The 57,671-nt window shown below is 65.7% G+C and carries 46 protein-coding genes (2 of these 46 only partly in view); 26 read left to right on the top strand and 20 right to left on the bottom strand.

The window, feature by feature from the left end; genetic code table 11:
• From C7401_RS15930 to C7401_RS15900, 7 genes are all read left to right on the top strand, one after another.
• Window positions 1-578: the 3' portion of an ABC transporter ATP-binding protein gene (locus tag C7401_RS15930; protein WP_112172346.1), read on the top strand. Its footprint begins 142 nt before the window's first position; the window shows 578 of its 720 coding nt (coding positions 143-720); its start codon lies beyond the left edge, outside the window; it ends in the stop codon at window positions 576-578.
• A gap of 132 nt (window positions 579-710) precedes the next feature.
• Window positions 711-1,634, top strand: a complete 924-nt coding sequence (gene dapA / locus C7401_RS15925; RefSeq protein ID WP_258397086.1) for a 4-hydroxy-tetrahydrodipicolinate synthase — start codon at window positions 711-713, stop codon at window positions 1,632-1,634.
• Complete coding sequence (locus C7401_RS15920) at window positions 1,624-2,667, top strand: phosphotransferase family protein (protein WP_112172345.1); 1,044 nt, start codon at window positions 1,624-1,626, stop codon at window positions 2,665-2,667. The genes dapA and C7401_RS15920 overlap by 11 nt, the downstream gene beginning before the upstream one ends.
• Window positions 2,667-3,023 carry a DUF6285 domain-containing protein gene (locus C7401_RS15915; RefSeq protein WP_133254503.1) on the top strand — a complete coding sequence of 119 codons (357 nt, stop codon included), beginning with the start codon at window positions 2,667-2,669 and terminating at the stop codon, window positions 3,021-3,023. Before C7401_RS15920 ends, C7401_RS15915 begins: the two co-directional genes overlap by 1 nt.
• 1 nt (window position 3,024) lies before the next feature.
• Complete coding sequence (locus C7401_RS15910; RefSeq protein WP_112172343.1) at window positions 3,025-4,254, top strand: acyl-CoA dehydrogenase family protein; 1,230 nt, start codon at window positions 3,025-3,027, stop codon at window positions 4,252-4,254.
• Window positions 4,251-7,730: an indolepyruvate ferredoxin oxidoreductase family protein gene (locus tag C7401_RS15905; RefSeq protein ID WP_112172342.1), complete on the top strand. Its 3,480-nt coding sequence runs from the start codon at window positions 4,251-4,253 to the stop codon at window positions 7,728-7,730. Before C7401_RS15910 ends, C7401_RS15905 begins: the two co-directional genes overlap by 4 nt.
• 25 nt (window positions 7,731-7,755) lie before the next feature.
• Window positions 7,756-8,523 carry an SDR family NAD(P)-dependent oxidoreductase gene (locus C7401_RS15900; protein WP_112172341.1) on the top strand — a complete coding sequence of 256 codons (768 nt, stop codon included), beginning with the start codon at window positions 7,756-7,758 and terminating at the stop codon, window positions 8,521-8,523.
• 30 nt (window positions 8,524-8,553) lie between these two features.
• On the opposite strand, the gene C7401_RS15895 is transcribed toward C7401_RS15900, so the two are convergent.
• The 3 genes from C7401_RS15895 to C7401_RS15885 form a co-directional block, all read right to left on the bottom strand.
• Window positions 8,554-9,279 carry a GntR family transcriptional regulator gene (locus tag C7401_RS15895; RefSeq protein ID WP_112172340.1) on the bottom strand — a complete coding sequence of 242 codons (726 nt, stop codon included), beginning with the start codon at window positions 9,277-9,279 and terminating at the stop codon, window positions 8,554-8,556.
• Between the two features lie 180 nt (window positions 9,280-9,459).
• Complete coding sequence (locus tag C7401_RS15890; protein ID WP_112172339.1) at window positions 9,460-10,758, bottom strand: NAD(P)/FAD-dependent oxidoreductase; 1,299 nt, start codon at window positions 10,756-10,758, stop codon at window positions 9,460-9,462.
• Window positions 10,759-10,806: 48 nt separating this feature from the next.
• Window positions 10,807-12,048 carry a D-amino acid dehydrogenase gene (locus C7401_RS15885; protein WP_112172338.1) on the bottom strand — a complete coding sequence of 414 codons (1,242 nt, stop codon included), beginning with the start codon at window positions 12,046-12,048 and terminating at the stop codon, window positions 10,807-10,809.
• Between the two features lie 232 nt (window positions 12,049-12,280).
• Here C7401_RS15885 and C7401_RS15880 point away from each other — a divergent pair, with 232 nt between their 5' ends.
• Together C7401_RS15880 and C7401_RS15875 are read left to right on the top strand one after the other, a co-directional pair.
• Window positions 12,281-12,628, top strand: a complete 348-nt coding sequence (locus C7401_RS15880; RefSeq protein WP_112172337.1) for a RidA family protein — start codon at window positions 12,281-12,283, stop codon at window positions 12,626-12,628.
• 81 nt (window positions 12,629-12,709) lie between these two features.
• A complete protein-coding gene (locus C7401_RS15875; protein ID WP_112172336.1) occupies window positions 12,710-13,498 on the top strand; it encodes a maleate cis-trans isomerase family protein in 789 nt (262 codons plus the stop codon).
• A 15-nt stretch (window positions 13,499-13,513) separates the two neighbouring features.
• Here C7401_RS15875 and C7401_RS15870 read toward each other — a convergent pair whose 3' ends face one another.
• The 7 genes from C7401_RS15870 to C7401_RS15840 form a co-directional block, all read right to left on the bottom strand.
• A complete protein-coding gene (locus C7401_RS15870; protein ID WP_224044309.1) occupies window positions 13,514-13,903 on the bottom strand; it encodes a hypothetical protein in 390 nt (129 codons plus the stop codon).
• Window positions 13,904-13,942: 39 nt separating this feature from the next.
• Window positions 13,943-14,926: a hypothetical protein gene (locus C7401_RS15865; protein WP_258397084.1), complete on the bottom strand. Its 984-nt coding sequence runs from the start codon at window positions 14,924-14,926 to the stop codon at window positions 13,943-13,945.
• Window positions 14,927-14,974: 48 nt separating this feature from the next.
• Entirely contained in the window at window positions 14,975-16,015 is a 1,041-nt protein-coding gene (locus tag C7401_RS15860) for a DUF2955 domain-containing protein (protein WP_112172334.1), read from the bottom strand.
• A 9-nt stretch (window positions 16,016-16,024) separates the two neighbouring features.
• Window positions 16,025-17,158, bottom strand: coding sequence for an HlyD family secretion protein (locus C7401_RS15855; RefSeq protein WP_112172333.1), 1,134 nt, complete (start codon window positions 17,156-17,158; stop codon window positions 16,025-16,027).
• Window positions 17,155-18,726: a TolC family protein gene (locus C7401_RS15850; RefSeq protein WP_258397083.1), complete on the bottom strand. Its 1,572-nt coding sequence runs from the start codon at window positions 18,724-18,726 to the stop codon at window positions 17,155-17,157. Before C7401_RS15850 ends, C7401_RS15855 begins: the two co-directional genes overlap by 4 nt.
• Before the next feature lie 17 nt (window positions 18,727-18,743).
• Entirely contained in the window at window positions 18,744-19,850 is a 1,107-nt protein-coding gene (locus tag C7401_RS15845; RefSeq protein WP_112172332.1) for an AI-2E family transporter, read from the bottom strand.
• Window positions 19,851-20,232: 382 nt separating this feature from the next.
• Window positions 20,233-20,598 (bottom strand): hypothetical protein, encoded by a 366-nt coding sequence (locus tag C7401_RS15840; protein WP_112172331.1) that lies wholly within the window; start codon window positions 20,596-20,598, stop codon window positions 20,233-20,235.
• A 504-nt stretch (window positions 20,599-21,102) separates the two neighbouring features.
• Here C7401_RS15840 and C7401_RS15835 point away from each other — a divergent pair.
• Window positions 21,103-21,831, top strand: coding sequence for a type IV pili methyl-accepting chemotaxis transducer N-terminal domain-containing protein (locus tag C7401_RS15835; RefSeq protein ID WP_244314873.1), 729 nt, complete (start codon window positions 21,103-21,105; stop codon window positions 21,829-21,831).
• 23 nt (window positions 21,832-21,854) lie between these two features.
• On the top strand, window positions 21,855-23,249 hold the full coding sequence (locus C7401_RS15830; RefSeq protein ID WP_112172329.1) for an MFS transporter: 1,395 nt from the start codon (window positions 21,855-21,857) through the stop codon (window positions 23,247-23,249).
• Window positions 23,250-23,294: 45 nt separating this feature from the next.
• Here C7401_RS15830 and C7401_RS15825 read toward each other — a convergent pair whose 3' ends face one another.
• Both C7401_RS15825 and cobA read right to left on the bottom strand, forming a co-directional pair.
• On the bottom strand, window positions 23,295-24,017 hold the full coding sequence (locus C7401_RS15825; protein WP_112172328.1) for a response regulator: 723 nt from the start codon (window positions 24,015-24,017) through the stop codon (window positions 23,295-23,297).
• Window positions 24,018-24,492: 475 nt separating this feature from the next.
• A complete protein-coding gene (gene cobA, locus C7401_RS15820; protein WP_112172327.1) occupies window positions 24,493-25,278 on the bottom strand; it encodes a uroporphyrinogen-III C-methyltransferase in 786 nt (261 codons plus the stop codon).
• 630 nt (window positions 25,279-25,908) lie between these two features.
• Between cobA and nirB the strand changes: the two genes are divergently transcribed.
• The 3 genes from nirB to C7401_RS15805 all read left to right on the top strand — a co-directional run bounded on the left by nirB (window position 25,909) and on the right by C7401_RS15805 (window position 33,169).
• Window positions 25,909-28,485, top strand: coding sequence for a nitrite reductase large subunit NirB (gene nirB / locus C7401_RS15815; RefSeq protein ID WP_112172414.1), 2,577 nt, complete (start codon window positions 25,909-25,911; stop codon window positions 28,483-28,485).
• A 28-nt stretch (window positions 28,486-28,513) separates the two neighbouring features.
• Window positions 28,514-28,873, top strand: coding sequence for a nitrite reductase small subunit NirD (gene nirD / locus C7401_RS15810; protein ID WP_112172326.1), 360 nt, complete (start codon window positions 28,514-28,516; stop codon window positions 28,871-28,873).
• Window positions 28,874-28,957: 84 nt separating this feature from the next.
• Window positions 28,958-33,169, top strand: coding sequence for a bifunctional nitrate reductase/sulfite reductase flavoprotein subunit alpha (locus tag C7401_RS15805; RefSeq protein WP_112172325.1), 4,212 nt, complete (start codon window positions 28,958-28,960; stop codon window positions 33,167-33,169).
• 415 nt (window positions 33,170-33,584) lie between these two features.
• On the opposite strand, the gene C7401_RS15795 is transcribed toward C7401_RS15805, so the two are convergent.
• The 3 genes from C7401_RS15795 to C7401_RS15785 form a co-directional block, all read right to left on the bottom strand.
• Complete coding sequence (locus C7401_RS15795; protein WP_112172323.1) at window positions 33,585-34,991, bottom strand: alkaline phosphatase family protein; 1,407 nt, start codon at window positions 34,989-34,991, stop codon at window positions 33,585-33,587.
• A gap of 204 nt (window positions 34,992-35,195) precedes the next feature.
• On the bottom strand, window positions 35,196-36,533 hold the full coding sequence (locus C7401_RS15790; protein WP_112172322.1) for an MFS transporter: 1,338 nt from the start codon (window positions 36,531-36,533) through the stop codon (window positions 35,196-35,198).
• A gap of 94 nt (window positions 36,534-36,627) precedes the next feature.
• Entirely contained in the window at window positions 36,628-38,199 is a 1,572-nt protein-coding gene (locus tag C7401_RS15785; RefSeq protein ID WP_112172321.1) for a sulfatase-like hydrolase/transferase, read from the bottom strand.
• Window positions 38,200-38,498: 299 nt separating this feature from the next.
• On the opposite strand from C7401_RS15785, the gene C7401_RS15780 reads away from it, so the two are divergent.
• On the top strand, window positions 38,499-38,993 hold the full coding sequence (locus C7401_RS15780; RefSeq protein WP_224044295.1) for a MarR family winged helix-turn-helix transcriptional regulator: 495 nt from the start codon (window positions 38,499-38,501) through the stop codon (window positions 38,991-38,993).
• 30 nt (window positions 38,994-39,023) lie between these two features.
• Here C7401_RS15780 and C7401_RS15775 read toward each other — a convergent pair whose 3' ends face one another.
• A complete protein-coding gene (locus C7401_RS15775; protein WP_112172319.1) occupies window positions 39,024-39,944 on the bottom strand; it encodes a LysR substrate-binding domain-containing protein in 921 nt (306 codons plus the stop codon).
• A gap of 175 nt (window positions 39,945-40,119) precedes the next feature.
• Here C7401_RS15775 and C7401_RS15770 point away from each other — a divergent pair, with 175 nt between their 5' ends.
• From C7401_RS15770 to hisC, 4 genes are read left to right on the top strand one after another with little or no spacing between them, the layout of a single operon-like run.
• The gene (locus C7401_RS15770) at window positions 40,120-41,430 is read left to right on the top strand and encodes an MFS transporter (RefSeq protein ID WP_112172318.1); all 1,311 of its coding nucleotides are present in this window, start codon (window positions 40,120-40,122) and stop codon (window positions 41,428-41,430) included.
• Between the two features lie 46 nt (window positions 41,431-41,476).
• A complete protein-coding gene (locus tag C7401_RS15765; protein WP_112172317.1) occupies window positions 41,477-43,162 on the top strand; it encodes a thiamine pyrophosphate-dependent enzyme in 1,686 nt (561 codons plus the stop codon).
• A gap of 9 nt (window positions 43,163-43,171) precedes the next feature.
• Entirely contained in the window at window positions 43,172-44,605 is a 1,434-nt protein-coding gene (locus C7401_RS15760) for an aldehyde dehydrogenase family protein (RefSeq protein ID WP_112172316.1), read from the top strand.
• Window positions 44,598-45,713, top strand: coding sequence for a histidinol-phosphate transaminase (gene hisC, locus C7401_RS15755; protein WP_112172315.1), 1,116 nt, complete (start codon window positions 44,598-44,600; stop codon window positions 45,711-45,713). Before C7401_RS15760 ends, hisC begins: the two co-directional genes overlap by 8 nt.
• Window positions 45,714-45,776: 63 nt before the next feature.
• Here hisC and C7401_RS15750 read toward each other — a convergent pair whose 3' ends face one another.
• Window positions 45,777-45,995: a hypothetical protein gene (locus C7401_RS15750; RefSeq protein ID WP_112172314.1), complete on the bottom strand. Its 219-nt coding sequence runs from the start codon at window positions 45,993-45,995 to the stop codon at window positions 45,777-45,779.
• Window positions 45,996-46,314: 319 nt separating this feature from the next.
• Between C7401_RS15750 and ilvD the strand changes: the two genes are divergently transcribed.
• The gene (gene ilvD / locus C7401_RS15745; protein WP_112172313.1) at window positions 46,315-48,174 is read left to right on the top strand and encodes a dihydroxy-acid dehydratase; all 1,860 of its coding nucleotides are present in this window, start codon (window positions 46,315-46,317) and stop codon (window positions 48,172-48,174) included.
• 143 nt (window positions 48,175-48,317) lie between these two features.
• On the opposite strand, the gene C7401_RS15740 is transcribed toward ilvD, so the two are convergent.
• A complete protein-coding gene (locus C7401_RS15740) occupies window positions 48,318-50,561 on the bottom strand; it encodes an NADP-dependent isocitrate dehydrogenase (protein ID WP_112172312.1) in 2,244 nt (747 codons plus the stop codon).
• A gap of 498 nt (window positions 50,562-51,059) precedes the next feature.
• Between C7401_RS15740 and C7401_RS15735 the strand changes: the two genes are divergently transcribed.
• Both C7401_RS15735 and C7401_RS15730 read left to right on the top strand, forming a co-directional pair.
• Entirely contained in the window at window positions 51,060-51,476 is a 417-nt protein-coding gene (locus C7401_RS15735; RefSeq protein ID WP_112172311.1) for a MarR family winged helix-turn-helix transcriptional regulator, read from the top strand.
• A 63-nt stretch (window positions 51,477-51,539) separates the two neighbouring features.
• The gene (locus C7401_RS15730; RefSeq protein WP_146757931.1) at window positions 51,540-51,788 is read left to right on the top strand and encodes a hypothetical protein; all 249 of its coding nucleotides are present in this window, start codon (window positions 51,540-51,542) and stop codon (window positions 51,786-51,788) included.
• Between the two features lie 24 nt (window positions 51,789-51,812).
• On the opposite strand, the gene C7401_RS15725 is transcribed toward C7401_RS15730, so the two are convergent.
• On the bottom strand, window positions 51,813-52,637 hold the full coding sequence (locus tag C7401_RS15725; RefSeq protein ID WP_112172309.1) for an alpha/beta fold hydrolase: 825 nt from the start codon (window positions 52,635-52,637) through the stop codon (window positions 51,813-51,815).
• A gap of 290 nt (window positions 52,638-52,927) precedes the next feature.
• A complete protein-coding gene (locus tag C7401_RS15720) occupies window positions 52,928-53,860 on the bottom strand; it encodes a LysR family transcriptional regulator (protein ID WP_112172308.1) in 933 nt (310 codons plus the stop codon).
• A gap of 117 nt (window positions 53,861-53,977) precedes the next feature.
• Between C7401_RS15720 and C7401_RS15715 the strand changes: the two genes are divergently transcribed.
• The 4 genes from C7401_RS15715 to C7401_RS15700 form a co-directional block, all read left to right on the top strand.
• A complete protein-coding gene (locus C7401_RS15715; RefSeq protein ID WP_112172307.1) occupies window positions 53,978-54,856 on the top strand; it encodes an alpha/beta fold hydrolase in 879 nt (292 codons plus the stop codon).
• Window positions 54,857-54,891: 35 nt separating this feature from the next.
• A complete protein-coding gene (leuC, locus tag C7401_RS15710) occupies window positions 54,892-56,310 on the top strand; it encodes a 3-isopropylmalate dehydratase large subunit (RefSeq protein WP_112172306.1) in 1,419 nt (472 codons plus the stop codon).
• The gene (leuD, locus tag C7401_RS15705; RefSeq protein WP_112172305.1) at window positions 56,303-56,944 is read left to right on the top strand and encodes a 3-isopropylmalate dehydratase small subunit; all 642 of its coding nucleotides are present in this window, start codon (window positions 56,303-56,305) and stop codon (window positions 56,942-56,944) included. Before leuC ends, leuD begins: the two co-directional genes overlap by 8 nt.
• A gap of 67 nt (window positions 56,945-57,011) precedes the next feature.
• On the top strand, window positions 57,012-57,671 hold the 5' end (the start) of the coding sequence (locus C7401_RS15700) for an MFS transporter (RefSeq protein WP_112172304.1). 663 nt of this gene lie beyond the right edge of the window; 660 of the gene's 1,323 nt are visible here — the first part of the coding sequence; the start codon lies at window positions 57,012-57,014; the stop codon falls past the right edge of the window.

The following is a 57,671-nucleotide window of genomic DNA, read 5'->3' as shown; positions in this document are numbered from 1 at the left end:
TTGCCGGATTCGTGCTGCCCCGCGAAGGCACCGTCACACTGGACGATGCCGACATCGGGCAAGTGCCGGTGCATCGCAAGGTGCGCAAGCACGAAATCGGCTTCGTCCCGCAAACCGACAACGTATTCGGTTCGTTGTCCGTATGGGAGAACCTCGTGCTCGGCGGTCAGTTCATGCAGGAGCGGGACCGCAAAGCGAGAGTGGATGAACTCTGCGGCGCTTACCCGGTGCTCAAGCGCAAGATCCGCGCCCGCGCCGCGAGTTTGTCGGGCGGCGAGCGGCAGATTCTGTCGCTCGCGCGTGCGCTCATGCCGCGCCCGCGCTTTCTGCTGCTCGACGAACCGTCCGCCGGACTCTCGCCCAAGATGCTCGGCGAGGTCTTCGACGCGATTGTCGAATTGCGCAACACCGAACGTATCGGCGTCCTGATGGTCGAGCAGAACGCGACCGAGGCGCTGCGCATTTCCGACCGGACCTATGTGCTCTCGATGGGACAGGTCGCGCTGGAAGGCAAGGCTTCTGAGCTACTCGCGAGCGATGAAATGCGCCGGCTCTATCTGGGTGGCAGGCCGCACTGAAAATGCGGCGGGCAGCGTGCTTTCACGCGCGCTGTCGTCGCGGGTATCGTGAAGCATTGGTTCGACGAAATCGGTTCGACCCAATCGGTTCAAAGGGACGACGGACGAGCGCCCCTTAAAGGAGGAGACAGCGTGACGAATGAGCCGGGGATTCTGGAGCGTACCGGAAGACAACTGCCGCGCGGCAGCGTGGTGGCATTGATTACGCCGTTCACGAAAGAGGGCAGTATCGATTACGAAAAGCTGCGCGCGCTCATCGACTTTCATGTGGCCAGCGCAACGGCCGGCATTGCGGTGGTCGGCACGACCGGCGAGGCATCGACGCTTTCGTTTAATGAGCACTGCGACGTGATTGCGGCAACGGTGGAACATGCGGCCGGGCGCATCCACGTCATGGCGGGAGTGGGCGCCAACTCCACCCGTGAAGCCGCAGCGCTTGCGAAGTTCGCGTGCGTGCATGGCGCGGATTCGCTGCTCAGCGTCGTGCCGTACTACGTGAAGCCTTCGCAGCAAGGTTTGGCCGCCCACTTCATGGCGCAGGCCGATGCTGGCGACGCGCCGCTGGTGCTCTACAACGTGCCGGGCCGCACGGTGACGGACATGTCTGTCGAGACGGTCCTGCGCCTGAGCGCGCACCCCAATATCCGCGGCATCAAGGATGCGACCGGCGACATGCTGCGGGCGGCCGAGCTTGTCGCCGCATTGCCAGCCGACTTCGCACGCTATAGCGGCGACGATTTCACCTCCATGCCCTTCATGGTCCTCGGAGGATGGGGCGTCATTTCCGTCGTGGCCAACGTGTTGCCCAGGCAGGTGAGCGAGATGTGCCGGCTTATCGACGACAACGACATCGCGCGGGCACGGCAAGCGTTCCTTGCGATGCTGCCGCTCACCCGCGCACTCTTCGCGGAAACCAGCCCGGGGCCGGTGAAATACGCGGCCAGTCTGCTCGACCTGTGCGAGTCCGTCGTCCGCCTGCCGCTCGTCTTGCCGGAAGCGTCGACGCGGCGGTATCTTGAGGAAATCCTTGTCAGGGTGCAGAAACATGCTGCATGAAATGGTGGCAACGATGGCCAAAAGCGGAAGCGGCGTGACGGCTCTGCCGGAACCGGGCGCGCTCGTGCGGCTTGGGCGCTGGCTGTCCGGGCGGGACATCATTCGATCCGATGTCGCGTGCGTGTCGAAGTTGTCCGGCGGCGCCATTCAGGAAAACTGGCGAATCGACACGGGAGACGGAACGTCATACGTACTGCGTACGGATGCCGATGCCGCGATCCCAACGAGTTGTACCCGCAAGGAAGAATACGAGCGCTACAGTCTGGCGTCGCGACTGGGCGCGCGGGTGGCGCGGCCCCACGGGTTCTGCGACGACCTCTCCATCATCGGCAAGCCGTTCTTCATCCTCGACTTCGTATCGGGAATGACCGCAGGGCATATTCTCGCCAAAAGCGACGCGCACGTCCCCGACCGGCATGCGCTCGCGGTCGAGCTGGGCGAGCTTCTCGGTGTCATCCATCGTGTGCCCGCGCCCGATGTGGAGACCGTATTCGGCGCTGCGCCGCGCTCGGCCGCATCCGCGTCGATCGCCCATATCCGCAGCCAGCTCGACGCGTTGCCGGACGCCCATCCGGCGCTCGAGCTCTGTCTGCGTGAAGTCGAAGTGAGGGTGGGCGGTGCATCGCAAGCGGTGCTTTCACACGGCGACTATCGAACCGGCAACTACATGGTCGATGGCGGACACGTTACGGCTATCCTCGACTGGGAGTTCTCGGGTTGGGGGCACCCCTATGAGGACCTCGGGTGGTTCACGGCGCCTTGCTGGCGATTCGGCAGGGCGGAGCTGGCCGGCGGCGGAGTCGGACCCGTTGAAGGCTTCCTGGACGGCTACCAGGCAGCAACGGGCAGCCGCGTCGAGCCGTCCGAACTCGTCGACTGGCAGGCGCTCGCCCAGGTCAAATGGGCCGTCATCGCGCTTCATCAAGCGCAGCGGCATGCGTCGGGGGCGCAGCGCAGTCTGGAACTCGCGCTCTCCGGCCGCCTCGTTTCCGGGCTGGCGCTGGAAGCCATGAATCTGCTGGAGATGCGTTGATGAACACCCATGACAGGATGGTGGACCTGCTCGACACGGCAACCGGCACGCTGACCGGCGACGTGCTCCCGTCGCTTCAAAAGGAAGCGCGATACAACGGCCTGATGGTCGCCAACGCGATGCGGATCGTCGCGCGTCATTTCGGTCGTGCTTCCGCTGTGCCGGACGCCCACGCGCCGGTCCAATTGCTCGGCGATGCTGTCATCGTCAGCGGTATTCGCGCCGGACAGTTCGACGTCGGCTCGCCAATGCGCCCGGCGCTCGTCGCCACGCTGTGGAATCGGCTCGCGCAGGAACTGGCGGTCGACAACCCGCGCATGCTCGAAACACTTCAAAACTCCCCACGGGGCAGGTGAAATGGACTTCTCGATTGACAGCAAGACGCGCGCGTTGCGCGACCGGATTCGAACCTTCGTTGACGACGTGCTGTTGCCGCTGGAGTCCAGCGCGGCGTCTTACGACGAGCATGAAAACGTCGCCGAAGGCTTGCTCGGCGAACTGCGTGCGCAGGCGCGCGAGCGCGGCCTGTGGTCGCTCCAGATGCCGCGCGAGCGCGCCGGCGGCGGTCTGTCCGTTGCGCAGATGGCCGTGTGCTACGAAGAGATGAATCGCTCCATCTTCGGTCCGGTCGTCTTCAACTCGGCGGCGCCCGATGACGGCAACATGATCCTGCTGAACAAGGTGGCGACACCGGACCAGAAGGACCAGTGGCTGCAACCCATCATCGACGGAAAGGTGCGTTCGGCGTTCGCGATGACCGAGCCTGCGCCGGGAGCGGGCTCCGACCCGTCGATGATGCTGACTCGCGCCGAGCGCGCGGGCGACAAGTGGATCATTCACGGCCGCAAGTGGTTTATCACGGGCGCCGCGGCCGCGACGCATTTCATCCTTATCGCGCGCACCTCGGCCGACGCGAGAAAGGGTCTCACCGCTTTTCTCTTTCACGCGAACACGCCGGGCTGGCGCATCATTCGCCGCATTCCGATCATGGGACCGGAGGAGCACGGCGGACATTGCGAAATCGAATTCGACGGTCTGGAGATTCCCGACGCGCATCGCCTCATGGAAGTGGGCGATGGGTTGAAGGCGACGCAAATACGCCTTGGCACGGCTCGCCTTACGCACTGCATGCGGTGGAACGGCATGGCGCGTCGCGCGCTGGAACTGGCCGTGGCGCACGTGAACACGCGCAAAGCGGGCGGCGACCTGCTTGCGGCGCGTGAAGGCGTGCAATGGATGTTGGGCGAAGCGGCCATGAAGCTCGACGTCGCACGCCTGCTGACGATGCGCGCGGCGTGCTGTCTGGACACGGGCGACTTCGCGCGCGCCGAAATCTCGATGGCGAAAATTGCGGCGTCCGAAACATTGCATCAGGTCGTCGATACGGCCATTCAGTTGCATGGCGCCAAAGGCTATTCAAAGGACACCCGGCTCGAATGGATGTATCGCTACGCACGGCAGGCGCGCCTCGTTGACGGCGCCTCCGAAGTTCACAAGATGGTCGTTGCGCGCTCGCTGCTCGAAACCGGCAGCGAGATGTGGAACTGGAAGACGCAAGCGGCTGAACCCACTGCCTCGAAGGAATGACCGTGAATTTGCGGACTGTGACGCTTGATGACAAATACACGCTCGACAGCGGGCGTATCTTCCTGACCGGCGTGCAGGCACTGGTTCGCCTGCCGCTCATGCAGCATCGACGGGACAAGGCCAACGGTTTGAACACCGCTGGCTACGTCTCCGGCTATCGTGGCTCGCCGCTGGGCACCTACGACGCCGAACTCGGCAAAGCCAAAAAATTTCTCGGCGAAGCCAACGTGGTTTTCGTGCCCGGCGTCAACGAGGATCTCGCTGCGACGGCGGTCTGGGGCACGCAACAGGCGGAGGCGGCCGGGGACGGCAAGTACGACGGCGTCTTTTCCATCTGGTACGGAAAAGGCCCCGGTGTCGACCGCAGCGGCGACGCATTCCGCCACGCCAATCTCGCAGGGAGTGCGAAGCACGGCGGCGTGTTGCTGTTGATGGGCGACGACCACACGTGCGAGTCGTCCACGACCTGCCATCAGTCGGAATTCGCCTTGGTCGATGCGTCGATACCCATCCTGAGCCCGAGCGGCGTGCAGGAAATTCTCGACTACGGCCTGTACGGTTGGGCCATGTCGCGGTACTCGGGGTGCTGGGTCGGTCTCAAGTGCGTGAAAGATACCGCCGACGCTTCCGCCGCGATCGATGTCGAACTCGACCGCGTCTCCCCGCGCATTCCCACTGGCGTGGATATGCCGCCCGGCGGGCTGAACCTGCGTCTGCCCGACACGCCTCAGGAGCAGGAATTCCGTCTGCACAACTACAAGCTCGATGCCGTTCGCGCCTTCGTGCGCGCCAACGGCCTCGACCGGGTGACGCTCGGCAAGCCCGGCGCGCGTATCGGCATCGTCACGCACGGCAAGAGCTATCTGGACCTCCTGCAAGCGATCGATGACCTGAATGTCACCGAAGCGGATCTGGAAGCGATGGGCGTCGCCATCTACAAGGTCGCATGCACCTGGCCGCTCGAACCGCAGGGCGTTGCGGCGTTCGCGGCCGGGCTGGACCTGCTCATGGTGATCGAAGAAAAGCGCAGCCTGCTGGAGTCCCAGATCAAGGACATTCTCTATCGGCAACCGCATGCGCCGGTCGTGATCGGCAAGCACGACGAGCACGGCAAGAAGCTTTTTCCGGTCGAAATGTCGTTGAGCTCGCTTCAGATCGCCATTGCATTGGGCGAGCGTCTGACGCAACACGCGTGCGACAAAAGCCTCGCGGAACGCGTCGAGTTTCTCACCGCATTGAGCCAGGTCGAGTTCGCGCCCGAAGCCATGCTGCGCAGCTTCTACTTTTGCAGCGGCTGCCCGCACAACTCGTCGACAGTGATTCCCGAAGGCAGCAAGGCCTACGCGGGAATCGGCTGTAGCTGGATGGCGCAAACGATGGAGCGCAACACGCTGGGCTATACGCAGATGGGCGCGGAAGGCATGGCGTGGGTGGGCGAGGCGCCGTTCTCCACGCGCGCGCACATGTTCCAGAACATGGGCGACGGCACTTATTTTCATTCAGGATTGCTTGCGGTTCGCGCGGCGATTGCGGCGAGGACCAACATCACGTTCAAGATTCTGTACAACGACGCGGTGGCGATGACCGGCGGGCAGCGGCACGACGGCCAGCTTAGTCCGATGACCATCACGACGCAGGTGCGTGCCGAGGGCGTGGGCCGCATTGCCGTCGTGTCGGACGACCCGTCGAAATATCCGGCCGACGCCGGGTGGGCGCAGGGCGTGACCATTCATCACCGCTCCGAGCTGCAAAAGGTCCAGGAGGAACTGCGCGACATTCCGGGCGTGACCGTGCTCGTGTACGACCAGACCTGTGCGGCGGAAAAGCGCCGGCGGCGCAAGCGCAAGCAGTTTCCCGACCCGGCGAAACGGCTCGTCATCAACGATCTCGTTTGCGAGGGCTGCGGCGACTGCGGCGTGAAATCCAACTGCGTGTCGCTCGTTCCGCTCGAAACGGAGCACGGCCGCAAGCGCGCCATCGACCAGTCGTCATGCAACAAGGACTATTCGTGCAACAACGGCTTTTGTCCGAGCTTCGTGACGGTGCATGGCGGGAGCCCGCGCAAGGCGCCCGCCGTGAAACCGAACGTCGACCTGTTCCCGGCGCTGGTCGAGCCTGAACTGCCGTCGGTCGAGCACGGGGTGTACTCCATCATTGTGACGGGTGTGGGCGGCACCGGCGTGGTGACCATCGGCGCGATTCTCGGCATGGCCGCGCATCTCGAAGGCAAGGGGTGCGGCATTCTCGATATGGCGGGGCTGGCGCAGAAAGGCGGCTCGGTATGGTCGCATCTGCGATTCGGCAAGAATCCGGCGGCGATCAAGGCCATTCGCATTGCCGCCGGCGGCGCCGATGCGGTGCTCGGCTGCGACATGGTCGTGGCCGCGAGCCGCAAGACGCTCGCCGCGACGCGCAAGGGCGCCACGCGTATGCTCGTGAATACGCATGAGGTCATGACGGGCGAATTCGCGCGCCACCCCGACCTCCAGTTCCCTGCTGCGGAACTGCGCAAGGGCATTGCGGATGCAGTCGGCAGCGAGTGCGTCGAATTTGTCGACGCAACGAAATACGCCCTCAGCATTTTCGGCGACACGATTGCGGGCAATATGTTCATGCTCGGCTATGCCTGGCAGCGTGGCCTCATTCCGATCGGTGCCGAGGCGATCCACACCGCCATCGAACTCAATGGCGCGGGCGTCAAGATGAACCGGGACGCCTTTCTGTGGGGACGCCGTGTGGCGCAGTCGCCCGCTTCGGCTGAGCGAGCCCTCGTTGCGGCGAAGCCCGTGAGCGAGTCGCAGCGTATCTCGTCGTCGCTCGACGAATTCATCGAGCGCAAAGTCAAGTTCTTGACCGGCTATCAGAATGCGGCGTATGGCGAGCGTTTGCGCAAGCTCGTTAGCCGGGTGCGCGACTGGGAGCGTGCGGTCATGCCGCGCGAGGAGCGTGTCACGCGCGCCGTGGCGAGCGGCTATTTCAAGGTCCTCGCCTACAAGGACGAGTACGAGGTTGCCAGGCTTCATTCCTCGCCGGAGTTCGTCGAAAGCATCAAGCAGCAGTTCGAGGGCGAATTCCGTATTGCCTTCAATCTCGCGCCGCCGCTTTTCGCGCGCAAGGATGCGTTGAGCGGCGAACCACGCAAGAGGGAATTCGGCGCCTGGATTTTGCCGGTGTTCCGCGTACTCGCGAAAATGAAAGGGCTGCGGGGGAGCGCATTCGACGTGTTCGGCTATACGGCCGAGCGCCGCATGGAGCGCGGGCTCATCGCTCGCTACGAGCAAACCGTCGATGAAATTCTCCGTCACGGCACTGCGCGCAATTATCAGGCTGCGTTGCGTGCGGCGAGCATCGTGGAGAAAGTGCGTGGATACGGGCACGTCAAGGAGCGCAATTTCAAATCCGTCGATGCCGAGTGGACGAATGCCGTCGCTCAATTGTCGAAATCGCACGTGATCGAACTCAAGCAGGTCGCTTGAATCACGCAAAGTCTGGAGAACCTGCATGACGTTCAACTTCGAGCTGGCAGACAAGACCGTGCTGGTCACGGGCGCATTCAGCGGGCTGGGCCTTCATTTTTCGAAGACGCTCGCAGCGCAGGGCTGCCGGGTGGCCATGTGCGGGCGGCGTCTGGCTCTCGGTCAGACGCTGGCCCAGTCACTTTCGGATGAGGGCCATACGGCGCACGCTTTCGAGCTGGATGTCACCGAAGCGAATTCGGTCGCACGATGTATCGAGGCGGTCGCCGGGAAACTCGGCCAGCCCGTGGTGCTCGTGAACAACGCGGGCGTAGCCCACCATTCGCCCGCGCTTGCCACCACCGACGAGTCGTGGAACCAGACCATCGATGTCAATCTCAACGGCGTGTGGAGAATGACGCGCGCGTTCGCCGCGAGCCTGAGGGACGCCGATGCGCCGGGAAGCGTGGTCAACATCGCGTCGATACTCGGGCTGAGGGTGGCCCAGCAGGTCACGGCGTATGCCGTCTGCAAGGCGGGCGTGATTCAGATGACCAAGGCGCTGGCGCTCGAACTCGCGCGATATCGGATTCGCGTGAACGCCATCGCGCCAGGCTATTTTGAAACGGACCTGAATCGGGACTTCTTCGAAACCGAGGCGGGTGCCCAACTGGTCAAGCGCATTCCGCAACGCAGGCTTGGTGCGCTGAGCGAGCTTGACGGGCCGCTGCTGCTGCTCGCCTCCGGCGCGTCCTCGTTCATGACCGGCTCGGTCGTGACGGTCGATGGCGGTCACCTCGTCAGTTCGCTCTGAATGCCAGCGCGGTGACAGGCGCCGCCGCGCTTACTGCGAATAGAGTTTCACGACGCCAGCATCGACGACCTTGGCGATTTCTTCCATGCGCCAGGTGATATGCGTTTCCGTGAGTTCGCGGCAGCGCTTGGCGTCACGCGCTTCAATCGCGTCGAGAATGTCGAGGTGTTCCGAGAACGCGTCGTGGCCGCGCTGTTCGAGGTCGACCCAGCGCACGAAATGAATGCGGGCGTTGATGCCATACAGCGCGCGCACCATTTCGTTATTGCCGGAAAGGGCGACGAGGCGCACGTGAAACTCTTCGTCGCGCGCAACGAGTTGCGTGGCGGGCGCTTGCGCGGCCTTGTTCTTCATCACGTCCTTCCAGAACTTGCGCAAAGCCCGGATGTCCTTGATGTCGGCGCGCTCGACCGCGAGTTGCACGGCCGATGCCTCGATACTGCGCCGAAGTTCGAACAGGTCGAAAATGTCCTGACGATTCAGCTCGCGGATAAAGAACCCCCGGTTCGGAACGAAGGTCAGCAGGCTTTCGGCGACGAGGCGGTTGAGCGCCTCGCGCAACGGCGTGCGGCTGACGTCGAACTTCGCGGCAAGCTCCAGTTCGTTCACCCGCTCGCCGGGGCGTATCGTGTAGAGCACCGCCATCTCTTTCAATTGCTCGTACAGGTCGTTGACGGTGAGCCCGGCGCGCTTCGGTGCGTTGGTTTCGCGTACACGCGGCCTGGATTCGCGCAGGAGCGAGTTGTAGCCTGCCATTGTCTGTTTCCTTCCTGGTGCGCATGGCACCGTGTTTCTTGCTGGGGACTTGCCGCTCCCGGCTTCGGGGTCGAGGAAATGCGCCGGTTGGAAAGTGTCGGCAACGCTGTATTCTACAACAGCCGCTGTGGCCAGCAGCCTCGCGGTCCTGATGCGCCGGTCCCCTGATCGACGGTGAGGTCAGCGTCCGGCAAATGCCGCCTCGACCTTGTCCGTCAAGCGATGCCAGGGATGAATGAGGCCGGCCATACGCACGGCGACGCCGTGGCTGTGGATTTGCCGGAGCGGCGTCACGGGCACGGGCATGTCGGCTTCGGTTGCCGCGCCTGCCAGCAGGCGCGCGGCGCACGGGCCCCAGACCGTGCTCATGGCGACGCCGCGCCCCGAGTACACGCCCGCAAAGAGCAGGTTCGGCGCGAGCCGCATCAGTCGCGGTATGCGGTCGGGCACCGCAGCCAGGGTGCCTTCCCAGTATTCAGCGGATTCGAGCCCGGCTAGCTGCGGGAAGACGGCGCGAAATTTCGCCATCACAGCAGCTTGCCCCCTGGCTGCGGCGTCGTGCCATAGGGTGTGGGCGCCGATCGCTTCCAGTCTGCCTTCGCTATCGTAGCGGCAGGCGAACAGGTCTTTGCGCGTGTCGGAAACGCCTTCGTTTCCGGGCAGGACGGTGCGCCGCTGCGCTTCGTTCAACGGCTCGGTCGCGACCTGATAGATCCGCACGGGGATGAGGGCGCGCCGCAAGCCCGGCCAGAAGTCGCCGGTCAGCGCGTTGGTCATGACGAGTACGCCCTTCGCCGAAACGTCACCGGCGGGCGTGCGGACGCGCCATCGGCTCCCGTCGCGAACAATGGCCGTCGCGGGAGAGTTTTCATACAGCCGCACTCCGTCGCTGACCGCGCCGCGCGCAAGCCCGCAGCACAAGGCGTATGGATTGAGATGACCGGCGTGGAGGGCCTTCCAGCCACCCGGATACATCGCGCTTCCCATGCGTGCGGCCAGCGCGTCGCGGTCGAGCCATTCCACGCGGGCACCGAAGGCCTTCCATTGCTGATAGAAGGTGCGCCCCCGGTCGAGCGCCTGTCTGGAATGGCAGGCCTGCATCCAGCCATTACGTACCGAATCACAGCGAATATCGTAGTGGTCGATCAATTCGAACAGCCTCGCCGGAGCGGAGGCGACCAGACCGTTGTAGCGTTCGCCGCGTGCCGCGCCGAGCCACTGCTCCATTTCGCGCGGGCTTGCCTTGGAGTGGTGGGGAATCACCTGACCATTGTTTCGGCCCGAGGCGGCTTGCCCGATACGATCCTGTTCGAGCACGACTACGGAAGCGCCCAGGCGAATCAGTTCGATGGCCGCATTCAGCCCCGACAAGCCGCCGCCAATCACGACGTAATCAGTCGTTAGCTCTCCAGATAGAACGGGATAGTCCGCCGCGACCTCTTTCGAAATCTTGAGCCAGTGATGTCGTGTCTCATTCATTTCCCGCCTCCTGGCCGCCGGCACGGAAAGCAGATTGGCGGCCCGGCGTCATGACGTCAGGCCATCCATCGGAATTTCCGGCGCACGCCCCGCGATGAGGTCCGCGGTAATGCGAGCCGAGCCGTGCGACATGGTCCAGCCGATGTGGCCGTGGCCCGTGTTCAGGAACAGGTTGGCGTATTTCCGCTTGCCGAAGCACGGCAGATTATTGGGCGTCATCGGACGCAGGCCGGCCCACATTTCCGCGCGGTCGTAGTTGCCGCCGTCCGGATAAAGCTCTTGCGTGACGCGTTTCATGAACGCGAAGTCCGATGGCTGGTGCGTCGTGTTGTATCCGGCGAATTCGGCGGTGGCGGTGACGCGGATCCTGTCGCCGAACCGGGAGATGGCGACCAGGTTGTGCTCGTCGACCACGGCGACGTTGGGCGGCTGGACATGGCTTTCGATCGGGATGGTGAGCGAATAGCCCTTCACCGGATAGATCGGCAAGTGGATGCCGATCTGCCGCGCGACGATCGGGCTATAACTGCCAAGCGCGAGCACATACGCATCGCCCGTCAAGCTGCCTTTATCGGTGCGCACGGCGCTGATTTTCCCGCCCGCCACTTCAATCCCCTGAATCGTCGTATCGGTCAGAATCGTCGCGCCTCGGGAAACGATGATGTCGGCCAGGCCCCGCGTGAATTTCGCCGGGTCCCCGGTTTCGTCCGTCGGGCAGTAGATTGCGCCGGCAATCTCGTCTTTCGCGGTGGCCAGCGAAGGGTCGACTGCGACCACCTCGTCCCGGCTCAACACCTTGATGAGTTGTCCGTCCGATTCCAGCAGTTTCATTTGCGCGACGCCGCGCTCCAACGCTTCCTGACTGCGATGGAAATAGAGGATGCCCCGGTCGTTGCGATCGTAGCTGAGCGATTCCGTCGCGATGACATCTTGCAGCACCGACTGCGAATAGGCGGCGAGCCGATGCTTGAGCAGCGTGTTGCGCCTGGCTTTCTCCGCCGTGCATTCCATCAGGAAAAGCCACGACCAGCTATACAGCCTAGGGTCGGCCGAAAACTTGAAACGCAGCGCCTGGTCTTTGAGCACCAGTGACTTGAGCAGCACCATCGGCGCTTTCGGCGAGGACCAGACGAACGAGTGTCCCGGCGCAACCATGCCCGCGTTTCCCCAACTGGTTTCGCCGGCGACCACGGGTTGCCGGTCGACGACCGTCACGTCATGGCCATCCTTTTGCAGTTGATACGCGGTCGTCACGCCCACTACGCCGCCGCCAAGCACGATTACCTTCATGATGCCCTCAGTCTCAAACGTGGAATGACTTCGCGTCAGGCGCCGAGGGCCGCGGTCTCCCGACCCTCGCTCGCAAAGTGTCTACACAAATGTATATTCCGAATAAAAAAAGAACGCAATGGGCGCTATCGCTGACTCGGATTCTATCCGTATCTGTCGATAAAAGTGTCGACAATTGTGTGTGACATGAGTTAGCCTTAGGACACTTTCACCTGACCTGATAGAGGAATCCATGCAGATCAAGCGCTACGAGAGTGGCAAGCGAATGAGCCAGGCCGTTGTCTACGGTGGTTTTGTGTTTCTTGCGGGGCAGGTCGCCGCCGACCCGAGCGAGGACGTGAAGGGGCAGACCGGGCAAATCCTCAAGAAGATCGACACCCTGTTGCAGCAAGTCGGCTCGGACAAGACGAAAATTCTCTCTGCGAGCATCTGGCTTGCCGACTACCAGACGTTCAACGAGATGAACGAGGTGTGGGACGCATGGGTGCCCGAGGGCGATGCGCCGGCGCGCGCCTGCGTGGAGTCGAAGCTGGCGTTCCCGCAATACACCGTCGAAATCGGGGTAATCGCCGCGGTTTGACGGGTAGGGCATGAGCGATGCGCTGGCCAGGCGCATTTCAATCCGGTGGCAGCACGAACCGACAACGTTGAAGGGCACAGTATGGAAACCGTTGAAGCTGCGCAGCGCTATGTGAAGCTCGACTTCACCCTCGATGACGGGATTTCGCATCGCGCCGCAATTGGTCTCGTCGTCCTCGCGACCGACCACACGATCGAATACGAGTGGCGCAAGCTGCTCGCCGTCGAGGGGGTTGGCTTCTATGAGAGCCGGATCCTCAACTCCGCGGAAATCACACCGGCAACGCTGCGGGAAATGGATCGGCTGATCGCGCCGGGTGTCGCCCTGATCCGGCCCGGCGAGCGGCTCGACGTCGTCGCGTTCGGCTGCACGTCGGCTTCCATGGTGCTCGGCGAAGGCCATGTGATGGAGCGTATCAGGGAGGCCCGGCCCAACGCTGCGTGCACCACGCCCATTACCGCCGCGAGGGTCGCGCTGAATTCGCTGGGCGCGCGGCGCGTCGCGCTTCTGACGCCGTATCTGCGCGAGATCACGGAGTCCATGAAGGATTACCTGAGCGCCCGTGGCATGAACATCGTACGAATGGGCTCGTTCGAACACTCGGACGACAACGAGGTCGCGCGCATCGACGCTCAATCGGTGCGCAACGCGGTGCTCGAACTCGGCCGCCACGACGACGTGGACGCGGTGTTCGTCTCGTGCACGTCCGTGCGCCTCGCCGACCAGGTCGCCGCCATCGAGCGCGAGTTGGGCAAGCCGGTGACGTCCAGCAATCACGCGATGGCGTGGCACGCCTTGCGCCTGTGCGGCGTGAAGGACGAACTGCCGCAGTTCGGACGACTCTTCACCGTGCAGAACGTCGAGCAGTAGCCCGCGCTGCCAGCCCTAGCGCCCCATGCGCCGGTCGTAGCTGCGCGAAATGCGTTGCATGAGCGTGGGGTCGCGCGCATCGGCGCTATTGAACTGCACGATCACGCTGCCGTCGCTTTGCTGGTGCACGTTCGCCGTCACGGTGCCGCCATCGATCGTTCCCGCGATCGTGCCGGTGCCGGGGTCCTGGACCGTGAGCGCGAGACCCTCGTCGCGCATGGCGCCCGCGGCGGCCGAGAAGGAGCGGTCGTAGCTGGCGGGTGTCATGACGACGGTGCCCGCGGGCACCGCATAGTAGGGACATCCGGCGAGCGGCAGCAAGCAGGCGCAAACGCCTGCGAGCACCACGCGCCGCGTAACGGGACCGGTTGCCATGCGGCGTTGCCGCTTACCCCGTGAAGTCATCGCTGTTCTCCTCGATCGCACCGAAAATCGTCTGGCTTCCTAAAAGCTCACCGCAAGACCGAACGACACGCCGTGCACGTTGTGCCCGAAAACATAGCGCACCATCGCGCGCGTGCGGGTGATGATGATCGGATACTGGCTGCTGTCCAGTTCGAGCCCCACGCCGAGCGAGGTCAGATCGTTAAAGCCCAGCACGCCTGCACTGTCGCCGAAATAGTGCGAGTAGGCGAATTCCAGCACGTAGCGCACCGGCTTGTCGAGCGCATGCCAGCCGGTCGGCGCGCGCCAGCGCGTCCACAGGCTCAGTTGCTGCGCCATGGCCGATCCCTGCACGGCGTCCGACGATCCGCCGAAGCTGCGCAGGTAGATGTCGGTCGCGCGCAGTTCCGCGTCGATTTCGTAGTTTTCGCGGTAGTGCTCGAAATCGAGCATCAGCGAGCCGCCATAGCCGTACGCGTCGAGATAGCCGTTGTTGAGAAACTGGAGATTGCTGTCGGTGATGTGATTGATAAGCGTCTGGCCGATCCGCAGATCGCTCGAAACCCGCCCGATCGTGCCGTTCAGAATGGGGCGAAACACGAGTTCATTGGTGATGGGAAAGTCCCAGCCGATGCCGACCGTGCCGCTGAAGGTGTTCCACCGCGTCGGCAAGGCGCGCTGCTCGGCGCCGTCGGTCGCGACGAACGTCGGATCGTAGCGGCTATAGGCAATCGTGCCTTCCATATACAGGGGAAAGGAGCGGCTGAGCGTGAAGCCGCCTCCCAGTTGCGACTGACCGAAGCCCGGATTGCCGGTGGTGCCGTTGTTGATCGAAAGCGAACTGGTGGTCACGTCGGGAACCGTGGTGTAGGTCATGATGGATAGCACGGCGTCCGCATGCTGCTTGATGTTGCCGCCTACCACTGTGCGACTGGACAGTTGATCGGGCAAGCCCTGCGCATGCAATTGCAAGGGCGGCAGCGCGACGAGCAAGACCACGCAGAGTCGCCGGAAAATGGATGGGAGTCCATACGATTTCGCCATGCCGCTAGTTCCGATGGTGCGCATGGCGTGAAGCTTCGTGCACGTTTTTCATAACGTGTTCCTTTCGGGAGCCGCTTTGCCGCGTGGGGCACGCCGCTCGAAGATCTGAAGCATGAGCGAGGCATAGATCGTAACGGCGAAAAAGAGGCCCATGCGCACCGCAAATGCCTGATAGACGTCCTTGCCCGCCACGCTGTCCTGCACGGACTGGCCAAGCAGAATGATCATCGTCACGAGGCTGTTCAGCCAGAAGCCGGGCGAATAGCGCGTGGGGCTCAGGCGATAGAGCTTGCGCCCGGCCAGCAGGCCGAACAGCAGCATCCACAGATAGAACATCCACACATTGACGAAGAGCTTGAGCGCAAACCAGAACGCGATGGCGAGGAGCCCGCCGAGCGCAGTGGAGCCGAGCAGTTCGCGCACCGCGCCGCGCGCCGAGGTCGTGCAGCTTTGGCGGCCGAGGCTCACGGACTTCATGATGATCGGCATATAGCTGGCGGGGTCGCTCATCGCGAGCAGCCAGGCGGGCATGACCACGAGCGCGGCCTGCAATGCCACGCGCGCCGCCTCGTCGCGCGACATGGCGCGCGCGGCGGGCGGCGAGGGCGCGCCCGCGGGCTCGGGAAACAAGGCGTGGCTCGCCGTGCAAACGAGCACCGCGAGCAGCAAGCCTTTCACCAGTGCGCCCACCACGGTCGCGGCCAGTTGCAGGTCGGCCACGCCTGCCGCCGAAATCATCGTGAGGCCTGCCGCGAGGAACGTCGCCACGAGGTTGTTGCCGCCGCGCAGCCCGTGGCGAAAGGCGAGGAAGAGGCCGAGGCCCACCAGCAGCACGCCCGCAAAGGGGTAGTAGCGGAGCAGGGGAACGAGCAGCAGGCCGCTGCCCGTGGTGGCCGCCGTGACGACGGCCAGCGCGAGCGCCGCCTTGAGCGAAAGCGGCCGGGTTTGGGTGGCCAGCAGAAAGACGGTGAACACGGGCGCGATCACGGGGATCGGCAGATCGAGCGCGAAGCTGACGGCGAGCGCGAGCGCCGTGCCGGTGGCGACGCGCAGCGCACGCTGGCCGGGACGCGAGAGGCTCGTTGGCATGGGCGCCGTTCAGTAGAGGAAGGAGATCCAGCTCATCGCGCGCAGGAACACGCGTCCGAGCGGATTGAGCGGGTTGCCCTGACTGGGAAAGGCCATCACCTCGGCCTGGCCGCCCACGCGCATGTTGCGCAGCCGCGCGCGCTCGTCCGGGGCGAACTCGACGATCACGGGAAAGCGCTGCGCCGGGCGCAGCCAGTCGCGGCTGTTCTGAACCGTGGGCAGGGTGCCCGGCGGGGTGCTCTGGCCCACGCTCACGCCATAGCCGATGCTGCGCACGCGCCCTTCGAACACTTCGCCGGGCAGCGCGTCGAGCGCGATGGCCACGGGCGTGCCCGGCTGCAAATGGCCCAGATTGTTTTCGGTCATGTCCGCGCTGATCCAGACGTCATGAATCGCAATCAGCGTCATGACCGGATTGCCCGCCGCCGCGAACTGGCCGACCTCGGTGCGCAGGTCGGTGATGACGCCCGCCGAGCGCGCCCGGATGCGCGTATTGGCGAAGTCGAGCCGGGCCTTCTCCAGTGCGGCCGCCGCGCTGCGCAACTGCGCGTTCTCGGCTTCGTCGCCGCCTTGCTGCTCGCGCGCGCGCTCCACTTCGGCGCGGGCGGCTTCCACCTGGCTTTGGGCCTGCTCGTGCGTGGCGCGTGCCACTTCGAGACGCCGCAGCGAGACGGTGCCCTCGTCCTCGCGATAGAGCCGTTCGAGCCGATCGCTGTCCTGGCGCGCCTTGACCTCGTTGGCGAGCGCCGCGCGCAAGGAGGCCTGCGCGGAATCGATGCCGGCCGTGCTCGCCCCGATCTGGCGGCGCGTGGATTCGAGATCGGCGCGCGCGCGGTCGGCGGCAATGCGGTATTGCTCGTTGTCGACCTCGAACAGCACGTCGCCCGCTTTGACATCCTGATTGTTGTGCACGAGCACGCGCGTCACGCGACCCGAGACTTCGGCGGCCACGGGCACGACGTAGGCCTGAACGCGCGCCTGCTGCGTATAGGGCGTGAAGCGATCGGCGAGCAGATACCAGATCAGGCTCACGGCGATCAGGCCCACCACCCACTTGAGCGCGCGGCCCGATGGGTCGGACGCGGGCGGCGTTGGCGTCGCAGGCGGTGGCGCGGCGGAGGCGGGTCCGGTCGATTCGCTCATCGTGTGGGCCCTTCTGGCTGGGTTTGCTGCTCAGGCTGTGTATGGGCGACTGGGGTGACCGGGTCCGCAGTGGGTTCGTCGAGCAGGTCGCCCCAGTCGGTGCGATGCTGCATCTGCGCGCGCATGGCGGGGTCGACGAGCGGCGCCTCCGAATACCAGCCGCCGCCCACGGCTTTATAAAGCGCAATGAGGCTGCTCACGGCGTTGCCGCGATTGACGACGTAGGCGTCCTGCTGCGCGGAGAGCGCGCGTTGCGCATCGAGCACGCGCTGAAAATCCGAATAGCCTTCGCGGTAGATCGTGTTGGCGAGCGTGAGCGAGCGCCGCGCCGCGCCCTCCGCGTCGTGCAGGATGGTGTCGCGCTGGAGCGCCGCGATCAGCGCCGTGGCGGCGTCGTCGGCTTCGCGCGCCGCCTCGCGCACGGTTTCCTGGTAGGCGACGATTGCCTGCTGCAAGCGCGCGTCCTGCACGCGCACGTTGTTCGTGATCTTGCCGTGATCGAACAGGTTCCATGTGATGCTCGGGCCGGCCATCACGGCAAGCGTGTTGGGCGAGCCGGCGAGCGAACTGGCGCTCCACACGAGCGAGCCCACCAGCGAAATGGAGGGGTACAGGTCCGCCTTCGCCACGCCGATGAGCGGGGACTGCGCGGCCATCTGCTGTTCGGCCGCGCGCACGTCGGGGCGCCGCAGCAGCAGATCGGCCGGCACGTCGTCGAGCACGGCGCGCTTTATGAGCGGCACCACGGCCGTCTTGCCGGGCTGCGCGTCGAGTTCGGGCAGCGGGCCGGGCGGGCGGCCGAGCAGAATGCAAAGCGCGTGGCGCGCCAGCGCGATCTGGCTTTCGAATACGGGGATGCTGCTCAGCGTGCCGAGATACTGCGTTTTCGCCTGCTGGAGGTCGAGCTCGTCGGTCTCGCCGCTCTTGAAGAGTTTTTGCGTGATCTCGTAGCTGCGCTTTTGCAGTTGCGCGTTCTCGCGCGCGATGCCAAGGCGCGCCTCGGTCGTGCGCAACGTGTAATAGGTATCGGCAACCTGCGCGTGCACGAGCACCAGCGCGTCTTCCCGGTTGGCTTGCGCGGCGAAGAACGATGCGTCGGCCGACTCGATCGCGCGCGCGAAGCGTCCCCAGAAGTCGAGCTCCCAGCCAACGCTCATGCCGAGGCCGTACTGGAAGTACGCGCCCGAACGCGTGTTGAAACCATCGGAGCGCTTGCGCGCCGAGTAGAGCACATCGGCGTTGGCCTGCTGCACCTGCGGGTAGCGGCCCGCGAGCGCGATGCCGAGTTGCGCGCGCGCCTCGATAACCCGCAGTCCCGCGATCTTCAGATCGCCGTTGTTTGCGTCGGCGGCGGCCATCAACTGGTCGAGGTTTTCATCGCTGAAAATTTGCCACCATTGCCGCACGTCGGGTTGCGCCCCGGGCGTCGTGACCTGCTCGATCGACGCGCTGGTCCAGTGCTCGCTCCAGCTTTCATGCTGCGGCTGGAAGTCGGGCCCCACGCGCATGCACGCGCTCAGGCAGCAGGCGCCAAGCGGCAGCCAGTAAGGGTGCTGGCGGAGGAACACAGGGTGGTTCCTCCGCTTCAAGCCTTTTGCTCTTCCCGTGCGCGTTCCGCTTGAGGCTGGTCCCGCACCCAGCGCCAGAACAACTGATAGCCGACGGCCAGCATCACCGGGCCGATGAAGAGGCCGATCACGCCGCCCGTGACCATGCCGCCCAGCGCGCCGATCAGCACCACGGGCATGGGCACCGCGACGCCGCGGCCGAGCAGCATGGGCTTGAGCACGTTGTCGGCGAGCCCGGCCACGAACTCGTAGACCGAGAACACGATGGTGGCGGTGCTCACGCCTTGCGTCATGATCACGAAGATGATGACGGGCACGGTGATGAGCGTGGCGGGCAACTGCATGATGCCGATCAGCAGCACCGCGAGCGCGAGCAGCCCCGCGCCCGGTATGCCCATCACGATGAACCCGATGCCGATCAGCAGCATCTGGATAAAGGCGATGCCGACCACGCCCTGCGCCACGGCGCGAATGGTGGACGTGCAAAGCTCGGCGATCTGCGCGCCGTTTTCCGGACCCGAGATGCGAGAGGCGATTTGCACCGCGCTGCCGTGGCCTTTCTCGCCGTATGCCATGAGAATGCCGGCCACGATGAGCGAAACGAAGAACACCAGCAGCGCCGCGCCCAGACCGGTGACGGTGCCGAGCAGCCCGAGCCCGGCGGCCTTCAGTTGCGGCGCGAACCGCTGCACCAGCCCGGTGAGATCGGTCGAGGCCTGCAACCAGAAGTCGTACACGCGCTGCCCGATGACCGGCCAGCCGGTTATCGAATCGGCGGGCGGCGGAATGTGGAAGGTGCCGCTCTTCGCGACGCTCATCGCATGTTCGATCGAATCGGCCACGGCCACGCCGAGCAGGTAGGTGGGCGCGAGAATCACGCCGAACGCTACGAGAATGATGAGCGTGGAGATCAGGCCGTCCTTGTTGCCGAAGGTGCGCCGCAAGCGGACTTGCAGTGGATAGAGCGTGACTGCGAGGATCACGGCCCAGACCATGAGGTCGAGGAACGGCGCGAAGATGCGGAAACAGAACATTGCCAGCACGGCAATGAGCGCGGCGCGAATCAGGACATCGAGCAAGTCCCGCGATTGCGCCTTTGGCGTTTGACTCGTGGGCAGCAGCATTGTTGGTCTCCTCGCAGGTTGCCGCGAGGGATCCCCGACGGCAAACCAGGCACGCCGCGGTGCTCGTGTCGAGCCATCCGTGGCTTCTCTCGCCATCTGGCGACGCCGTCGCCAGAACCCAGGTAGTACGAGAAACTGTCCGCCGACATGCGTTGTTTCCGCAGGCTCCATCCCTCTTGCGAACACGACCCCATGATGTTCGCAATCACCTTGTTGCATCTCTTCAGGCACCGCTATACGCACGCTGATCTGAGTCTAGATCAAGCGGGAAAAAGCGGCAATAAACGTGCCGCCCGCATTTGCACAGCGAGCAATCGCGCTAATTGGCTGCTTAAGACGCGGCCGCGCGAATGATTTTTATTCGACGCTCACGCTTGCTGGTTCAATGGCCGGGTCCGCTCGACGGCTCGCAACTCAATACGAGGTGGTCGCCGGTACTGCCGGCGCTAAGCGCTGCATTGTGAAAATCGTGGCTGCCACAGCGCCACTCGGCGAGATAGTCGTTGCGACACCCGCCCGATTGCGCGGCGATGACCGAGAGCGGATAGCTGCATGTGCGCAGACCGTCGCAGTGTTGCGCGAGGTCGTGCGTGGCGTTGCCGCGCGGTGCGCCGCAATTGCCGCCATACGTGCCCGAGACAATGGCGATCGACGCTTCATTCGCGCCGGCCACCGCGGACGAGACCAGCAGACCGCCGATGGCGACGGCCACGCATGCGCCCACGAGGGCGATATCGGTTGGTTTCATGATGCACCTCCCGAGCCGACGCCGCGTGCGCGACCACGCAAACTCGCGCGCGAGGCGCGGCTTCCAGTCGACGCTTTCATCTTAGCGCGCACACGCCCGGCGTTGGTGCGAGGCTACGTTGCAGTGCACCAGCAGCAAACACCGCAGGCACATGAATGGTGGCGCGCCGCTCGCGTGCGCGGCGGTGGCGGCGCGGCTGCTTAAACGGGGCCGCTTTGTGCAAACCCGCGCCAGCGGGGCTTCGCGGCGTCGTGCGTGACCCAGGCCACGAGATGGCATGCCTATTGCTTATTAAGCTGCGGGGCCAATGACGGCTCCAACGAATTGCAATGTCCCGCGGCGTGCGGGAACGATCAGGTCAGGCGGGGCAACGGCGTCCCGAAGCAACACCCCACGGCACAAGCGTGCCTGGCGGGTGCGCTTCGGGACGTTTTTTTTTGCCCTGTGAGACCCATCGAGCCAGGCGAGTCACTGACAGGTCCATTTGCACTACTAAAGATGATCATGCGGGAAACGACACACAGCGTCTCTGGGGAAATCGTCGGCGAGCTCATCAATCTGGCCGGGCGCCAGCGCATGCTCTCGCAGCGCATTGTCCTGCACGCGTTGCTCGGCTCGCGCGGCGACCCCGCCGCCGTTGCTGCGATTGCCATCGCACGCGAATGCCTCGCGACGTTCGCGGCCTCGCACGCACGCATCGTGGAAGGCGACGACCACTTTCCCGGTGTGTTCTCGCCCGCGCTGCGCGAGCTGTATTTCGGCGCGCGCAAGGCCGACGAACGCATTCGCGCCTTCATGAAGCTCGCCGCGCACGCGCTCGATGGTCTCGAACGCTCGCGGCACGACGACGCGGCGCGCGAAGCCGCGCTCGCGCGGCTCACGGCCGAAGCCACGCCGTTGCTCGAACTGCTGCAAGTGCTCACGCAGGCCTATCAGGACGAAATGCGCGGCGTGGAAGCCGCGGCCGCGAAACGCCAGGCGGGCATTGTCGACGAGCTTGCCACCATTTCGCTGCGCGCGAACATCGTCGCGCTCAATGCGCGGGTGGCCGCGGCGCGCGCCGGGCAGTTCGGCCGCGAGTTCGCCGTCATCACGGCCGAGCTGGCCGACGTGATCGGCGAGATGGACCGCCTCGTGCAAGGCGTCGTGGGCAAGCGCGAGACAAATTCCATTGCGCCCGAGCGTAATTTCGGAATCCGAATTCAACGGATGCATGCCCGCGCTGCGGGTTGAGATCCATTACTGGGGAGAACCTCGTGAAAGACCTGGCAAGTTCGCTCAAGAGCGGTAACTGGCGCGCGCTGATAGCGTGCTTCCTGTACTTCGACACCGGCTTCACGGTCTGGGTGATGTTCGGCCCGCTCGCGCCGTTCATCCAGAAGGACATCAAGATGACGCCGGCCGAACTGGGCCTGCTCGTCGCGGTGCCGGTGCTCGGTGCGGCCATCCTGCGCGTGACGCTCGGCAACCTGTACCAGGCTTACGACGGCCGCCGCGTCGCGCTGCTCGGCATCGCGCTCTCCGCCATTCCCGCCGCCGTGCTGCTGCTCATGCCCGGCACGCCGTCCTATACGACGTTGCTCGTGCTCGGCGTGCTGCTGGGCGTGGGCGGCGCGAGCTTTGCCGTGGCGCTGCCGATGGCGGGCAGCAATTATCCGCCCAAGGTGCAGGGACTCGTGCTCGGTCTCGCCGCGGCCGGCAATATCGGCGCGGTGCTCGACGGCTTCCTCTTTCCCGGCCTTGCCGCCCACTTCGGCTGGGCGCGCGCCACGGGTGCGGCGCTGCCGCTGCTCGCGCTCGCCGCAACAGCCGTGGCCTTCTGGGCACGCGATCTCGGCCAGAAGTCGGGTAGCGCGGCGCAGGCATTGCGCTCGTTCTTCATCACGCTCGCCGGCCTCATCGCGCTCGTGCTGGCCGTGCATGCCGGCGTGTTCGGCGCGGGCAAGACCGGCGTGCTGATCCTGCCGGTGCTCGGCGCGCTGCTCGCCATCGCCGTGTTGCCGCGTCACTATCGCGCCGTGCTCACGCAAGGCGACACGTGGGTCGTGATGCTCGTGTACAGCATTACGTTCGGCGGCTTCGTCGGCATGTCCTCGTATATCTCGACGCTGCTCATTTCGCTCTACCAGGTGCCGAAGCTCGAAGCGGGCGTGGTGATGTCGCTGCTGGCGCTGACCGGCGCGATGGTGCGCCCGCTGGGCGGCCTGATCGCCGACCGCATTTCGGGCGTGCGTGCACTCGTGCTGCTGCTCGCCGCGATTTCCGTGTGCGACTTCGCGTTCGCGCTGTGGATGCCGCCGTTCGCGGCCGGTGTCGCGCTGCTCGCGTTCACGTATGTGTGCTTCGGCCTGGGCAACGGCGCGACGTTCCAGCTCGTGCCGCGCCGCTGGCAGGGCCGCACGGGCCTCATGTCGGGCATCATCGGCGCGGCGGGCGGCATTGGCGGCTTCTATCTGCCGGTCATCATGGGTATCGCCAAGGAAAGCACGGGCAGCTACCAGATGGGTTTCGCCACCTTCGGCGCCATTGCCGCCGTCGCATTCGGGCTTGTCGTGCTGCATCGCGCCCGCTGGCTCGAATGGGCGCTGCCGCAGGAACCGGCGATGGCCCCCGCCGTCGTGCAGGGTGCACAGGCGAGCGCAGGCAATTAACGCTGCAAGCGCGATCCGGCGCGAGGCCGGGTCGCGCTGCAACCCTTACCGTTCGTGCGCTGCCTGAAGGGTTGGCTCCGCAGTCGGTTCGCACAACGGAGCATCGCGTGCACGCAGGATATAGCCGATGCCGCGCAACGTGAGGATCTGCGCGCTCGACGGCGCGAGATGCTTGCGCAGGCGATGAATATAGATGTCGATCGCGTCGCGGCTCGGTTCGTCGTCGAGGCCGAAGATGTTCTCCATGAGCGTGTGCTTCGATACCGTGCGGCCCTGGTGCAGCATCAACGCTTCCAGAATCGCATGCTCGCGACGGCGCAGGCCAAGGCGCGTGTCGTTGTGACGGAACTCGCGCGTGTCGGAGCGATAGTGCAGGTCGCCGCAAGTCAGGCGCGCGCTTCGGTCGGCGAACTGCCGGCGTATCAGCGCCTTGATGCGCGCCAGCAGTTCGCGCGTATCGAAAGGCCGTACGAGATAGTCGTCGGCGCCCGCCTCGAAGCAGTCGACCTTGTCTTCGATCGAGCCGTGGACGGTCATCATCATCACCGGGATGTTGTCCTGCCTGCGACGCAATCGGGTCAGCACGGTTTTGCCGCTCATGCGCGGCAAGTGCATTTCGATTATCACGAGGTCGTAGCGTTGTGTTTTCAGCAACGAATCGGCGGCTTCGCCATCCGCCATCCAGTCCACCGTGAAGTTTTCTTCACGCAACAGGCCGCATAGCCAGCGGCCGAGTTCGACATTCTCTTCGACGAGCAACAGCTTCATTTTTTTGTCCCATGCTTGGGCCGGTCCGGCTTGCGTACCTCCGCGACGAACGCCATTCACGACGTAATACACGAAGTGACCCAGAGCGCGAAGGGGAGGCTGCATGGCCGGCTCGCAATGATGGGCCGACTGCACGATGCCGCCCGCCGCATTAGATGGCTGAATTCTAGCGACGTGAACCCTTCCTCACGCTTTCACAGAGGAAGCCAAAACATCCGGGATTTCCATGAGGCGCGTAGGAGCGCGGTAGGAGAAAGGTCAGGCGATGGTTAATATGACAGCGGTTGATCGCAATTGGCTTACTGAATGGTGATTCGATTTCAAGTTGAAAGTTTGAATAATGGAAACCGGTTTTTCTGCATCTGGAATATTGATTGACTACGTGCGATGCTGAAAAATAAGTCGATATCCTAAGTATTTTGACCAGGAAAGCCCGCCCCGATCGTATCCGATCGAGGCGTTCTCGATCGGGCGATCAAGCGATCAGGCGCTGCGGTGTCTGCCCCGCATCTTCGTCGTAGCCCACGCCGAACGATGCGTGCGAGAGGCTGAACGAAGCCGCCTCGCCAATGGCCTTGCCCACGAGAATGATGGCGGGGCTGCCCAGTCCGGCCGCCTGGGCTAGCGCTGCGATCGTGCCGAGCGTGCCTGTTGCGCGCCGCTCTTTCGTGCTGCCCGCCCATTGCACGACGGCGGCGGGTGTGTCGCTCGCGAGCGTGGCGGCGAGCGTCGCGCACAGCGACGCGATCCGGCTCATGCCCATATAGATGGCGAGCGTCATGCCGGTTGCGGCGAGCGCGGTCCAGTCGGGCTCGCTATGGTCGCGCAAATGCGCCGTCACGAAGATCACGCCCTGGCAATGGTCGCGATGCGTGAGCGACACACCGAGCCCCGCCGCCGCCGCAAACGCCGAGGAAATGCCGTTGACGATTTCCACTGTCACACCCGCGCTGTGCAGCGCCGCGAGTTCTTCGCCCGCGCGGCCGAACAGCAGGGCGTCGCCGCCTTTCACGCGCACCACGTGCAGGCCGCGGCGCGCATAGCGCTGCATCAGACGCTCGATGAAGGCCTGCGGCGTGGAGCGGCAACCGCCGCGCTTGCCCACGCGTATCACACGCGCCTGGGGCGCGAGCGTGACGATTTCCGGGTTCACGAGATCGTCGAGCAGCACGACGTCGGCGCTCGCCAGCGCCCTGGCCGCTTTCAGGGTGAGCAGCTCGAGGTCGCCCGGACCTGCGCTCACCAGCGTGACCTTGCCCATAGCCATCGTCTTGTCCTTTCGCGTTGCGCGCGCCCACTGTGAAAGTGGGCGCGCCATAAAACAAATGGCGTCCGCTCGCCGCTTGCGACGAGGGGACGCCATTGTCCGGTTTGCTCGATGGGCGGCGCGCAGCGACGCCCGGGGTGTGCAGCGCCCGGCATCGTTGCCGGACGCCTTCCTTTACGCAAGTTCCAGACCAGCCCGCATGCATGCGCGGCCGTTGCCCGCCGGCGGGGCGCGCCCCGATTGACAACGTCGCAGCGTGCACAGTCAGGGCGCACAGCGAAAGTGCTGCACGGCACCAATCTTGTGCCGGCCTGCATCACAATGCGCTCACGCGGGCGGTGTGTGGCGAACGGCACGCAAGCCTTCCACGCCCGCCGCGCGGGGCGTTTCGCGCGATGGCGGCAACTTGGCATGGTGCTTGCGTAATGCTCTACCGCAAGTGCCACAGCGGATCAATGGCGATCCGGCCGCAAGACCACAGCGCGGCGCACGACAATTTTCGTATTTTGGGCAACGGCGTCCCCCGAATCTGGCTTCCTTATGCAAGCTGGAATCGCGGGACGCCTTTTTTATTGGCAGGGGCTCATGGTGCAAGCAACGAACGCAGTGAACAGCTCGGCCGCGATGGAGATCGTCGTCGTCGGCCATGGCATGGTGGGCCACAAATTCCTCGAAAGCATCCTGGCGGACGGCGCGCTCGACTCAAATGTCACTGCGCGCGTGACCGTGCTCTGCGAAGAGCCCCGTCCCGCCTACGACCGCGTGCACCTCTCGGAATTCTTCGCGGGCAAGTCGGCGGACGATCTTTCGCTCGTGGCGCCTGGCTTCTTCGAGCGCGAGAACGTGCGCCTCGTGCTCAACGCCAGGGCCGTGGCGGTCGATCGCGCCGCACGCACCATCACGGTGTCCAACGGCGAGACGCTTTCGTACGACAAGCTCGTGCTGGCCACCGGTTCCTCGGCGTTCGTGCCGCCCATCGCGGGCAACGACCGCGCCGATTGCTTCGTCTACCGAACCATTGCCGACCTCGAAGCGATGCAGGCGCGCGGCGCGCACGCGAAGACGGGCGTGGTGGTGGGCGGCGGCCTGCTCGGCCTCGAATGCGCGAAGGCCCTGCGCGACCTGGGCCTCGAGACCCACGTGGTGGAATTCGCCCCGCGCCTCATGGCGGTGCAGGTGGACGACGACGGCGGCCGCATGCTGCGCGGCAAGATCGAAGAACTCGGCGTAACCGTGCACACGCAGAAGAACACCACGGCGATCGTGGACGGCGAAACGGCCGCGAACCGCATGCAGTTCGCCGACGGCACGCACCTCGACGCCGACATGATCGTGTTCTCGGCCGGCATTCGTCCGCGCGATGAAATCGCGCGCGCATGCGGCCTCGATATCGGCGCGCGCGGCGGCATCGTGATCGACGACCAGTGCCGCACGAGCGACGCGAACATCTACGCCATCGGCGAATGCGCGCTCTGGCAAGGCCAGATCTTCGGTCTCGTCGCCCCTGGCTACGACATGGCGCGCATCGCCGCCAAGGCGCTGGCGGGCGAGGCCTCGACCTTCGCGGGCGCGGACATGAGCACCAAGCTCAAGCTCATGGGCGTGGACGTGGCGAGCATTGGCGACGCGCACGGCAAGACGCCCGGCAGCCGCTCGTACCGCTACGCCGACGAGCGCCGCCAGGTCTACAAGAAGATCGTGGTGTCCGATTGCGGCAAGAAGCTGCTCGGCGCGGTGATGGTGGGCGACGCGAGCGAGTACGGCACGCTGCTCCAGATGATGCTCAACGGCATCGAGTTGCCCGAGTCGCCCGAATTCATGATCCTGCCGCAAGCCGACGGCAAGGCCAAGCCCGCGATCGGCGTGGAGGCATTGCCGGATGCCGCGCAAATCTGCTCGTGCAACAACGTTTCGAAGGCCGAAATTTGTGCGGCCGTGCGCGAAGGCGCGACCACCATCGCAGCGGTGAAGGGCGCGTGCAACGCCGGTACGTCGTGCGGCGGCTGCGTGCCGCTCGTCACGCAGGTCATGAAGTCGGAGATGAAGCGCCAGGGCCTCGCCGTCAACAATCACCTGTGCGAGCACTTCCGTTACTCGCGCCAGGAGCTGTATCACATCGTGCGCGTGGAGGGCATCAAGACCTTCAGCGAACTGCTCGCGAAGCATGGCCACGGTCTGGGCTGCGATATCTGCAAGCCCGCCGTGGCCGGCATTCTCGCCTCGTGCTGGAACGAATTCGTGCTGAAGAAGGAGCACGCGAGCCTGCAAGATTCGAACGATTACTACCTCGCCAACATCCAGCGTGACGGCACCTACTCGGTGGTGCCGCGCATGCCCGGCGGCGAAGTGACGCCCGAAGGCCTCATCGCCGTGGGGCAGGTCGCGAAGAAGTACGGCCTTTACACGAAGATCACGGGCGGCCAGCGCGTGGACCTCTTTGGCGCGCGCGTCGAGCAATTGCCCTTCATCTGGGAGGAGTTGATCGGCGCGGGCTTCGAATCGGGGCACGCCTACGGCAAGGCCCTGCGCACGGTGAAGTCGTGCGTGGGCTCGACGTGGTGTCGCTATGGCGTAGGCGATTCGGTGGGCTTCGCGATCGAACTCGAAAACCGCTACAAGGGCCTGCGCGCGCCGCACAAGATCAAGTTCGGCGTGTCGGGCTGCACGCGTGAATGCGCCGAGGCGCAGGGCAAGGACGTCGGCATCATCGCAACCGAGAAGGGCTGGAACCTCTACGTGTGCGGCAACGGCGGCATGAAGCCCCGCCACGCGGAACTGCTCGCCGCCGATCTCGATCAGGCCACGCTCGTGCGCTACGTCGACCGTTTCCTCATGTTCTACGTGCGCACGGCCGACCGCCTGCAACGCACGAGCGTGTGGCGCGACAACCTCGAAGGCGGCCTCGACTATCTGATCGACGTGGTCGTGAACGACAAGCTGGGCCTCGCCGCCGAACTCGAAGCGGAAATGCAGCTCGTGGTGGACACCTACGAATGCGAGTGGAAGAAGGCCGTGACCGACCCCGAAACGCGTCGCCGCTTCCGCCACTTCGTCAACAGCGATGCGGGCGACCAGCACGTCACCTTTATCGAGGAGCGCGGCCAGATTCGTCCGGCCACCCCCGAGGAGCGCACGCAATGCCCGCAACCGGCGCGTCATGACGCGTTGGCAGAGATTCCCGTAGTCGTCGAAACCGTCTGATTCCTTTTATCGAACCAAGGAGTGCGCCATGACTCACCCGACTCAAAGTGACCGCAACCCGAGCCACTGGATTCCCGTCTGCACGCTCGACGACATCGTGCCGAACACCGGCGTCTGCGCGCTCGTGAAGGGCGAGCAGGTCGCCGTGTTCCATGTCGACGACGGCGACGCGCGCGTGTACGCCATCGGCAACTACGACCCGAACTCGCATGCGGCGGTGCTCTCGCGCGGGCTCGTGGGCAGCTTCGGCGAACGCATCGTGGTGGCCTCGCCCATCTACAAGCATCACTTCGACCTCAGCACCGGCGAGTGCATCGAAGCGCCGCAGCATTCGGTCAATGCGTTTGCCACGCGCGTGGAAAACGGTCAGGTGTGGATCGCCGCCTGATGATTTGACTGACGTGAGCCAGGCGCGGCGTGCATCATGCGCCGCGCGCCCTGAATCTGTTTCAAGCTGAGATTGATCGACCGCATGAGCCGCGAGAGCGTAAAAAGCGTTTGCCCGTACTGCGGCGTAGGCTGCGGAATGATCCTGCACGTCGAGGACGGCCAGGTCGCGAAAATCTCGGGCGACGCCGAGCATCCGACCAATTTCGGTCGCCTTTGCACGAAGGGCTCGTCCGCGCACGTGGCGCTGCGCAAGTCCGGGCGGCTAGAGCGCGCCTTCGTGCGCCACGCGCGCGACGAAGACCCGGTGCCGCTGCCGATCGCGCAGGCGATCTCGGACACGGCGCGCCGCCTGCGCGCCACGCTCGACGCGCACGGCCCCGACGCGCTCTCGTTCTATGTTTCCGGGCAGATGTCGATCGAGGCGCAGTACCTCGTGAACAAGCTCGCCAAGGGCTTCGTGCGCACCAACAACATCGAATCGAATTCGCGCCTGTGCATGGCGAGCGCGGGCAGCGGCTACAAGCTCTCGCTCGGTGCGGACGGGCCGCCGGGCTCCTACCAGGACTTCGAGAAGGCCGACCTGTTCTTCGTGATCGGCGCGAACATGGCGGACTGCCACCCCATCCTGTTCCTGCGCATGATGGACCGCGTGAAGGCGGGCGCGAAGCTCATCGTGGTGGACCCGCGCCGCAACGCCACCGCGGAGAAGGCATCGCTCTTCCTGCAAGTCGCGCCGGGCACCGACCTCGCGCTGCTCAACGGTTTGCTGCACCTGCTGCACAAGAACGGCCATACCGACGCCGACTTCATTGCACAGTACACCGAAGGATGGGACGCGATGCCCGCGTTCCTCGAAGATTACACGCCGGAAAAGGTCGCCGGAATCACGGGTCTTGCCGCTGACGACATTCGCCGCGCCGCGCAGATGATCGGCGACGCGCCCGAGTGGATGAGCTGCTGGACCATGGGCCTGAACCAGAGCACGCACGGCACGTGGAGCACGAATGCGATCTGCAATCTGCATCTCGCGACGGGCAAGATTTGCCGCCCCGGCAGCGGGCCGTTCTCGCTCACGGGCCAGCCCAATGCGATGGGCGGGCGCGAAATGGGCTATATGGGGCCGGGCCTGCCCGGCCAGCGCACGGTGCTTGCCGAGGAGGATCGCGCGTTCGTGGAAGCGGCATGGGGTGTCGCGCCCGGTACGCTGCCCGTGAAGGTGGGCGGCGGCACCATCGACATGTTCTCGCGCATGGCGCAGGGCGAGATCAAGGCGTGCTGGATCATCTGCACGAACCCGGTGGCGAGTGTCGCGAACCGGCAAACGGTGGTGGCGGGCCTGAAGGCCGCCGACCTGGTGATCGCCCAGGACGCTTTTCTGGACACCGAAACGAATCAGTACGCCGACGTGCTGCTGCCCGGTGCGCTCTGGGCCGAGGCCGAGGGCGTCATGATCAACTCCGAGCGCAACATGACGCTCATGCAGCAGGCGGTCGAGCCGCCCGGCGAGGCGCTGGCCGACTGGCGCATCATCGCGCGCGTGGCCTGCGAGATGGGTTTTGCGCACGCGTTCAGCTATGAAAGCGCTGCCGAGGTATTCGACGAAATCACGCGTTTCGCGAACCCGAAGACGGGCTACGACCTGCGCGGCGCGAGCTACGCGAAGCTGCGCGAAACGCCGCTGCAATGGCCGATTGCGCCCGAGTCGGCGAACGACCGCAACCCGCTGCGCTATGTGAACGACGGCGTGAGCCAGACGCTCAAGGAAAACGCGGACGGCACGCGCCCGCGCATTGCCTTCGCCACGCCGCACGGCAAGGGCGTGTTCTTCGCGCGTCCGCACGTGGCCCCGGCGGAACTGCCCGACGGCACGTTTCCCGTGGTGTTCAACACGGGACGGCTCCAGCACCAGTGGCACACCATGACGAAGACGGGCAAGGTGCCGATGCTCAACAAGCTCAACCCCGGCCCCTTCGTCGAGATTCATCCGGAGGACGCCAGCGCGCTCGGCATTGCCGCGAAGGATCGCGTGGAGGTGCGCTCGCGCCGTGGGCGCGTGGTGCTGCCCGCGGTCGTGACCGAGCGCGTGCGGCCCGGCAACTGTTTCGCGCCGATGCACTGGAACGACGTGTTCGGCGAGGAACTGTGCGTGAACGCCGTCACGAGCGACGCGATCGATCCGGTTTCCCAGCAGCCCGAACTGAAGTTTTGCGCGGTCGCGCTCACGCGCGTCGGCCCCGCGTCCGCGCCGCGCGAGACCGCGCGCACGCCGGACGCCGCTGATGCACCGGCTGCCCCGGCCGCTGTGGCCGCTGTGGCCACTCAGGCCGTCAACCCGTCTCAGGAACACGACATGTCCCGTATCGATGCCTTCTCGACGCTACTCGGTCTCGACGACGTAGCCGCGCCGCAACTGGGCGAACCGGAACGCCGGTACCTTGCGGGTTTCGTCGGCGGCCTGCGCTCGTCGCGCTCATTGCCATCGGACGAGGCCATCGGCGTGCCGATGCTGCCCGCGCACGCGCCGTTTCCCGCCGACACGCGCGTTTGGCTTGACGGCCTGCTCGCGGGCCTCTTTAGCCGTGCAGAGCCCGCTCATGCTGCGCGCGCCGGCTCGCTTGCCGCACCGCAAGCGCCGGAGGAAAAGCCTCATGGCGTGCGCATCGCCCATACGCGCCCGAAGGTCGTGCTGCTGTGGGCTTCGCAAACGGGCAATGTCGAGTCGCTCGTCGAACGCTACGCTACGCAACTGATGGAATCGGGCTTCGAGATTCGCACGGCTTGCATGGCCGACTACTCGCTCGCCAGCCTCGAAAAGGCACAGTACGTACTCCTGATGACGAGCACGTTCGGCGACGGCGACGCGCCCGACAACGGCGAGGCCTTCTGGAGCGCGCTGGCTGCGCAGAGCGCACCGCGTCTCGCGTCGCTGCGCTTTTCCGTGCTCGCATTGGGCGACCGCAACTACGACCAGTTCTGCGGCCACGGCCGCAAGATCGACGCGCGGCTCGAAGCGCTGGGCGCCACGCGCCTCATGGAGCGCGTGGATTGCGACAGCGAATACCAGGGCGCCGCCGACGCGTGGCTCGATCGCATCGTCGTACGCATCAAGGAAGAAGACGCGGCGCTGCATGCGGTGCCCGCCGACGGCGCGATTCCCGAAGTGCTGCCCGGCTGCGCGGCGACCAAGGCGCGTCCGGCCGCCTCGCGCCTGCTGAAGAACGTGCGCCTGAACATGAGCGGCGCGACGAAGGACACGCGCTACTTCTCGCTCGCGACGGGCGAGGCAGGCCTCGAATACGAAGCCGGCGACGCACTGGGTGTATGGCCCACCAACTGCCCGGCGCTCGTGGACGAACTGCTCGGGCTCACGCGCCTTGCCGCCGACACGCCGGTGGCCGTGAGCGGCCAGGGCGAGATGCGCCTGGGCGAAGCGCTCAGCAAGCACTTCGAAATCGCGCGCCCGAGCCCCGATGCGCTCGCGTTCATCGCAAAGCGCACGCGCTCGGGCGGGCTGACCGATCTGCTCGACGAGGCGCGCAAGGGCGACCTGCGCAACTGGCTCTGGGGCCAGCAGCTTGCCGACGTGCTGCACGAATACCCCGTCGACCTGAGCGCGCCCGAACTGCTCGGCATGCTCAAGCGCCTGCAACCGCGGCTCTATTCGATCTCATCGAGCCCGAAGGCGCACGCGGGCGAAGTGCATCTGACCGTTTCGGCGGTGCGCTACAACAATGGCCGCCGCGAGCGCAAGGGCGTGGCCTCGACCTTCCTCGCCGATCGCGCGCTGGAGGGCAGCGTGCCCGTGTTCGTGCAGAAGAGCACGCATTTCCGCCCCCCGCGCAGCGGCGACACGCCGATGATCATGGTCGGCCCCGGCACCGGCGTCGCGCCGTTCCGCGCCTTCCTGCACGAGCGTCGCGCGCGCGGCGACACGGGCCGCAACTGGCTGTTCTTCGGCGAGCAGCACGCGGCCACCGACTTCTACTACCGCGACGAACTTGAGACGATGCGCAAGGACGGCCACCTCGACCGGCTCGATCTCGCGTTCTCGCGAGATCAGAGCGAAAAGGTCTACGTGCAGGACCGCATGCGCGAGCAGGGCGCGCAGCTATGGGCGTGGTTGCAGGAAGGGGCGCATCTCTACGTATGCGGCGACGCGAGCCGCATGGCGAAGGACGTGGATGCGGCGCTCAGGGAGGTGGTGTGCAGCCACGGCGGTATGAGCGCCGATGCGTCGCACGACTACATCAGTGCGCTCGGACGGGACAAGCGCTACGTGCGCGACGTTTATTGAAGGCGCGCGGCGCGGCTTTGGTCAGTCCGTGCGCCGGTCGTTTGCCTGCGCGCCACGTTTTTCGCGCGCGTGAGCGGCGCGTGCGCGTCGGGTCCGCGCCGGCGAAGCTTTCATCTTCATTGCCGAGCCCCGCATAAAGACCGCCCCGGCCGCCCTTGGCCGCGACGGGCTCGGGCAACAGGATGGCGATCAGGAACGTGAGGCACGAGCCTGCGAACACGGCCACCACACTCAGCGCGATCGACTCGAACATCCGCTCGCTCCCCGGCGGATTGATTCCCGCCGTTGCAATCTATTGTGCGCGGGGCGCGCGCCCACGTCCAAGACCTTATTCGCATCGATGCGCCCGCCTTATGAGTCATTCGGAAGTCATCCGGAGACCTTCGGGAGCGAGCCACCTGACGATGCTTCGCGCTCAGGGTTGCGGTGACGAAAGCAGATTGTTGAAGAAGTCCACCGCGTGCTGACGTGTGGGCGTGGACCCGAGCGCGGCCGCCGGGTCGAGCCCCGAGCGGCGCGCGGTGCCGCTTACGAGGCTTTGTTGCAGGTCGTTGAGCGGGCGCGCGAGACTCGTCGCGATGAAGCCGGTGGAAGGCGGCGCGGCGATTGTCGGCAGGTCCGTGCGGGGCGTGTCGAGCGTGAGCAGCGGGGCGAGCGTGGGCGCGGCCGCGACGCGCTGGCTCGCGAGCATGTCGGCCGGCGCGATGTCGAGCCAGTCGCGCAGGGTGGCGAGGATCGAGGTGTGGTCGTAGGGCGTCGTGCCCGCCGCGCGAAACACGGTGCCCGCGGCGATATATGGCGAGACCACCACGGCCGGCACGCGCACGCCGAAGCTGTCGAAGCCGTAGTTCTGGTCGCCGGGGTTGCTGGCGGCGTCGGGCGGCACGGCGTTCGCGGGCGGCAACACGTGGTCGTAGGTGCCGCCATGCTCGTCGTAGGTGATCACGAGCAGCGTTTCGGGCCACGCGGGCGACGTACTGATCGCGCTCCAGATGTCGTAGAGAAAGCGCTCGCCCGCGTAGACGTCGTGGGGCGGGTGCTGGTCGTTGGGGTCGAGCAGGAAGCGCGGCTCGATGAACGCATACTGCGGCAGCGTGTCGTTCTGGCAGGCGCTGACAAACGCGTTGAAGCGCTGGAAGTTCGGCTTGTACTTCGCGTCCCAGAGCGTGGGGAACATCGTGAGCGTGAGCGAGGGCGCGACGAGCGCGTCGCTGTACACGGCCCAGCTCGCGCCCACGTCGCCCAGCACGTTGAAGATCGTGCGGACCTGCCAGTCGAACGGGTCGGGCGGCGAGCCGTTGTCCACGTGGCCGTTCGAGGTGCCCGCGTGGGTGAATGCGCGGTTCGGCCAGGTCTGGCTCGGCACGGACGCGAACCAGGCATCCGAAACGGCGTACTCGCGCGCAAGCGTGGAGAGCACGTTCAATTGCCCGGCGCTGTGGCACTGCATGACCTGGCTTGCGTCCGTGGTCGCGGTCGACTCGTAGTTGAGCACGAAACCCGACATGGGCGAGTCGCCCTGCGCGTTGCCGAGCAACTGGATGCGTACGTTAGCGAACGTCTCCTGCGGGTCGGGGTCGGGGAGCGTGGCAGTGGTGGCCGGCATGCTGGCGAGGACCGTGCCGCCCGCTTTGGAGAGGTTGGAGAGGCCCGGCTTGAGTCCGTCGAACGGCGGCGGCGTGCCGCCGGCGGGCAGGAAATGCGCGGGCTGAGTGCCCCCGGTGCTTCCGGCGTCTCCCGAGTAAAGGCCGCCGAGCATCGTATCGAACGAACGGTTTTCGAACATCACGACGACTACGTGCTTGATGTTCTGCATGGGCATGGGTCTCTCCGTCACAAGGGCTGACGCAGAGTATTGGGGCAGGCGCGTTCATTCGGCAAGCTTCGGGAACCCTGGGAGAAGCGGGGCGATGCTGCGTGAATGGAGAGGAGCGCGAATTAAAGCGGATTGAAAGGCGAGGGCGGGCCAAGCCGGGCCCGTTGCCGCTTTTACCTTCGCCTTTCACTTTGCTTGTGGCATCGCGCGTTACTTCACCGCCGCCTGCCGCACGCCTCGCTCGACTTCCCGCCCCGGCGCGGGTACCGCGCGCAGCAGTACCACCATGCCGATGACGAGCAGCAACGCGATCACGGCGAAGCCCGAATAAAGGCTTCCGCTATAAGTCTTGAGCATGCCCACGAGCGAAGGGCTCACGGCCCCGCCGAGCGCGCCGATGGCCGTGATTGCCGCAATGCCGGCCGCGGCCGCGTTCTTGTCGAGGAACGCGGTCGGAATGGTCCAGAACACGCTCAACGTCGCATAGATGCTGAGCGAAGCCACCATCAGCAGCAGCACCGTGAGCACGATGCTGTGCGCGGCGAACGGCAGCAGCACGAAGCTCGCCGCCGTGGCGAGGCCGCAGCCGGCGGTGTGCCAGCGGCGCTCCATCAAGCGGTCGGAGCTGCGGCCGATGAGCAGGATGCCGATGGCCGTGCACACCGAAATGCCGCCGCTCAGCCAGCCGATCGACGAGACGTGCTCCACGCCCACCTGGCGCAGCAGCGTGGGAATCCAGAAGCCCACGGCGTTCAGGCCCATGAAGATGCAGAAGTAGATGCCGGCCATCACATAGATGCGCGGGTTCGCCAGCACGTCGCGCAAGCGGCCGTGGCCGTGAGGCTGTGCGCCCGCATGTCCGCCGCGTTCGGCTTCGAGCGCGGCGGCCACGCGTTCCTTTTCCTGGGCGCTGAGCCAGCGCGCGTCGGCGGGCCGGTCGTCGAGATAGAACAGCGCCATGAAGCCGAGCGCCACCGCCGGCACGCCTTCGATCAGGAACAGCCACTGCCAGCCGCGCAGGCCGAGCGCGTCGTGCAGATGGCTCATGATCGCGCCCGAGAGCGGGCCGCCCACGATACCCGCAAGCGGCACGGCCATCACAAAGAGGCTCATGATGCGGCCGCGCCGGCTGTCGGGGAACCAGTAGGTGAGGTAGAGCACGATGCCGGGAAAGAAGCCCGCTTCGGCTGCGCCGAGCAGAAAGCGCAAAACATAGAGCCCGGTTGCGTTCTGCACGAACATGAGCAGCACCGTGAGCAGGCCCCAGAGCGTCATGATGCGCAGCATCGTCTTGCGCACGCCAATGCGCGCCAGCAGCAGATTGCTCGGCACTTCGAACACCACGTAGCCGACGAAGAACATGCCGGCCGCGATGCCGAACACGGCGTCGTCGAGCTTGAGGTCTTGCAGGAATTGCAGCTTCGCGAAGCCGATGTTCACGCGGTCGATGAAATTGACCACGTAGCAGACGAACAGGAACGGCACGATGCGCCGCGCGATCTTGCGAAAAATGGCGTCCTCGTCGGAATGCGCGGGGGTGGCTTGCATGCGTTTGTCTCCTCCGGGGCTCGCCCGGTTTTGCCTCCCTGTCGTGGCGCAGGGTATGGCGGTGCTGTCGGTGTGTCGGGCCGGGGCTTGGCGCTCACCACTCGCCGAAGAACACGCCCCAGTCCTTGTGCGTGTTGGTTTTCGATTCGACGGTGGGCGTATCGACCGTCACGCGCTGCTTGAGCGCGCCGTGCCACTGCGCGAGCTTCGCGTGCATGCGCGTGCGTTCGGCCTCGTGGCTCGCTTCGGCGCCGAGATCGACGAACTCGTCGGGGTCGTTGGCGAGGTCGAAAAGCTGCGGGCGATAGCCTTGCCAGTACACGTATTTCCAGCGCTCGTCGCGCACCATCCAGCCGCGGCATTCGTCGGGCTTGCGCCCGAGCGTGAGGCGCGCGCCGCGAAAGCTGTAGTCGAGCTCCGAGACTACGTAGCTGCGCCAGTCTTCGGTTTGCGCGGCGTCGGCGCGCGTGAGCGGCAGGAGCGAGGCGCCTTCCACGCGCTCCTCGTACTTCGGCAGCCCGAGCGCGTCGAGCACGGTGGGCACGACGTCGACGCCCGAGACGAAGCGCGCCTCGCGCGTGCCGCGCGTGGTGTCGGCGGCGGCGGACGGATCGTAGACGATAAAGGGCACGCGCTGCACGGTGTCGTAGAACATTTCTTTCTCGCCGAGCCAGTGGTCGCCGAGGAAGTCGCCGTGATCGGCCGTGAAAACGATCAGCGTGTCCTGCCAGCGCCCGAGCTTCTCCAGCGTGTCCCACAGCTCGCCCAGGTGATCGTCGATCTGCTGGATCAAGCCCTGATAGACAGGGCGCACCGTGTTCGAGACTTCGTCGCGCGCGAAGTTGAGGCTCTCTTCATGCTGGTGATACGCGCCGAGCACCGGGTGCGGGTTGTCGCGTTCCGCGCGGCGGCGCACGGGCGGCAGGCACTGGTCGAGCGAGTACAGGTCGTGATAGGGGCGCGGCGCGACATACGGCCAGTGCGGTTTCACGTACGAGAGATGCAGCGTCCACGGCGTGTCGCCCTGCTGCTCGATGTAGCGGATCGCCTGGCGCGTCATGTATGCCGTTTCCGAATGCGGCTCGGCTACGCGCGCGGGCCAGCGCACGTTGCGCATTTTCCAGCCCGACTGCACCTTGCCCTCGTCGTCCTCGACGCTGATGACGAAATCGCTCCACGGGCGCTCGCTCTCGTAGCCGTGGCTGCGCAGGTAGGCCGGATAGCCGCTCTCGCGGCCGGGTTCGTGGTGGCCGTCGTAGCGGTCGAGTTCGAGGAAGGAACCCGTGCACAGGCGCTGGCCGAGTTCGCTGGCGCGCGCGATTTCGAGGCGGCGCATGCCGTGCTCGTCCACCTGCACGTGGGTCTTGCCCGCGAGCGCGAGCGTGCGGCCGTGGCGTTGCAGATACTCGCCGAGCGTGATCTCGCCGATCGAGAGCGGCACGCGGTTCCAGTTCGCGCCGTGGCTCGTCATGGTGCGGCCGGTGTAGTACGACATGCGCGACGGGCCGCACACGCCCGAGGTGACGTAGGCGTTGTCGAAGCGCACGCCGCGCGCGGCGAGGGCGTCGATGTTGCGCGTGCGCAGCCAGGGATGACCGTAGCAGCCGAGGTGATCGCGGCGCAGCTGGTCGCACATGATGAAGAGAACGTTGCGGGTGGCGGTCATGCGGGTGTCTCTCGCGCGGGGCGCGTGGTTGGTGTGGGTGCTCGTGTTGCGGGGCCTATGCGGGCGATGTTAGGGAAGCCGCCGACGATTGACCTAATCAAACGTATGTGCGGTTGCACAATGACATGGCCGGGCCAGGCTTGCGGCGTTGCGCGCCCACGTTTTCCCGCGTTCTGCGCCGTGCGGCGAAACGGCATAATGAGGGGCCGGACTGCCTTGTTCTCCGCGATTGCCTCGACTCCAACGTGCCGCGTTCCAAATCCGCCCCTCCTGCCGCGGCGCCGACCGCAAGCCCCGCATTGAAGAACCCGGGGCATATCGAAGAATTTCTGCTCTATCGCATCCATAATCTCTCGCGCATCGCCACCCAGGGCGTGGGCCTGATGTTTCGCCGCGAGATCGGCATCAGCCGTCGCGAGTGGCGCATCATCGCGTTCGTCGGCCGCTATCCCGAGCTGAGCCTCACGCATCTTGCGCAACTCGCGGCGCTCGACACCGTGGTGACGAGCCGCGCGGTCGCGCAACTCGTGAAGAAGGGGCTGGTCGCCAACCGGCGGCTGCCGTCGAACAAGCGCATCGTCGCGCTCGCGCTGACCGAGGCGGGGCTGGCCGTCTACGAGCGGGCGCGCGCGGCGGGGCTGCGCTACAACCTCGAATTCATGGATTGCCTGAGCGACGGGGAGGCGCAGCAACTCGACGCGCTGCTCACGCGGCTGGAGGCGCGCGCAAGCGAGCTGACGCGGCGCGAGGCGCAGCGCAGCGGCGTGGAACAGGAAGACGGCGACGGCGACTGAGCCGCTTGATCTGCCGGCTCAAATGACGATTCACGCGCCCCGCAACCCGCGCCCGATCTTCGCGTACGAAACGAGCATGGCCGCAAGCGAAGCCGCGATGGGCGCGAGCGGCGGGCTCGCGCGATGCACCACGCAAATCGTGTAGACCTTCTGCGCCTCGACTATCGGAATGCGCGCGAGGCCCTCGCGCATGAGGCTGTGCGTGAGCGCCGTTTGCGGCAGCGGCGCGAGCAGGTCGGTGCTCGCGATCAGCGAGAGCGTGTCGAACAGCGAATCGCACACCACGGCGATATTGGGCGGCCCGAGCCCGGCTTCCGCGAACAGGTCGACGATGCTGCTGCCGGGCACGCCCATGCTGTCGGCCACGCCCGTCACGATCCACTCGCAGTCGGCCAGCTCCCGTATCGAGCGGCAGTGCGCGCGCGGGTGGCCGCGCCGCCCGACGATGGAAGGCTCGGTGGGAAAGAGCGGAATGGTGTGCAGCCCGGTGTCGTCGAAGGGCTCGGGCACGGGCGTGACGGCAATATCGAGCTGGCCCGAGCGCACCGCGGGCAGCAGCGAATGCGCGAGACCGTGCTGCACATGCAGGCGCGCGCGCGGAAAGCGCCGCCGGAACTCGGGCAGCACGGCGGGCAGCAAGTGGATGGACGGCGCGGGTGAGACACCCAGATCGATTTCGCCCGCCTCGTCGCCGCGCAACTGGTTCAGGTTGGCCTCGGCGCGGTCGCACTCGCGCAGGATCACGGCCGCATGTTCGAGCAGGCTTTCGCCGAACGCCGTGAGCGCCACGCCGCGCGGCGTGCGCACGAACAGCTCGGCCTGCACCGATTCTTCGAGCCGCGTGAGGCTCTTGGTCAGCCCCGCCTGGGAAACGCCCAAGGCGCGCGCGGCCGCGCGCACGCCGCCGTGGCTCACGATCGCGCGGAAGTCGCGCAGTTGCTGGAGTGTCATCGTGCCGGGCCGCGTCCGGGCGGTCTGAGTGATCGCTAAAGGCGATCATGATAGCGAATTTTGACTTCCTTGGTTATCTCCAAAATGCCACGATTCGGGTCATCGGATCCCGCTCAGCCGGGAACGCCGCCCGGCAGCGAGCGGGGCGCGATAACGCCAACAGGAGGCTGGAGACATGCAGGAACTGCTCAAACATCGGCGCGTGATTTTCGCGTCGACCATCGGCAACGTGCTGGAGTGGTACGACTTCATCGCGTTCGGCTATCTGATGGGCGTGATTTCGCGCCACTTCTTCCCCGCCGGCGCGGGCGCCTCGGCCACGCTGCTCACGGCCGCGACCTTCGGCGTGTCGTTCGTCGCGCGCCCGCTTGGCGGCATCGCGCTCGGCATCTACGCCGACCGCGCGGGGCGCAAGGCGGCGCTTCTGCTCGTGATCGTCATGATGACGATCGCCACCGCGCTGATCGGTTTCGCGCCCACCTATGCCGAGGCCGGAGTCACTGCCACCGTCATCATGGTCGTTGCGCGTGTGTTGCAGGGCGTGTCGGCGGGCGGCGAATTCGGCAGTGCGACGTCGATGCTCGTGGAGTACGCACCCGCGAACCAGCGCGGTCTCTTCGGCAGCTTCCAGATGTTCGCGCAGGCCGTGGCGGGTGTGCTCGCCGCGCTCGCGGGCGTGCTCATCACCGAGGGGCTCACCACCGCGCAGCTCGAATCGTGGGGCTGGCGCCTGCCGTTCATGTTCGGCCTGCTGCTCGGGCCCGTGGGTCTGTATATCCGCCGCAGCGTGGACGAGCCCGAAGTGTTCCGCGCCACGCGCGATCGCGAGCCGCGCCTGTCCTTCGGACAACTGTTCACGGGCTACTGGCGCGAGATGCTGATTGCAGGCGGACTCGTTGCGGGCTCAACGATCATGCAGTTCGTCTTCAACATCTACATGCCCACCTACGCGGTGCAATACCTCCGGATGCCGGCCGCCACGCCGTTCATCGTGATCGCGGGCTCGGGCGTGGTGCGCATTCTCGCGTGCCCGCTGTTCGGCGCGCTCTCCGATCGCACCGGACGCAAGCGCGTGATCGCATGGGGCTTCGCGTTCTGCCTGCTGGCGGTGTGGCCGTCGTTCGCGTGGCTGAAGGCGGCGCCCACGCTCGCTACGCTGCTCGCCATCGAACTGCTGTTCGGCGTGCTCGGCGCGGCCGTGCTCGGGCCGCTTTCCACGGCGCTGGCCGAGATGTTTCCGGTGCGCGGGCGCTCCAGCGGCCTGGCGGTCAGCTACAACGTTTCGACCACGATTTTCGGCGGCTTCACGCCCTTCATCGTGACCTGGCTGATCGTCACCACGGGCGATCGCATGGCCCCGGCCTACTACGTGATCTTCGGCGCGGTGTGCGGGCTCGTGGCGACGTTCGCGCTGCCGGGCGTCGCCTGCATGCGGCGCATGGTTGCCGACTCCGGCGAGGCGCCCGACGCGGCGCTGCGCGGCTGATCTCACTCTCAACTCTCTTCGTTGTCACTACACAAGGATTCGACTCATGAACATGACAGGCGGACAGGCGCTCGTGCGCCAGCTCGTGCGCGAAGGCGTGACCGACATCTTCGGCATTCCGGGCGTGCAACTCGACTGGGCCGTGGAGGCGCTGCGCCAGCACGGCGACGCGCTGCGCTACTGGGTGCCGCGCCACGAACAGGCCACCGCCTATATGGCCGACGGCTACGCGCGCACCACGGGGCGCATTGGCGTGAGCATGGTGGTGCCGGGGCCGGGCCTGCTCAACGCCATGGCCGGACTCTCCACGGCGTACGCGTGCAATTCGCGCGTGCTGGCGATCAGCGGCAATATTCATTCGAGCGGCGTAGGCAAGAACTTCGGACTGCTGCATGAAATTCCCAACCAGAGCCAGGTGCTTGCGAGCGTGACGAAATGGCAGGGCGGCGCGCCTACGCCACAGGCCATTCCCGCGCTGGTGCGCGAGGCGGTGCGGCAGCTCAGGAGCGGGCGGCCGCGGCCGGTCGGCATCGAAATCTCGCACGACCTGCTCAGCGCCAGCGCCGATATCGCGCTGATCGACCCGCCCGCCAACGAAGACGACGCAGGCCGCGCGCGTCCCGATGCACGCGCCATCGACGAAGCCGTCGCGCTGCTCGAACGCGCGCGCTTTCCGGTGATTTACGCGGGCGGCGGCGTGCTGGCCGCGGGCGCGAGCGAAGCGTTGCGGCGCTTCGCGGAAAAGCTGCAAGCGCCCGTGGTGCTCGACGACAACGCGCATGGCGCGCTTTCCAGCCGCCATCCGCTTGCGCTCAACACGCTTGCGGGGCGCGCCGTGTTCGCCCACGCCGACGTGGTGCTGGTGGTCGGCAGCCGTTTTCTCGACATCATGACGCCGCAGCCTTCGTGGCCCGCCGCGGGCATCCGCTATATCTATCTGAATGTGGATGCGGCGGACTGGTCCGCGCCGCGTGCGCCCGGGCTCGGCATTGCCAGTGACGCGCTTGCCGGCCTGAACGCGCTGTGCGACGCGCTGGCCGACACGCCGCGCCGCGTGAGCGTGGACCTCGATCTCGTGCGCGCCTGGGCGCAACGCCAGGCCGACGAAATCGAGCCGCAAAGCGCCTATACGCGCGCGCTGCGCCGTGCGATACCCGACGACGGCATTCTCGTGAACGAATTGACCCAGGTGGGTTACTTCGCACGCCTGATGTATCCGGTCTACCAGCCGGGCACCTTCATCACGCCGGGGTACCAGGGCACGCTCGGCTACGGCTTCGCAACGGCGCTGGGCGCGGCGGCAGGCAATCCGGGGCGCGCCGTGGTCAGCATCAACGGCGACGGCGGCTTCGGCTGGAACATGCAGGAACTCGCCACGGCGCGCAAGTACGGGCTCGGTCTCGTGACCGTGGTGTTCAACGACGGCCACTTCGGCAACGTGCGCACGATCCAGAAGCAGACATTCGGCGAGAACATCGCCGTCGAGCTGTGCAATCCGCATTTCGACCGGCTTGCGGCGGCGTTCGACCTCGACTTCGAGCGCGTGCAGAACGCGGAACAACTGGAAGGCGCGGTGCGCAACGCGATTGCGGCGCGCGCGCCGGTGGTGATCGAGGCGCAGGTAGGCGAAATGCCGAGCCCGTGGCACCTCTTCCGCCTGAAGGCGCCGCTCAAGCTGGCGGGGCGCGAAGCGCCGCCGAATCCGCTCGGCGAGCCGGCGAAGGCGGCGTAAGGAGGCGTCATGCAAACACTCGATTCGTACTATTGCAACGGACGCTGGGTGCCGGTGGCGGGGCACGCGCGGCTCGCCGCCTGCGATCCATGCAGCGGCAGGCAGGTCGCCATGGTGGCCGTGTGCGATGCCGCCGAAGTGGACGCCGCCGTGCGCGCCGCGCGGCTCGCGTTCGACGGCTGGGCGACGACGCCCGTGTCGATACGCAGCGCCGCTCTCAGGCGCGTGCGTGACGCCATCGCTCAGGATATCGAAGGATTCGCGAGCGATCTCGCAAGCGAAATTGGCGTGCCGCTATGGGTTTCTCGCCAGATGCAGGTGCCCATGCCGCTGCGCAACCTCGAACTCGCGATCCAGGCCATGAGCGAGATCGAGCACGAGACGCGCATCGCGCACTCGCTCGTGGTGCGCGAACCGGTGGGCGTGGTGGCGGCCATCACGCCGTGGAATTTCCCGCTGCACCAGATCGTCGCGAAGGTGGGCGCGGCGCTCGCGGCCGGCTGCACCGTCGTGCTCAAGCCCAGCGAGCTAGCGCCGCTCGCGGCGCGCCGCTTCGCGCGCATCATGCACGAGGCGGATCTGCCGCCAGGCGTATTCAATCTCGTTTGGGGCGACGGACCCGGCACCGGCGCGGCGCTCGCCGCGCACCCGCTGGTCGACATGGTGAGTTTCACAGGTTCGCTGGCGGGCGGTCGCGCGGTTGCCCTCGCCGCCGCCGACACGGTGAAGAAGGTCGCGCTGGAACTGGGCGGCAAGTCGGCGACCATTCTGCTGGACGACGCGCCGCTTGCCGACGCCGTACCCACGGTGCTGCGCCAGTGCTTCACGAACAGCGGCCAGATTTGCGCGGCGCAAACGCGCCTCATCGTGCCGCGCGCGCGGCTTGCCGAGGTGGAAGCGCTGTGCGAGCGCCACGCGGCCGATTGGCAATGCGGCGAGCCGACCGACCCGCAAACGCGGCTCGGCCCCGTGGCGAACCTGCGGCAGTTCGAAGCCGTGCAGCGCCACATCGCCACGGCGCTGGACGAAGGCGCGCGGCTTGTGACGGGTGGCGCGGGCCGCCCGCCGGGCATCAGCGGCGGCCACTTCGTGCGTCCCACGGTGTTCAGCGACGTCAAGCCGTCTATGACGCTGGCGCGCGAGGAGGTGTTCGGGCCGGTGCTCGCGCTCATGAGTTACGACGACGAAGACGAAGCGGTCAGGATGGCGAACGATAGCGACTACGGCCTTTCGGGCGGCGTGTGGAGCGCCGACCCGCGCCGCGCGCTGCGCCTGGCGCGCCGCCTGCGCACGGGGCAGGTGGTGATCAACGGCGCGGCGCAGAACCTCGCCGCGCCGTTCGGCGGCTACCGGCGCTCGGGCATCGGCCGCGAGAACGGCCGCTACGGCGTCGAGGAATTCTTTGAACTGAAAGCGATCCAGGGAGGTTGCATCGATGAGTGAAGTGAACGAAGCGCCGGTGTGGCGTTTGCCGGCCCATATCCGCGCGTCGAAGCCGTATCAGCCGGGCAAGCCGATTGAAGCGCACGCGCGCGAAATCGGCGTGGCGGCCGAGGCGATCGTGAAGCTCGCTTCGAACGAGAACCCGCTAGGCATGAGCGCGGCGGCGCGCCTCGCGCTCGCCCAGGAAACGAATGCGCTCGCGCGTTATCCCGACAACGACTGCCACGCGCTCGTGAGCGCGCTGTCGCGCAAGCTCGATGTGCCGCCTGACTGGCTCGTGACCGGAAATGGTTCGGAGTGCATACTGGGTCTCGCGGCCACGGCGTTTCTCGAACCGGGCCGCCACGCGGTGTATGCGCAATACTCGTTTCAGGCTTTCGTGAACGCGGTCCAGCGCACGGGGGCCGGCCACCGTGTCGTGCCGGCGCGCGGCTTCGGCTGCGATCTCGACGCGATGCTGGCCGCCATCGACGACGACACGGGGCTCGTGTACCTCGCGAACCCCGGCAACCCGACCGGCTCGTTCGTGCCGGGTCCGCAGCTCGAACGCTTCATTGCGCGCGTGCCCGCCCATGTGCCCATCGTGCTCGACGAGGCCTATTTCGAGTATTTGCCCGATGAGGACCGCTACGACAGCCTCGCCTGGGTGCGCCGCCATCCGAACCTGATCGTCACGCGTACGTTCTCGAAGGCGTATGGGCTCGCGGGGCTGCGCGTGGGTTACGGCGTCGCGCAGCCCGAACTGGCGGCCTTGCTCAATCGCATCCGTCCCGCATTCGTCGTGACGGAGCAGGCCGAACGCGCCGCCGTGGCGGCGCTGGACGACGAGGCGTTCCTCGCGTGCAGTCGCGCGGAAAATGCGCGCGGCCTGGCGCAGCTCTATGCGGGCTGCGACCGGCTGGGACTCGCGTATTTGCGTTCGCGCGCGAATTTCGTGCTCGTGCAGGTGGGCGACGCTGCCGCCGTCAACGCGTGCCTGTTGCGCCAGGGCGTGATCGTGCGCCCCGTGGGCGTGTACGGCCTGCCGCAATGGCTGCGCATTTCCGCAGGCACCGCGGCGCAGAACGCGCGCTGTCTGGAGGCGCTGGAGCAGGCGCTGAAAGGCTGATCGGCGCCGGATTGGCCCTGATCGGCACCGGGTGCGAGGGGCCTGCATGCGCAGGCCCCTCGCTCAGCGCAATCTCACGCGCCAGAGTTCGTGGCCCGCGCAGATCGCGAGAAACACGCCCAGCAGAATCGCAGCGACCGAGGCGGACTCGCCGCCTGCGTTCGCGCCGCCGTGCAGTGCGTGCAGCCATAGACCGACGCCGGCGCCCGCCGCGGCCAGCCCGAGCGTGAGACCCGTCACGGCGAGCGTGACGTGCCGCCGTGCTTGATGCCAGTGCTTCATATTGCTCCCCGTTATTCGTATTGCCGGGCGTGCTATCAACGCCTGAAAGCCACAATACGCCGCCAATTTTCGCGCGACATCCGCTGTCAAAAATACGCAGCGCGCCGATCATGCGAAGCGCGCATGACGGGCGGCTAAAAAAACGCGCCAAGTGCGTGCATTGCCGCCCGAACCATGGGCAGTCGGCGCGGCGCGCGGCGGTGTGGGATAATCGGAGGTTTGCCCAGAGCGCAGCTCAAGAGGTTGTTCGCAAGGGCGTGTGTGGGGCCTTTATTCCCGTGGCCCGCTTCCTTTCTGCGATTTTTCTTCAACAACCACAATGCCCGCATACCGTTCCAAAACCTCCACCGCCGGCCGCAACATGGCAGGTGCGCGTTCCCTGTGGCGCGCCACCGGCATGAAAGACGAAGACTTCGCCAAGCCGATCATCGCGGTCGTCAACTCGTTCACCCAGTTCGTGCCCGGCCACGTGCACCTGAAAGACCTCGGTCAACTCGTTGCGCGCGAAATCGAAGCCGCGGGCGGCGTGGCCAAGGAATTCAACACGATCGCCGTGGATGACGGCATCGCCATGGGTCACGACGGCATGCTGTATTCGCTGCCGAGCCGCGACATCATCGCGGATTCGGTGGAATACATGGTCAATGCGCACTGCGCCGACGCCATGGTCTGCATCTCGAACTGCGACAAGATCACCCCGGGCATGCTCATGGCCGCCATGCGCCTGAACATTCCCGTGATCTTCGTCTCGGGCGGCCCGATGGAAGCGGGCAAGACGCGCCTCGCGAACCCCGTGACCAAGGCCATCGAGGTCAAGAAGCTCGACCTGATCGACGCCATGGTGATCGCGGCCGACAGCAAGTACTCCGACGCCGAAGTGGCCGAAGTCGAGCGCTCCGCCTGCCCGACCTGCGGTTCGTGCTCGGGCATGTTCACGGCCAACTCGATGAACTGCCTGACCGAAGCGCTCGGCCTCTCGCTGCCCGGCAACGGCACCGTGGTCGCCACGCACGCCGACCGCGAGCAGCTCTTCAAGCGCGCCGGCCACCGCATCGTGGAACTCGCGCGCCAGTATTACGAGCAGGAAGACGAGCGCGTGCTGCCGCGCTCGGTGGGCTTCAAGGCGTTCGAAAACGCCATGACGCTCGACATCGCCATGGGCGGCTCGACCAACACCATCCTGCACTTGCTGGCCATTGCGCAGGAAGCGGGCATCGACTTCGGCATGGACGACATCGACCGCCTCTCGCGCGTCGTGCCGCAGCTGTGCAAGGTCGCGCCGAACACGAACAAGTACCACATCGAAGACGTGCACCGCGCAGGCGGCATCATGGCGATCCTGGGCGAGCTGGAGCGCGCGGGCAAGCTGCACACCGACGTGCCGACCGTGCACGCGCCCACGCTCGGCGACGCGCTCAAGCAATGGGACATCACGCTCACGCAGGACGAAGCGGTCAAGACGTTCTACATGGCCGGTCCCGCCGGCGTGCCGAGCCAGGTGGCGTTCAGCCAGAACACGCGCTGGCCGAGCCTCGACTCGGACCGCGCCGAAGGCTGCATCCGCTCGTACGAGCACGCGTTCTCGAAGGAAGGCGGCCTCGCCGTGCTGACCGGCAATATCGCGGTCGACGGCTGCGTGGTGAAGACGGCGGGCGTGGACGACAGCATCCTCGTGTTCGAAGGCACGGCTCACGTGACCGAGTCGCAGGACGAAGCGGTCGAAAACATCCTCGCCGACAAGGTCAAGGCCGGCGACGTGGTGATCGTGCGCTACGAAGGCCCGAAGGGCGGCCCCGGCATGCAGGAAATGCTCTACCCGACCAGCTATATCAAGTCGAAGGGTCTCGGCAAGGCGTGCGCGCTCTTGACCGACGGCCGCTTCTCGGGCGGCACCTCGGGCCTCTCGATCGGCCACTGCTCGCCGGAAGCGGCAGCGGGCGGCGCGATCGGCCTCGTGCGCGACGGCGACAAGATCCGTATCGACATTCCGAATCGCACCATCAACGTGCTGGTGTCCGATGAGGAACTCGCGCGCCGCCGGGAAGAGCAGAACGCGAAGGGCTGGAAGCCGGTGAAGGCGCGTCCGCGCAAGGTGTCGGCGGCGTTGAAGGCCTACGCCAAGCTCGTGATGTCGGCCGACAAGGGCGCCGTGCGCGATCTGTCGCTGCTGGACGACTGAGCTTTTTAAGTACGATGCGGGCCGCAAGGCTCGCATCGGACAAGAAGGGCAAAAAAAATCGAGCCTCCCACAGCGATGTGGGAGGCTCGATTCATTGGGTGGAGCGTTTCCCCCGCGCAACGCACGGGGGAGCAGTCCATCAATTACTTCGCAGCGGCTGCGATTGCGGCGTTGAACGTCGCGCTCGGGCGCATGACTTCAGCGAGCTTCGCGAAGTCCGGCTTGTAGTAGCCGCCGATGTCGACCGGCTTGCCCTGAACAGCGGCCAGCTCGCCCACGATCCTCTGCTCGTTTTCGGCCAGTGCCTTCGCGAGCGGCGCGAAGTGAGCGGCGAGTTCCGCGTCGTCCTTCTGAGCGGCCAGTTCCTGCGCCCAGAACATCGAGAGGTAGAACTGGCTGCCGCGGTTGTCCAGCTCGCCGGTCTTCGGCGACGGGCCCTTGTTGTTGTCGAGCAGCTTGCCCGTGGCGGCGTCGAGCGTCTTCGCGAGCAGCTTGGCGCGCGCGTTGTTCGTCTTGATGCCGAGGTCTTCGAGCGACACGGCCAGCGCGAGGAATTCGCCGAGCGAGTCCCAGCGCAGGTGGTCTTCCTGAACCAGCTGCTGCACGTGCTTCGGCGCCGAACCGCCCGCGCCCGTTTCGTACATGCCGCCACCGGCCATCAGCGGAACAATCGACAGCATCTTGGCCGAGGTGCCCAGTTCCATGATCGGGAACAGGTCGGTCAGGTAGTCGCGCAGGATGTTGCCCGTGACCGAGATCGTGTCCAGACCGCGGATCACGCGCTCGAGCGTGTAACGCATGGCGCGCACTTGCGACATGATCTGGATGTCGAGGCCCGTCAGGTCGTAATCCTTCAGGTACGTTTCGACCTTCTTGATCACTTCGTTTTCGTGCGGACGGTACGGGTCGAGCCAGAACACGGCCGGCGTGTTCGAGTTCTTCGCGCGCGTGACGGCGAGCTTGACCCAGTCGCGGATCGGCGCGTCCTTCACGAGGCACATGCGCCAGATGTCGCCTTGCTCGACTTCTTGCGTGAGCGCGTCGAGCACTTCGCCCGTGGCGTTGTCGACGATGCGCGCCGTGCCGTCCTGCGTGATTTCGTACGTCTTGTCGTGCGAACCGTACTCTTCAGCCTTCTGCGCCATCAGGCCGACGTTCGGCACCGTGCCCATCGTGCGCGGGTCGAATGCGCCGTTGGTCTTGCAGAAGTTGATGATTTCCTGGTAGATGCGCGCGAACGTGCTTTCCGGAATCAGGCACTTCGTGTCGGCCGGGCGGCCGTCGGCGCCCCACATCTTGCCGCCTGCGCGGATCATGGCCGGCATCGACGCGTCGACGATCACGTCGTTCGGTGCGTGCAGGTTCGAGATGCCCTTGGCCGAGTCGACCATGGCGAGCGCCGGACGGTGCTCGTGGCACGCGTGCATGTCGCGAATGACCTCTTCACGCTGCGATTCCGGCAGCGTTTCGATCTTCGTGTAGAGATCGACGAGGCCGTTGTTGACGTTCACGCCGAGCTGTTCGAACAGCTTGGCGTGCTTCGCGAACGCGTCCTTGTAGAACGTGCGCACGGCGTGGCCGAACACGATGGGGTGCGAAACCTTCATCATGGTCGCCTTCACGTGCAGCGAGAGCATGACGCCGGTCTTGCGCGCGTCTTCCATCTGCTCTTCGTAGAAGGCCAGCAGCGCGTTCTTGCTCATGAACATGCTGTCGACGATTTCGCCGGCCTGGAGCGAGACCTTCGGCTTGAGGACGATGGTTTCGCCGCTCTTCGTCACGAGTTCCATGCGCACTTCGCGCGCGCGGTCGAGCGTGATCGACTTTTCGCCGTGGTAGAAGTCGCCGTGCTTCATGTGCGCGACGTGGGTGCGCGAAGCCATGCTCCACTCGCCCATGCTGTGCGGGTGCTTCTTCGCGTAGTTCTTGACCGCGAGCGGTGCGCGGCGGTCCGAGTTGCCTTCGCGCAGCACCGGGTTCACGGCGGAACCGAGGCACTTCGAATAGCGCTTCTGGATTGCCTTTTCTTCGTCGGTCTTCGGATCTTCGGGGAAGTCAGGGACCTTGTAGCCCTTGCCCTGAAGTTCCTTGATCGCGGCGACGAGCTGCGGCACCGATGCGCTGATGTTCGGCAGCTTGATGATGTTCGTTTCCGGCAGCTGCGTGAGACGCCCCAGTTCAGCGAGGTTGTCCGGCACGCGCTGGTCTTCCGTGAGGAATTCCGGGAACTCGCCGAGGATACGGCCAGCAACGGAAATATCGCTGGTTTCGACGTTCACGCCGGCCGGGGCCGTGAAGGCGCGGATGACAGGCAGAAACGCGCTGGTGGCGAGCAGCGGCGCTTCATCGGTCAGGGTATAGATGATGGTGGGTTGCTGGGTACTCATCGGCTTCTTGGCGGGTTCTAAAACGGGGTGATAACACCACCGGCTGCGCGCAGTCGGCGAAACACTTGGATTTTGCCTGATTTTGGAGCGGCCCAGGGGGCAACCGAACATGAATTTCATATCGTGGAAAGCCGTTGCGCGATGTTAATTGACCATTAACGCGGGCCGTTTGCCTTGCGCGGGCGGCCTCGCGCTGAAAACGTTTTCGTCCCGGAACCCCGTCAGACAAGGCCTGGCGGGCCGTTGTGGGCAATCTCATGACGCCGTCAGGGTTTTCCCGATCGCGCCCTTCATTCACTGTCAAGCTGGTAAAGACCCTTGTAAAAAGACGCGTGAATCGGGCAGTCTTATATAAGAATTTTTGTCCGGAGGCGGTCATTTCGGGGGCGAACGTCGGGGCCGGCCGGAAGGTGTCGAGGCAAGGCCGCCGCGCAAATCGATCCGCAGGCGTTCGCGATAACGATTGCCTTGCTAATCAATTCATGGTTTCATGTCGCCATGTTCGATCATTGCCTTTACTTCAATTCGGCGGCGCTCGCGCGTCTCGTGGAGCGCGAATGGGCCGCCGCCTATGCGCCGTTCGGCCTCACGCCCGCGCAGGGCTTCGTGCTGCGCGTGGTGCTCGCGAAGCCGGGGTGCCTGGCGAGCGACGTTGCGCAAACGCTCGGCATCGCACGGCCCACGGCCACGCGCCTCGTCGACAGCCTGTGCGAGAAAGACCTGCTCGAACGTCGCCAGGGCGAGGCGGACGGCCGCGAATGGGGGCTCTTTCCCACGGCGCGCGGCACGGCGCTCGATGGCCCCATCAACGGCGCGAGCGCCGACGTCGCGCGGCGCCTGCGTGCGCAAGTGGGCGCCGACCTGTTCGAGTCGACGGTGACGGGCATGCATGAGATCCGCAAGGGACTCGCGTGAGGGTGGCTCGCGCGATTTTTTTTGCGCAGATGATTGTCTTGCTAATCAATAAGGAGAATAACCATGAGCGAAGCGGCGCTAAAGGGTGCAGGGGCCGAGGGATGGCGTTGGGCGATGGGTCTGACGATTGCCGCGCTGGCGGTGGGCGCGGTCGTTGTGGCGATGGTTTATATGCCGGGCGCCGTGGAGGCGAACAACCGCGCCTGCGTGGCCGCCTACGCGAACGACTTGCACGCCGACCTCGCGGCGTTCGGGCAAGACCCCGCGTGGCAGGTGCAGTACGTGCAGGCGTTGACGGCGTGCTCGCGTTGAGCGGGCACGCCGCGCGCAGCCGCGTTACTTGCGGTTCAGGAACGCGAGCAGATCGGCGTTGACCTGGTCGGCCATCGTCGTGCACATGCCGTGCGGGCCGCCCGGATAAATCTTGAGCGTGGCGTCCTTGACGATCTTTGCGGAGAGCTTGCCCGCGTCGTCGATCGGCACGATCTGGTCGTCGTCGCCGTGCAGCACCAGCGTGGGCACGTCGAACTTCTTGAGGTCTTCCGTGTAGTCGACTTCGGAGAACTCGTGCACGCAGTCATGGAGCGCGAGGATGCCGCCGAGCATGCCTTGCAGCCAGAACGAGTCGATCGTGCCCTGCGAGACTTTCGCGCCGCTGCGGTTGAAGCCGTAGAACGGCACCGCGAGTTCCTTGAAGAACTGCGAGCGATTGTCGATCACGCCCTTGCGGATGCCGTCGAACACATCCTTGGGCAGGCCGCCCGGATTCTTTTCGCTCTTGATCATGATGGGCGGCACCGCGCCGATCAGGACCGCGCCCGCCACGCGCTTCGTGCCGTGACGGCCGATGTAGCGCGCGACTTCGCCGCCGCCCGTGGAGTGACCGACGAGCGTGGCGTCTTTCACGTCGAGCTTGTCGAGCAGTTCGGCCAGGTCGTCGGCCCAGGTGTCCATGTCGTTGCCCTTCGCGGGCTGATCGGAGCGGCCGTGGCCGCGGCGGTCGTGTGCGATCGTGCGAAAGCCGTTTTGCACGAGGAAGAGCATTTGCGCGTCCCAGGCATCGGCCGAAAGCGGCCAGCCGTGCGAAAAGACGACGGGCCGGCCGCTGCCCCAGTCTTTGTAGTAGATCGACGTGCCATCGCGGGTGGTGAAAGTGCTCATCGGAAACTCTCCTGTTTCGAACTACGTACGAATCACGAAGCGGACAGACGCTCTCGCGCCCACGCGTCTTGCGCGCGGCCGTCAGCGACAACGTCCGGGGGTTAGGGCGACACGGGTACGAAGCATGCCGGAACCTGCGCGTCACACAGCGAGGCAGGGACGGCATGGAGATCAGTATAGAGACAAGCCGCTGGTTATGCCGTGGAGGTGTACGCGCGCATTAACGCGTGCAAGCATCGTTTTATAGCCGGCTTTTCGCGCGTTTGCCGCGGACGTTTGCAGACCCGGTTTCATGGCCGGGCCGCCTTGCCATGCGCCGCCTTTTTCCCCACGGGCTCCTCGCGCAGATAGTCGCCGAGAAACTCCACGAAACTGCGCAGCTTCGCGGAGAGCTTGTTGCGTTCGAGATAGATCGCGTGAATATCGGCGTTCGGCAGCGCCCAGTCGGCGAGCAGCGGCACGAGTTCCCCGCGCTCGATGTGCCCGCCGATTTCCCACTGCGAGCGCACGACAATGCCGCGTCCGTCGAGCGCCCAGCGCAGCACGCTGCTGCCGTCGTTGCTGGACAGCGCGCCGTCGACCTTCACGGTCTCGGCGCGCTTGCCGCGCGCGAAGTGCCATGTTCCGTACGCCGAATCATTTTCACGCAGCACGATACATGTGTGCTTCGTGAGATCGTGCGGCGCGGCGGGCTTGCCATGCTGCTTTAGATATGCGGGCGACGCGCACACGATGCGCCGGTTCTTCAGCAGAAGGCGCGCGTTGATGCGCGCGTCGGGCACTTCGCCAAACCGTATGCCGAGATCGAAGCCTTCTTCCTGAAGACTGAGCGGGCGCTCCGTCAACTGCAACTGGATCTTCATCGCGGGAAAGCGCTCGACATATGCCGACACGGCGGGCGCGACATGCGTGCGGCCAAAGCCGAACGACGCGTTCACGCGCAAGAGGCCCGCGGGTTCGCCACGGCTGCGCGTGACGAGCTGCTCCAGCTCCGACAGCTCGTCGAGAATGCGCGACCCGTTCGCGAGATACAACTCGCCTTCCGGCGTGAGCGAGAGACGCCGCGTGGTGCGGTTCACGAGCCGCACGCCAAGGCGCTGCTCCAGTTGCGCGAGCCGCTTGCTCACGGCGGGCGGCGTGACCCCCAGTTCGCGCGCCGCCGCCGCCAGATTGCGGTTGCGCGCCACCAGCGCAAACAGGTTCAGATCGGAAAATGCATCCATGGCGCCGCTCCCTGCGCTGCGTTTGATTCGTTCCTGAAAGTTACGACCGGATTGCTTTTGCGGAAACCCAATCGCCCACGGCATCAATTAGACTGCAAGCCACTTCGGGAGACAAGCATGTTCGAAGGCTTCACCAACGTCGCGGCGGATATCGACGGCGTTCGCATTCACGCGCTCAAGGGCGGGCGCGGTCCCGCGCTGCTGCTGCTGCACGGCCATCCGCAAACCCACGCGATCTGGCACAGGGTGGCGCCGGCGCTTGCCGAGCGGTTCACGGTGATCGTCGCCGACCTGCGCGGCTACGGCGAAAGCGGCAAGCCGCAAGGCGCACCCGACCATTCCACCTACGCCAAGCGCCGCATGGCGCTCGATCAGGTCGAACTCATGCGGGGCCTCGGCTACGCGTCGTTCGCGCTCGTCGGTCACGACCGGGGCGGGCGCGTCGCCGCGCGCATGGCGGTCGATCATCCTCACGCCGTTACGCGGCTCGTGACGCTCGACGTCGCGCCGACGGTCGCGATGTACGAGCAAACCTCGTTCGCATTCGCGCGGGCCTACTGGCACTGGTTCTTTCTCGTGCGCCCGGCGCCGTTTCCGGAAACGCTGATTCGCGCCGACCCCGACCTGTATCTGAAGCAGACCATGGGCGCGCGCAGCGCGGGGCTCGCCCCGTTCGCACCCGAGGCCTACGCGCACTATCTGCGCTGCCTCTCGGACCCGGCCACGGCGCACGGCATCTGCGAGGACTACCGCGCGTCGATCACGATCGACCTCGAACACGACCGCGCGGATCTCGCGGCGGGCAAGCGCATCGTGTGCCCGTTCCTCGCCTTGTGGGGCGCGCACGGCACGGTCGGCCAGTGCTTCGATCCATTGGCCGAGTGGCGAAGCTGGAGCGAAAGCGTGAGCGGCGAGGCGTTGCCGTGCGGACACTACATGGCGGAAGAAGCGCCGCAACTGTTGCTCGAACACGTGCTGCCGTTTCTCGATCGCTGATTCGACCGTTTGACCATTTTCAGTCGGGTTTCATCATGTCCTCACACACGCTTTATCAAAAACTGGTTGATTCGCATACCGTATCAACCATCGACGCCGAGCACGTTCTGCTCTACGCCGATCTGCACATCATGAACGAGTACACCAGCCCGCAGGCTTTCGCGGGTCTGGCCGAAAAGGGACTGCGCGTGCGGCGTGCGCGCCAGCAGATGGGCGTGGTCGATCACGTGATTCCGAGTCGGCCGGTGCCCGTCGCCGCGCGCACGATCGAGATCGTCGACGCGGCGAAGCAGGCTGCCAACTTCACCCGCAATTGTGCGGAGCAGGGCATTCACCTGTTCGATATTCACGACCCCGTGCAGGGCATCGAACACGTCGTCGCGCCCGAGATCGGGCTGATTCGTCCCGGCATGGTCGTGCTGTGCGGCGACAGCCACACGACCACCTATGGCGCGCTTGGTGCGCTCGGCTTCGGCATCGGCACGTCGGAGGTCGAGCACGTGCTGGCAACGCAAACGCTCGTGTACCGCGTTGCGAAGGACATGCGCATTGTCGTGGACGGCGCGCTGCCGCCCGGCACGACCGCGAAGGATCTCGTGCTGCACATCATCGCGAAGATCGGCGCGCAAGGCGCGCGCGGCTACGCCGTGGAATACGCGGGCGAGGCCATCGCCGCGCTGTCGGCCGAGGCGCGCATGACCCTGTGCAACATGACCGTGGAAGCGGGCGCGCGCGCCGCGCTGATCGCGCCGGACCGCACGACGCTCGACTATGTGCGCGGCAAGGTGCGCGACCTCGACGCGAAGACGCTCGACGCCGCGTGTGAGGCGTGGTCGAAGTTGCACCCCGACGCCGATGCGCATTTCGACGCGGAGCATCGCTTCGACGCCGCGCGCATCGCGCCTTACGTCACGTGGGGCACGAGCCCGGACCAGGCGGTTCCCGTGGACGGCTGCGTGCCTCTCGCCGCCGAAGGCTCGGGGCTCGATGCCGCGACGCTGCACAAGGCGCTCGACTACATCGGCCTGCGCGCCGGCGCGCCGATCGAGGGCACGCCGATCGACCGCGTGTTCATCGGCTCGTGCACGAATGCGCGCATCGAGGACCTGCGCGCGGTGGTACAGGTCGTGCGCGGGCGCAAGGTGGCCGCGACGGTGCGTGCGATGGTCGTGCCCGGATCGGGCATGGTGCGCGACCAGGCGGAGCGCGAAGGCATTGCGCAGGCGCTGATCGACGCGGGCTTCGAATGGCGGCAACCCGGCTGCTCGATGTGTCTCGCGATGAACGACGACGTGCTCGCCCCCGGCGAGCGCTGCGCATCGACAACGAACCGCAATTTCGAAGGACGCCAGGGACGCGACAGCCGCACCCATTTGATGAGCCCCGCGATGGCCGCCGCCGCCGCGATCGCGGGCCGTATCGTCGACATTCGCAAGGAGCTTGCACATGGCTAAGCCGTTCACGATTTCCGGCGTCGCCGCGCCGCTGCCGGTCAACAACCTCGACACCGACCAGATCATGCCGAAGCAATTCCTGCTCGGCATCGACAAATCGGGGCTCGCGCGCGGGCTGCTGTACGACCTGCGCTTCGATGCCGAAGGCCGCGCGCGCGAAGCCTTCGTGCTCAATCGCGCCGACTATCGCGGCGCGAAGATCCTGATCGGCGGCTCGAACTTCGGCTGCGGATCGAGCCGCGAACATGCGGTGTGGGGCTTGCAGCAGGCCGGTTTCGAGGCCGTGATCGCGCCGGGCTACGGCGAGATCTTTTACTTCAACGCGATGAACAACCGGCTGCTGCTCGTCACGCTGCCGCCCGAACAGGTCGAGGCGCTAGTCGAGGAAGTCGAAGGCGGCGGCGACAAGACGCTCTCGATCGATGTCGAGAACGAAGTGGTGGTGACGCCTTCGGGGCGGCGCTATGCGTTTTCGCTGGCTGCGCGCCAGAAGCAGATGCTCGTGGAAGGGCTCGACATGATCGGCATGACGCTGCGCCAGCAAGAGGCGATCGACGCGTTCGAGGCAAGGCATTGGGCGGCGCAGCCTTGGTGCCGCATCGATTTGCCCGCGCAACAGCGGCAAGCGTCGTGATTGAACGACAACGCTGACCGATAAAACCAGACGTTGCGCGCGCAGCGCGCAACAGGAGGAGACAACCATGAGCACTGCCGCAGTCCACCCCCAGGACGCCGCCGCGCTGGAAACCGGCGTCGTGCGCAAGGTCTCACGACGCATCACGCCGTTCATCATCGTCCTGTATTTCCTGAGCTTTCTGAATCGCGTGAACGTCGGCTTCGCGGGCCTCACGATGAATCACGACATCGGGCTCTCGCAGGCCATGTTTGGCATTGGCGCGGGCATATTCTTCGTGGGCTATATCGCCGCCGGCATGCCGTCCAACCTCGTGCTGCAACGCGTTGGCGCGCGAAAATGGATCGCACTGCTGATGGTCGTGTGGGGCGTGCTCTCCGCGGCCACGGCGTTCGCCAGCGGCCCGTACAGCTTCTACACGCTGCGCTTCGTGCTCGGTCTGGCCGAGGCAGGCTTCTTTCCCGGCATCATTCTCTACCTGAGCTTCTGGTTTCCCGCGCGCCATCGCGCATTCGTCACGGCGATGTTCATGACCGCCGCGCCGCTCTCGAACATGATCGGCTCGCCCATTTCCGGCGCGCTCATGAATCTCGACGGCGTTGCGCACCTGCACGGCTGGCAGTGGCTGTTCCTCGTGGAAGGCGCGCCCACGGTGCTGCTCGGCGTCGTGTCGTTCTTCTATCTGACCGACCGGCCTGACGACGCCCGATGGCTCGCGCCCGCCGAG

It is taken from the genome of Paraburkholderia unamae, assembly GCF_003268775.1.
Taxonomy (GTDB): domain Bacteria; phylum Pseudomonadota; class Gammaproteobacteria; order Burkholderiales; family Burkholderiaceae; genus Paraburkholderia; species Paraburkholderia unamae.
The sequence above is the reverse complement of the archived record's forward strand: the minus strand, read 5'-3'. Positions and strand labels throughout refer to the sequence as shown.

Bases quoted from the DNA above. Each gene is read 5' to 3' on its own strand.
- C7401_RS15920 (WP_112172345.1), top strand. From the start codon at position 1,624: ATGCTGCATGAAATGGTGGCAACGATGGCCAAAAGCGGAAGCGGCGTG.
- C7401_RS15915 (WP_133254503.1), top strand. From the start codon at position 2,667: ATGAACACCCATGACAGGATGGTGGACCTGCTCGACACGGCAACCGGC.
- C7401_RS15910 (WP_112172343.1), top strand. From the start codon at position 3,025: ATGGACTTCTCGATTGACAGCAAGACGCGCGCGTTGCGCGACCGGATT.
- C7401_RS15905 (WP_112172342.1), top strand. From the start codon at position 4,251: ATGACCGTGAATTTGCGGACTGTGACGCTTGATGACAAATACACGCTC.
- C7401_RS15900 (WP_112172341.1), top strand. From the start codon at position 7,756: ATGACGTTCAACTTCGAGCTGGCAGACAAGACCGTGCTGGTCACGGGC.
- C7401_RS15895 (WP_112172340.1), bottom strand. From the start codon at position 9,279: ATGGCAGGCTACAACTCGCTCCTGCGCGAATCCAGGCCGCGTGTACGC.
- C7401_RS15890 (WP_112172339.1), bottom strand. From the start codon at position 10,758: ATGAATGAGACACGACATCACTGGCTCAAGATTTCGAAAGAGGTCGCG.
- C7401_RS15885 (WP_112172338.1), bottom strand. From the start codon at position 12,048: ATGAAGGTAATCGTGCTTGGCGGCGGCGTAGTGGGCGTGACGACCGCG.
- C7401_RS15880 (WP_112172337.1), top strand. From the start codon at position 12,281: ATGCAGATCAAGCGCTACGAGAGTGGCAAGCGAATGAGCCAGGCCGTT.
- C7401_RS15875 (WP_112172336.1), top strand. From the start codon at position 12,710: ATGGAAACCGTTGAAGCTGCGCAGCGCTATGTGAAGCTCGACTTCACC.
- C7401_RS15870 (WP_224044309.1), bottom strand. From the start codon at position 13,903: ATGACTTCACGGGGTAAGCGGCAACGCCGCATGGCAACCGGTCCCGTT.
- C7401_RS15865 (WP_258397084.1), bottom strand. From the start codon at position 14,926: ATGGCGAAATCGTATGGACTCCCATCCATTTTCCGGCGACTCTGCGTG.
- C7401_RS15860 (WP_112172334.1), bottom strand. From the start codon at position 16,015: ATGCCAACGAGCCTCTCGCGTCCCGGCCAGCGTGCGCTGCGCGTCGCC.
- C7401_RS15855 (WP_112172333.1), bottom strand. From the start codon at position 17,158: ATGAGCGAATCGACCGGACCCGCCTCCGCCGCGCCACCGCCTGCGACG.
- C7401_RS15845 (WP_112172332.1), bottom strand. From the start codon at position 19,850: ATGCTGCTGCCCACGAGTCAAACGCCAAAGGCGCAATCGCGGGACTTG.
- C7401_RS15840 (WP_112172331.1), bottom strand. From the start codon at position 20,598: ATGAAACCAACCGATATCGCCCTCGTGGGCGCATGCGTGGCCGTCGCC.
- C7401_RS15835 (WP_244314873.1), top strand. From the start codon at position 21,103: ATGCGGGAAACGACACACAGCGTCTCTGGGGAAATCGTCGGCGAGCTC.
- C7401_RS15825 (WP_112172328.1), bottom strand. From the start codon at position 24,017: ATGAAGCTGTTGCTCGTCGAAGAGAATGTCGAACTCGGCCGCTGGCTA.
- cobA (WP_112172327.1), bottom strand. From the start codon at position 25,278: ATGGGCAAGGTCACGCTGGTGAGCGCAGGTCCGGGCGACCTCGAGCTG.
- nirB (WP_112172414.1), top strand. From the start codon at position 25,909: ATGGAGATCGTCGTCGTCGGCCATGGCATGGTGGGCCACAAATTCCTC.
- nirD (WP_112172326.1), top strand. From the start codon at position 28,514: ATGACTCACCCGACTCAAAGTGACCGCAACCCGAGCCACTGGATTCCC.
- C7401_RS15805 (WP_112172325.1), top strand. From the start codon at position 28,958: ATGAGCCGCGAGAGCGTAAAAAGCGTTTGCCCGTACTGCGGCGTAGGC.
- C7401_RS15795 (WP_112172323.1), bottom strand. From the start codon at position 34,991: ATGCCCATGCAGAACATCAAGCACGTAGTCGTCGTGATGTTCGAAAAC.
- C7401_RS15790 (WP_112172322.1), bottom strand. From the start codon at position 36,533: ATGCAAGCCACCCCCGCGCATTCCGACGAGGACGCCATTTTTCGCAAG.
- C7401_RS15785 (WP_112172321.1), bottom strand. From the start codon at position 38,199: ATGACCGCCACCCGCAACGTTCTCTTCATCATGTGCGACCAGCTGCGC.
- C7401_RS15775 (WP_112172319.1), bottom strand. From the start codon at position 39,944: ATGACACTCCAGCAACTGCGCGACTTCCGCGCGATCGTGAGCCACGGC.
- C7401_RS15770 (WP_112172318.1), top strand. From the start codon at position 40,120: ATGCAGGAACTGCTCAAACATCGGCGCGTGATTTTCGCGTCGACCATC.
- C7401_RS15765 (WP_112172317.1), top strand. From the start codon at position 41,477: ATGAACATGACAGGCGGACAGGCGCTCGTGCGCCAGCTCGTGCGCGAA.
- C7401_RS15760 (WP_112172316.1), top strand. From the start codon at position 43,172: ATGCAAACACTCGATTCGTACTATTGCAACGGACGCTGGGTGCCGGTG.
- hisC (WP_112172315.1), top strand. From the start codon at position 44,598: ATGAGTGAAGTGAACGAAGCGCCGGTGTGGCGTTTGCCGGCCCATATC.
- C7401_RS15750 (WP_112172314.1), bottom strand. From the start codon at position 45,995: ATGAAGCACTGGCATCAAGCACGGCGGCACGTCACGCTCGCCGTGACG.
- ilvD (WP_112172313.1), top strand. From the start codon at position 46,315: ATGCCCGCATACCGTTCCAAAACCTCCACCGCCGGCCGCAACATGGCA.
- C7401_RS15740 (WP_112172312.1), bottom strand. From the start codon at position 50,561: ATGAGTACCCAGCAACCCACCATCATCTATACCCTGACCGATGAAGCG.
- C7401_RS15735 (WP_112172311.1), top strand. From the start codon at position 51,060: ATGTTCGATCATTGCCTTTACTTCAATTCGGCGGCGCTCGCGCGTCTC.
- C7401_RS15730 (WP_146757931.1), top strand. From the start codon at position 51,540: ATGAGCGAAGCGGCGCTAAAGGGTGCAGGGGCCGAGGGATGGCGTTGG.
- C7401_RS15725 (WP_112172309.1), bottom strand. From the start codon at position 52,637: ATGAGCACTTTCACCACCCGCGATGGCACGTCGATCTACTACAAAGAC.
- C7401_RS15720 (WP_112172308.1), bottom strand. From the start codon at position 53,860: ATGGATGCATTTTCCGATCTGAACCTGTTTGCGCTGGTGGCGCGCAAC.
- C7401_RS15715 (WP_112172307.1), top strand. From the start codon at position 53,978: ATGTTCGAAGGCTTCACCAACGTCGCGGCGGATATCGACGGCGTTCGC.
- leuC (WP_112172306.1), top strand. From the start codon at position 54,892: ATGTCCTCACACACGCTTTATCAAAAACTGGTTGATTCGCATACCGTA.
- leuD (WP_112172305.1), top strand. From the start codon at position 56,303: ATGGCTAAGCCGTTCACGATTTCCGGCGTCGCCGCGCCGCTGCCGGTC.